This window comes from Streptomyces umbrinus, from assembly GCF_030817415.1.
Taxonomy (GTDB): Bacteria; Actinomycetota; Actinomycetes; order Streptomycetales; family Streptomycetaceae; genus Streptomyces; species Streptomyces umbrinus_A.
Genome location: NZ_JAUSZI010000002.1, coordinates 9,561,522 through 9,619,192, shown reverse-complemented (window position 1 = coordinate 9,619,192; position 57,671 = coordinate 9,561,522). Strand labels below are relative to the sequence as shown.

Annotated in this window: 45 protein-coding genes and 1 pseudogene (1 of these 46 only partly in view); 23 read left to right on the top strand and 23 right to left on the bottom strand. The window is 71.1% G+C overall.

From position 1 onward, the window contains the following. Window positions 1-2,246, bottom strand: the 5' portion of a protein-coding gene (locus QF035_RS42495; protein WP_307526787.1) for a sensor histidine kinase. The gene continues 748 nt to the left of window position 1, outside the view; the window shows 2,246 of its 2,994 coding nt (coding positions 1-2,246); its start codon is at window positions 2,244-2,246; its stop codon lies beyond the left edge, outside the window. A gap of 609 nt (window positions 2,247-2,855) precedes the next feature. Between QF035_RS42495 and QF035_RS42490 the strand changes: the two genes are divergently transcribed. After that, the gene (locus QF035_RS42490) at window positions 2,856-3,455 is read left to right on the top strand and encodes a hypothetical protein (protein WP_373467019.1); all 600 of its coding nucleotides are present in this window, start codon (window positions 2,856-2,858) and stop codon (window positions 3,453-3,455) included. Window positions 3,456-3,663: 208 nt separating this feature from the next. Here the strand turns inward: QF035_RS42490 and QF035_RS42485 are convergent, their stop codons facing one another. Both QF035_RS42485 and QF035_RS42480 read right to left on the bottom strand, forming a co-directional pair. After that, a complete protein-coding gene (locus tag QF035_RS42485; protein ID WP_307526785.1) occupies window positions 3,664-4,848 on the bottom strand; it encodes an NAD(P)/FAD-dependent oxidoreductase in 1,185 nt (394 codons plus the stop codon). Beyond that, complete coding sequence (locus QF035_RS42480) at window positions 4,845-5,192, bottom strand: bifunctional 3-phenylpropionate/cinnamic acid dioxygenase ferredoxin subunit (protein WP_307526783.1); 348 nt, start codon at window positions 5,190-5,192, stop codon at window positions 4,845-4,847. The genes QF035_RS42485 and QF035_RS42480 overlap by 4 nt, the downstream gene beginning before the upstream one ends. A 215-nt stretch (window positions 5,193-5,407) precedes the next feature. Here QF035_RS42480 and QF035_RS42475 point away from each other — a divergent pair, with 215 nt between their 5' ends. From QF035_RS42475 to QF035_RS42435, 9 genes are all read left to right on the top strand, one after another. Next, window positions 5,408-6,226 (top strand): IclR family transcriptional regulator, encoded by an 819-nt coding sequence (locus QF035_RS42475; protein ID WP_307526781.1) that lies wholly within the window; start codon window positions 5,408-5,410, stop codon window positions 6,224-6,226. 237 nt (window positions 6,227-6,463) lie between these two features. Further along, on the top strand, window positions 6,464-7,549 hold the full coding sequence (locus tag QF035_RS42470; RefSeq protein WP_307526780.1) for an S-(hydroxymethyl)mycothiol dehydrogenase: 1,086 nt from the start codon (window positions 6,464-6,466) through the stop codon (window positions 7,547-7,549). Then, entirely contained in the window at window positions 7,546-8,172 is a 627-nt protein-coding gene (locus QF035_RS42465; RefSeq protein WP_307526778.1) for an MBL fold metallo-hydrolase, read from the top strand. Before QF035_RS42470 ends, QF035_RS42465 begins: the two co-directional genes overlap by 4 nt. 72 nt (window positions 8,173-8,244) lie before the next feature. After that, the gene (locus QF035_RS42460) at window positions 8,245-10,731 is read left to right on the top strand and encodes a GcvT family protein (RefSeq protein WP_307526776.1); all 2,487 of its coding nucleotides are present in this window, start codon (window positions 8,245-8,247) and stop codon (window positions 10,729-10,731) included. 123 nt (window positions 10,732-10,854) lie between these two features. Beyond that, a complete protein-coding gene (gene solA, locus QF035_RS42455) occupies window positions 10,855-12,009 on the top strand; it encodes an N-methyl-L-tryptophan oxidase (protein ID WP_307526775.1) in 1,155 nt (384 codons plus the stop codon). A gap of 11 nt (window positions 12,010-12,020) precedes the next feature. Continuing rightward, complete coding sequence (locus QF035_RS42450) at window positions 12,021-13,184, top strand: aromatic ring-hydroxylating oxygenase subunit alpha (protein ID WP_307526773.1); 1,164 nt, start codon at window positions 12,021-12,023, stop codon at window positions 13,182-13,184. Continuing rightward, window positions 13,177-14,643 carry an aldehyde dehydrogenase family protein gene (locus QF035_RS42445; protein ID WP_307526771.1) on the top strand — a complete coding sequence of 489 codons (1,467 nt, stop codon included), beginning with the start codon at window positions 13,177-13,179 and terminating at the stop codon, window positions 14,641-14,643. Before QF035_RS42450 ends, QF035_RS42445 begins: the two co-directional genes overlap by 8 nt. Before the next feature lie 190 nt (window positions 14,644-14,833). Then, on the top strand, window positions 14,834-16,411 hold the full coding sequence (locus tag QF035_RS42440) for an APC family permease (protein ID WP_307526770.1): 1,578 nt from the start codon (window positions 14,834-14,836) through the stop codon (window positions 16,409-16,411). A gap of 52 nt (window positions 16,412-16,463) precedes the next feature. Next, on the top strand, window positions 16,464-18,017 hold the full coding sequence (locus QF035_RS42435) for a GMC family oxidoreductase (protein ID WP_307526768.1): 1,554 nt from the start codon (window positions 16,464-16,466) through the stop codon (window positions 18,015-18,017). A gap of 79 nt (window positions 18,018-18,096) precedes the next feature. Here QF035_RS42435 and QF035_RS42430 read toward each other — a convergent pair whose 3' ends face one another. The 4 genes from QF035_RS42430 to QF035_RS42415 all read right to left on the bottom strand — a co-directional run bounded on the left by QF035_RS42430 (window position 18,097) and on the right by QF035_RS42415 (window position 26,385). Then, window positions 18,097-22,878 (bottom strand): hypothetical protein, encoded by a 4,782-nt coding sequence (locus QF035_RS42430; RefSeq protein WP_307526767.1) that lies wholly within the window; start codon window positions 22,876-22,878, stop codon window positions 18,097-18,099. Between the two features lie 120 nt (window positions 22,879-22,998). Next, window positions 22,999-23,877 carry a hypothetical protein gene (locus QF035_RS42425; RefSeq protein ID WP_307526765.1) on the bottom strand — a complete coding sequence of 293 codons (879 nt, stop codon included), beginning with the start codon at window positions 23,875-23,877 and terminating at the stop codon, window positions 22,999-23,001. Between the two features lie 139 nt (window positions 23,878-24,016). Next, window positions 24,017-25,543 (bottom strand): hypothetical protein, encoded by a 1,527-nt coding sequence (locus QF035_RS42420; RefSeq protein ID WP_307526764.1) that lies wholly within the window; start codon window positions 25,541-25,543, stop codon window positions 24,017-24,019. A 146-nt stretch (window positions 25,544-25,689) separates the two neighbouring features. Continuing rightward, window positions 25,690-26,385 carry a GntR family transcriptional regulator gene (locus tag QF035_RS42415; RefSeq protein ID WP_307526762.1) on the bottom strand — a complete coding sequence of 232 codons (696 nt, stop codon included), beginning with the start codon at window positions 26,383-26,385 and terminating at the stop codon, window positions 25,690-25,692. A gap of 229 nt (window positions 26,386-26,614) precedes the next feature. Here QF035_RS42415 and QF035_RS42410 point away from each other — a divergent pair, with 229 nt between their 5' ends. Genes QF035_RS42410 through QF035_RS42390 form a run of 5 tightly spaced genes read left to right on the top strand, consistent with a single transcriptional unit; the run spans window position 26,615 to window position 31,016 of the window. Next, window positions 26,615-27,934 carry an MFS transporter gene (locus tag QF035_RS42410; protein ID WP_307526760.1) on the top strand — a complete coding sequence of 440 codons (1,320 nt, stop codon included), beginning with the start codon at window positions 26,615-26,617 and terminating at the stop codon, window positions 27,932-27,934. Beyond that, on the top strand, window positions 27,931-28,752 hold the full coding sequence (locus QF035_RS42405; RefSeq protein WP_307526756.1) for a putative hydro-lyase: 822 nt from the start codon (window positions 27,931-27,933) through the stop codon (window positions 28,750-28,752). The genes QF035_RS42410 and QF035_RS42405 overlap by 4 nt, the downstream gene beginning before the upstream one ends. 19 nt (window positions 28,753-28,771) lie before the next feature. Then, complete coding sequence (locus tag QF035_RS42400; protein WP_307526754.1) at window positions 28,772-29,530, top strand: LamB/YcsF family protein; 759 nt, start codon at window positions 28,772-28,774, stop codon at window positions 29,528-29,530. After that, window positions 29,527-30,141, top strand: a complete 615-nt coding sequence (gene pxpB, locus QF035_RS42395; RefSeq protein ID WP_307526753.1) for a 5-oxoprolinase subunit PxpB — start codon at window positions 29,527-29,529, stop codon at window positions 30,139-30,141. The genes QF035_RS42400 and pxpB overlap by 4 nt, the downstream gene beginning before the upstream one ends. Beyond that, window positions 30,141-31,016 carry a 5-oxoprolinase subunit C family protein gene (locus QF035_RS42390; RefSeq protein ID WP_307526751.1) on the top strand — a complete coding sequence of 292 codons (876 nt, stop codon included), beginning with the start codon at window positions 30,141-30,143 and terminating at the stop codon, window positions 31,014-31,016. The genes pxpB and QF035_RS42390 overlap by 1 nt, the downstream gene beginning before the upstream one ends. Before the next feature lie 100 nt (window positions 31,017-31,116). On the opposite strand, the gene QF035_RS42385 is transcribed toward QF035_RS42390, so the two are convergent. The 5 genes from QF035_RS42385 to QF035_RS42365 all read right to left on the bottom strand — a co-directional run bounded on the left by QF035_RS42385 (window position 31,117) and on the right by QF035_RS42365 (window position 36,608). Next, complete coding sequence (locus tag QF035_RS42385) at window positions 31,117-31,974, bottom strand: SGNH/GDSL hydrolase family protein (protein ID WP_307526750.1); 858 nt, start codon at window positions 31,972-31,974, stop codon at window positions 31,117-31,119. Beyond that, entirely contained in the window at window positions 31,971-33,164 is a 1,194-nt protein-coding gene (locus tag QF035_RS42380; protein WP_307526748.1) for a glycosyltransferase, read from the bottom strand. Before QF035_RS42380 ends, QF035_RS42385 begins: the two co-directional genes overlap by 4 nt. Next, a complete protein-coding gene (locus QF035_RS42375) occupies window positions 33,161-34,285 on the bottom strand; it encodes a glycosyltransferase family 4 protein (protein ID WP_307526746.1) in 1,125 nt (374 codons plus the stop codon). The genes QF035_RS42380 and QF035_RS42375 overlap by 4 nt, the downstream gene beginning before the upstream one ends. A gap of 210 nt (window positions 34,286-34,495) precedes the next feature. Continuing rightward, window positions 34,496-35,914 carry a HEAT repeat domain-containing protein gene (locus QF035_RS42370; RefSeq protein ID WP_307526744.1) on the bottom strand — a complete coding sequence of 473 codons (1,419 nt, stop codon included), beginning with the start codon at window positions 35,912-35,914 and terminating at the stop codon, window positions 34,496-34,498. Between the two features lie 301 nt (window positions 35,915-36,215). After that, entirely contained in the window at window positions 36,216-36,608 is a 393-nt protein-coding gene (locus QF035_RS42365) for an ankyrin repeat domain-containing protein (RefSeq protein ID WP_269654984.1), read from the bottom strand. A 316-nt stretch (window positions 36,609-36,924) separates the two neighbouring features. Between QF035_RS42365 and QF035_RS42360 the strand changes: the two genes are divergently transcribed. Together QF035_RS42360 and QF035_RS42355 are read left to right on the top strand one after the other, a co-directional pair. Then, a complete protein-coding gene (locus tag QF035_RS42360; RefSeq protein ID WP_055611072.1) occupies window positions 36,925-37,119 on the top strand; it encodes a hypothetical protein in 195 nt (64 codons plus the stop codon). 37 nt (window positions 37,120-37,156) lie between these two features. After that, entirely contained in the window at window positions 37,157-38,779 is a 1,623-nt protein-coding gene (locus QF035_RS42355; protein WP_307526743.1) for a hypothetical protein, read from the top strand. Between the two features lie 169 nt (window positions 38,780-38,948). Here the strand turns inward: QF035_RS42355 and QF035_RS42350 are convergent, their stop codons facing one another. Beyond that, complete coding sequence (locus QF035_RS42350) at window positions 38,949-40,448, bottom strand: SCO1417 family MocR-like transcription factor (RefSeq protein ID WP_307526741.1); 1,500 nt, start codon at window positions 40,446-40,448, stop codon at window positions 38,949-38,951. Window positions 40,449-40,548: 100 nt separating this feature from the next. On the opposite strand from QF035_RS42350, the gene yczE reads away from it, so the two are divergent. The 4 genes and pseudogenes from yczE (at window position 40,549) to QF035_RS42330 (ending at window position 44,017) form a co-directional block, all read left to right on the top strand. Then, the gene (gene yczE, locus QF035_RS42345; protein WP_307526739.1) at window positions 40,549-41,235 is read left to right on the top strand and encodes a membrane protein YczE; all 687 of its coding nucleotides are present in this window, start codon (window positions 40,549-40,551) and stop codon (window positions 41,233-41,235) included. Next, window positions 41,232-41,585 (top strand): annotated as a pseudogene (locus QF035_RS42340) (glycerophosphodiester phosphodiesterase family protein); the annotation flags it as partial. The gene yczE and the pseudogene QF035_RS42340, both read left to right, overlap by 4 nt. Before the next feature lie 452 nt (window positions 41,586-42,037). After that, window positions 42,038-43,387 (top strand): MFS transporter, encoded by a 1,350-nt coding sequence (locus QF035_RS42335; RefSeq protein ID WP_307526737.1) that lies wholly within the window; start codon window positions 42,038-42,040, stop codon window positions 43,385-43,387. A gap of 255 nt (window positions 43,388-43,642) precedes the next feature. Continuing rightward, window positions 43,643-44,017 carry an RNA polymerase-binding protein RbpA gene (locus tag QF035_RS42330; RefSeq protein ID WP_003977404.1) on the top strand — a complete coding sequence of 125 codons (375 nt, stop codon included), beginning with the start codon at window positions 43,643-43,645 and terminating at the stop codon, window positions 44,015-44,017. A gap of 255 nt (window positions 44,018-44,272) precedes the next feature. Here the strand turns inward: QF035_RS42330 and fxsA are convergent, their stop codons facing one another. The 4 genes from fxsA to QF035_RS42310 form a co-directional block, all read right to left on the bottom strand. Then, window positions 44,273-44,857, bottom strand: a complete 585-nt coding sequence (gene fxsA, locus QF035_RS42325) for an FxsA family membrane protein (protein WP_307526735.1) — start codon at window positions 44,855-44,857, stop codon at window positions 44,273-44,275. Between the two features lie 280 nt (window positions 44,858-45,137). Continuing rightward, window positions 45,138-45,905: a polyprenol monophosphomannose synthase gene (locus tag QF035_RS42320; protein WP_189839824.1), complete on the bottom strand. Its 768-nt coding sequence runs from the start codon at window positions 45,903-45,905 to the stop codon at window positions 45,138-45,140. Between the two features lie 502 nt (window positions 45,906-46,407). Next, window positions 46,408-48,033, bottom strand: coding sequence for an amidohydrolase (locus QF035_RS42315; RefSeq protein WP_307526733.1), 1,626 nt, complete (start codon window positions 48,031-48,033; stop codon window positions 46,408-46,410). A 63-nt stretch (window positions 48,034-48,096) separates the two neighbouring features. Then, window positions 48,097-48,537, bottom strand: a complete 441-nt coding sequence (locus QF035_RS42310) for an Lrp/AsnC family transcriptional regulator (RefSeq protein WP_055615743.1) — start codon at window positions 48,535-48,537, stop codon at window positions 48,097-48,099. Window positions 48,538-48,801: 264 nt separating this feature from the next. Between QF035_RS42310 and QF035_RS42305 the strand changes: the two genes are divergently transcribed. Next, window positions 48,802-49,230, top strand: a complete 429-nt coding sequence (locus tag QF035_RS42305) for a hypothetical protein (protein ID WP_189839826.1) — start codon at window positions 48,802-48,804, stop codon at window positions 49,228-49,230. 33 nt (window positions 49,231-49,263) lie between these two features. Here QF035_RS42305 and QF035_RS42300 read toward each other — a convergent pair whose 3' ends face one another. The 3 genes from QF035_RS42300 to QF035_RS42290 form a co-directional block, all read right to left on the bottom strand. Then, entirely contained in the window at window positions 49,264-50,358 is a 1,095-nt protein-coding gene (locus QF035_RS42300) for a phosphotransferase family protein (protein WP_307526730.1), read from the bottom strand. A gap of 30 nt (window positions 50,359-50,388) precedes the next feature. Continuing rightward, window positions 50,389-51,513 carry a hypothetical protein gene (locus tag QF035_RS42295; protein ID WP_307526728.1) on the bottom strand — a complete coding sequence of 375 codons (1,125 nt, stop codon included), beginning with the start codon at window positions 51,511-51,513 and terminating at the stop codon, window positions 50,389-50,391. A gap of 529 nt (window positions 51,514-52,042) precedes the next feature. Beyond that, window positions 52,043-53,215: an acyl-CoA dehydrogenase family protein gene (locus tag QF035_RS42290; RefSeq protein WP_307526726.1), complete on the bottom strand. Its 1,173-nt coding sequence runs from the start codon at window positions 53,213-53,215 to the stop codon at window positions 52,043-52,045. Window positions 53,216-53,539: 324 nt separating this feature from the next. Between QF035_RS42290 and QF035_RS42285 the strand changes: the two genes are divergently transcribed. Beyond that, window positions 53,540-54,787, top strand: a complete 1,248-nt coding sequence (locus QF035_RS42285; protein ID WP_307526724.1) for a glycoside hydrolase family 18 protein — start codon at window positions 53,540-53,542, stop codon at window positions 54,785-54,787. Here the strand turns inward: QF035_RS42285 and QF035_RS42280 are convergent. The 3 genes from QF035_RS42280 to QF035_RS42270 all read right to left on the bottom strand — a co-directional run bounded on the left by QF035_RS42280 (window position 54,784) and on the right by QF035_RS42270 (window position 57,329). Next, entirely contained in the window at window positions 54,784-55,512 is a 729-nt protein-coding gene (locus tag QF035_RS42280) for a TetR/AcrR family transcriptional regulator (protein WP_307526722.1), read from the bottom strand. The two genes, QF035_RS42285 and QF035_RS42280, sit on opposite strands and share 4 nt — an antisense overlap. Window positions 55,513-55,599: 87 nt before the next feature. Continuing rightward, the gene (locus QF035_RS42275) at window positions 55,600-55,746 is read right to left on the bottom strand and encodes an SCO1431 family membrane protein (protein ID WP_107102534.1); all 147 of its coding nucleotides are present in this window, start codon (window positions 55,744-55,746) and stop codon (window positions 55,600-55,602) included. A gap of 200 nt (window positions 55,747-55,946) precedes the next feature. Next, window positions 55,947-57,329 carry a peptidase C39 family protein gene (locus QF035_RS42270; RefSeq protein ID WP_307526718.1) on the bottom strand — a complete coding sequence of 461 codons (1,383 nt, stop codon included), beginning with the start codon at window positions 57,327-57,329 and terminating at the stop codon, window positions 55,947-55,949. Window positions 57,330-57,671 lie beyond the last annotated feature (342 nt).

Below are 57,671 nucleotides of genomic sequence, written 5' to 3'. Positions count from 1 at the left end.
CGCGGAAGCTGTACGGGCGCGCCGGACGGCTCTTCGGCTCCTCCGTCGGCGTGCGACGGCTCGTGCGGATCCTGCCGTGCCTGCTGCTGGTCCCCCGGCACCCCTGCGATGGAGCGGCGCGGGCGGAAGATGCCGCCTCGTTCGGCGTCCTGGTCGTCGAGGGCGTCCGGGAAGTCGCCGAGGGCGTCCAGATCGACGGGCGCCTCGAGTTCGACAGGGCCGTCCAGCATCGAGGCGGTCCGGCCGGGCAGCGTGACCGGCACCTGGGACAGGGCCGCCGTACGGCTCTCGTCGCCGTCCTTCTTCGAGGGGAGCGCCCGGTCGAGCCGGAAGCCCATGCCGTTCGTGTCGGGCACGTCGTCCGAGAGGAGCGCGTCCGGGACGAAGACCACCGCGGTGGTGCCGCCGTACGGGGACGGCTGCAGCGAGACGCGGACGTTCTGCCGCTGGGCGAGCCGGCTGACCACGAAGAGACCGAGCCGGTCGGTGTCCGAGAGTTCGAACTCGGGGGTCTCGGCGAGCCGCAGGTTGGCGTCGAGGAGCGCCTCCGCGGCCATGCCGAGGCCGCGGTCGTGGATCTCCAGGGTGAAGCCGTTGGCGACACGCTCGCCGAGCACCTGGACGGCCGTGTGCGGCGGCGAGAACACCGTGGCGTTCTCCAGGAGTTCGGCCACCAGGTGGGTGACGTCGGCGACCGCGGACCCGGTGACGGCCATCCGCGGCAGCCGCCGTACCTCGATGCGCTCGTAGTCCTCGACCTCGGCGACGGCGGCGCGTACGACGTCCATCAGCTGGACGGGTTTGCGCCACTGCCGGGACGGGGCGGCGCCGGAGAGGATCACCAGGCCCTCGGCGTGCCGGCGCATACGGGTCGTCAGGTGGTCGAGGCGGAACAGGTCGGCGAGTTCGTCGGTGTCGTCGGTCCTGCGCTCCATGGTGTCGAGCAGGGTGAGCTGCTTGTGCAGCAGGACCTGGCTGCGGCGGGCGAGGTTCACGAAGACCTCGGAGACGCCGCTGCGCAGCTCGGACTGTTTGACGGCGGCCTCGACGGCGGCCCGCTGCAGGATGTTGAGGGCCTGGCTGACCTCGCCGATCTCGTTCTTCTCGTACTCCAGACGCGGGACCTCGGTCTCCACGTCGACCTGTTCGCCCGCGGAGAGGCGGCGCATCACGCTGGGCAGCCGTACGCCGGCGGTCTCGTGGGCCTCCTGGCGGAGCCGGCGCAGGTCGCGGACGAGGCTGCGGCCGATGCGTACGGACATGAAGAGCGAGACCAGCAGCGCGCCCAGGCCCAGCACCCCGGCGATGCCGGCCTTGACGATGACGCCGATCGCAACGGGGCGCACCCGGTCCTGGAAGCGGTCGCTCGCCTGGGTGTTGAGCTTGTCGAGCCCGTCGAGGACGTCGCCCGCGACGCCGTCCCAGCTCTTCGCGGTGACTCCGCGGGGCTCGCCGGGCGAGGAGGCGATGACGGACTGCTCGGCCACGCGCAGCGGTGCGGTGGAGGCGTTCTTCCAGTAGCGGTCGTAGCGTGCGCGCTCGGTGGTGGGCAGCAGCGGCAGGCCGACCTCGTACATGAGCGTGCGCTGGGCGACGAGGTCGGAGACGTCACGGGCCTCCTCGCGGGTCACCCGGCCGACGACGAGGGCGGAGCCGAGGAGGGCGTCCTCACGGGCGAGCAGCTCACGGGCGCGCGACATGTTGACGAGGGCACGACCCTGCTTGTCCACGTCCACGTTGTCCAGGACCTGGAGGTTGGCCAGGAGGGTGTAACAGGGGTCCACCAGGCGGTTGTAGAGGTAAAGAGCCTGCTCGCGGGTGACGGTGCCGTCCTCGACGGTCTGGCGCAGCGGACCGACGCCGTCGAAGGCGTCCAGGAGCGCGGTGAGCCGCTCGGTGGTGTCCGTGCCCATCTCGTCCCGTACGTCTCCGTCCTTGGCGTTCCGACGGATCTTCGACACGACCTCGTCGGTGGCGGTCCGGGTGCGCCGCAGATCGGCGAGTGCCTCGGAGGCCCGGGGGTCGGCGAGATAGACGAGCGTCTGGCGGCGCTCGTCCTGCAGGACGCTGATGACGTCCTCGGTCGGATAGCCGATCTCCTGGACGATGAACGTCGTGTCGAACAGCTGGTTGACCTCGCGCCCCGTGAGTACGGTGGCGAAGCCCCAGATCCCGGTCAGGGAAACCAGCGGCACGAGCAACAGCGCCACGATCTTCCGGCGGATGGACTTCCCGCGAAAGCGCATGGCCTCCCCCAGCTCGGCCCCCGGCGACCGGGGGCACACATGTGCGTCAACAAACGGCGTGAGCCTACTACCGACACAGTGGTATCTCGAAGGCCTGTCCGGACCGACTCGTTCCGGGACGGTAACAGGACATCGGCAGTTGTCCGTTCATTGCGGGAGATTGCCGCCCCGATTCCGACACGGGACACCGGGCGCCATCCGGTCCGCATAGCGGGCCAGTTGGCCGGAATTTTACGGTCGGCGGGAATCTTCGCGTTACGTCGATCGTCTGTCTGTACGGAAGTTGGAGGCGGAATCGGCGGCAGGTGCCGCATGCCGCGCCCAGGCAGCGTAAAACAGCGCAAGCCGGGCAGCCAATGGGGAGCCGGGGTTCTCGTGACTCCGGAGCAGGCGGTTGTCGGGCGGTTGGGGAGTGACGAGTTGATGGGCACGGCGGAGCGGCACGGGACAGCCGGGACGGGCGTCGCGGAAGCCACGGAGGCACGGCGGGGTCCACAGGCACCGGATCACGACATTCCGGTCGGCATCGCGGCCGACATCCCGATAAGGGCGGCCGAGAGGGAGTCCCCGGCAGGGATCGGGGCGAAGGCCGCACGGGGGGCCCGGTTCGTGGCGGGAGCGGATGCGGAGACCGGGACGGAAACCGTCGCGGATACGGAGGCGGAAGCGGAGCCGAAGGCCGATACGGAGACCGGGGCGGAAGCCGTCACGAAAACCGAGGCCGAATACGTCGTGAACGCCGGGGCGGATGCCGCCATGCGGGCCGAGGCGGAAGCCGTCATGGAGGCCGAGGCGGAGGCCGAAGAGCAGGGGTACTACCGGCAGTTGTGGGTCGAGGAGCCCGCGACCAGGCGCCGGCTGCCGGATCCCGTGCGGGCGTCCGCGGTGCGGGCCGTCATCATCATCGCCGTCACGCTGATCCAGGCGATGGTCGCCTTCCTGTGCACGCTGGCCGGTTCCTGGCTCGCGTTCCCCATGGTGCTGAGCAGCGTGGCAAGCACGGTGGTGGCCACCTGGGGCGCCCTGGACGTATGGGTGACGCGCCAGGTGTGGAACCAGCGCAACGGCGTGGTGTCGGTGCCCAGCAGCACGGCCCGCGCCCTGCGGCGCGAGCGGCGCAGGGCACGGCGCCAGGAGCGCGCGTCGGAGCGGACCAAGGAGCGGATACGCCGACAGGGCGGCGGCGCGGGCCAGTTGTCGCACTCCTAGTCGCACTCCCAGAGGCGGCGCCCCTCTGCTGGAAGGCGACGCCCCTTGGCGAACGCCTCACCGCAAGCACCCCCGGCAGCACTCCTCGGCGAGCGCTCCAGGGCGCTGCCTCGGGGTGCAGCCACGACGGCGCCCCTCCCCCGCAGGACACGGCGACAGCCTCTCCCGCCAGGACACGGCGACGCCTCTCCCATCGGGGGTGGCCCCGCTAGGAGACGGCCGCCTCCGCCACCGTCACCCCGCGCCCGAGTTCGCGCCGGGCGCGCATGAACGGTCGTGGTCGGTCGACGGAGAGCACCGCGGTCGTCCGGCCGTCCCGCTCGTACAGGGCGAGAAGGCCTCCCTCGTCGGGCGCGTCGTCGGTGACGCCGCCCTCCGTGATCCGGACGGTGTCGGTGTCGAGCCGCCGTCCGGCGAACTGGATCCGTGCTCCGTACTGGTCCGACCAGAAGTAGGGCAGTGGGCGCACGGTCTCCGCCGTGTGCCCCGCGAGGAGGTTGCGCACGGCGACCCGGGGCTGCTCGGTGGCGCTGGTCCAGTGTTCGGCGCGGGTGCCGCCGACGCGGGCGACGTCACCGACGGCGACCACCTGAGGCAGAGCCGTCACACAGCCGTCGTCGCACAGCACTCCGTCGTGCAGTGCGAGCGTCGAGCCCGCCAGCCAGTCGGTGTTGGGGATGGCTCCGATGCCGACGATCACGATGTCGGCGGGAAGCAGCCGGCCGTCGGCGAGTTCAACGCCGGTCACCGCGACCGTGCCGCGCAGCCCGGCGACGCCGGTGCCCGTGACCAGGTCGACGCCACCGCGCCGGTGCAGTCCGGCGCACACCGCGGCCATCTCCGGGCCGAGTTGGGGCACCAGCGGCAGGGGTGCGGCCTCGACGACGGTGACGTCGTGGCCGAGTCCCGCGCAGGAGGAGGCCGTCTCGGCACCGATGAAGCCGCCGCCGATGACCACGACACGGCGGGTGCCCGCGGCGAGTTCGGCACGCAGCGCACGCGCGTCGTCGAGGGTGCGCAGGGTGTGGACTCCGGCGAGTTCGCAGCCGGGGAGCCTGCGGGCCGAGGCTCCGGTGGCGATGACCACGCCGTCGGTGGAGACGGTGCGGCCGTCGCCCAGGAGAACGGTCCGGCCGCGCACGTCCAGGCCGCGGGCGCGGACGCCGAGCAGCCACTCGGCGTCGAGCTCGGTGGTCTCCTCGGCGTCGGAGAGGGCGAGTTGATCCTCGCCGGACCGGCCGGTGAGGAAGTCCTTGGACAACGGGGGGCGGTCGTAGGGGCGGTGCGGTTCGTCCCCGACGACCACCAGTCGCCCGTCGAACCCCTGGGCACGCAGTTCCCGGGCCGCGTACAGCCCGGACAGCGAGGCCCCGACGACGGTCACGGTCCTCATGCCGCCGTGCCCTCCTCTTCGGCCGCCACTTCGGCGAGCACTTCAGACGCCACGTGGACGTGGACCATGCCGTCGTCGACGGTGACGCGGTGGGTGCGGACGGCCCGGCGTGCGGGAAGGCACGTCGGCCGGCCGGTGCGGAGATCGAATGACGCGGCGTGGAGCGGGCATTCGACCAGACAACCCTCCAGCCATCCCTCGGACAGGGACGCATCCTGGTGGGTGCAGGTGTCATCGATGGCGTACAGCTCGCCGTCGGCGTTGAACACGGCGATGGGCGGTGTGGTGTCGATACGGACGGATTCGCCCGCGGGGAGGTCATCAAGGCGGCAGACGGGAATCACGGGCCCCCCTCTCGGTCCAGGACCCACGGTCCGGGACCTCTCAGGTCCGGTCTGGTCCGAGACCTTCCCGGTCACGGACTCTTCGGTAACATGATGTTTCGTATGGCGCACGAGGGAGCGCTATGCGCAACAGAATCCGCGCGGGATGCCCTTCACGTCAAGGGCTTCCGGCAGATGCGGCTCAATCCGGGCCGCCAGGTGGTGAGAGTTGAGTTATGACCCGCACGCAGAAGCAGGCTGACCGCACAGAGGAGACACCCGGGAAGCAGAGCAGGGGCGCGGGGAGCGCCGTCCAGTCCGTGGACCGCGCCGTGAGTGTGCTGGAGATCCTCGCGCGGCTCGGCGAGGCGGGCGTCACCGAGATCGCCGACGAGCTGGAGGTGCACAAGTCCACCGCCTTCCGGCTCCTCGGAGTGCTGGAGAACAGAGGACTGGTCGCCCAGGCCAAGGACCGCGGGAAGTACTACCTGGGCGCCGGCGTACTACGCCTGGCGGGGGCGGCGGCAGTGCGCCTGGACATCTCCCAGGAGGGCGTGCCCGTGTGCCGCGAACTCGCGGACGAGGTGGGCGAGACCGTCAACATCGCGGTGCTCGACGACAACGCGGCGGTCAACATCATGCAGGCCCGCGGCGCCGCGTCCGTGACCGCGCAGAACTGGCTGGGCAGACGCACCCCGCTGCACGCCACGTCCAGCGGAAAGGTGCTGCTGGGGCATCTGCCGCCGACCCTGAGGGAAGGACTGATGGCCAGGCCGCTCCCGCGCTTCACCGAGCGCACGATCACCGGCACGGCCGCACTGCGCGGCGAGCTGGAGGCCGTGGTGGAGCAGGGGTACGCGTTCGCCCTGGAGGAGCTGGAGCTGGGGCTGGCCGCGACCGCCGCCCCGGTGCGCGCCCACGACGGGAAGGTGATCGGCGCGATCAGCGTCTCGGGTCCGGTGTACCGGCTGGACTCGGACCACCTGCCCGATCTCGCCAAGCGCACGGCGGCAGCCGCCGCCGACCTGTCGCGCCGGATGGGATACGGCTTCTGACGGAAGCGGGACCGGACGCGGACCGGAGCCGGAGACCGGACGCCGGAGGGACACGGCACGAAGCGCGGGGCCAGGAACACCTGGCCCCGCGTTTCTGTGTGTCGGACAGATTTCGTGCCGCCCGTTCCTTTTGCCAAGGATTAACCCGCACCTCTTGACGGCCCCTCGGCGGCGTTCCCACTATGTTCCTCATAGCGCAACCCATAGTGCATTGCGCAACAGCAGAGGAGCTTGGTCGTGCCACACGAGGTCCGTGCCGTAGTCGCTGTGAAGAAGGGCGCACCCGTCGAGGTGCAGACGATCGTCGTTCCCGACCCGGGTCCGGGCGAGGTGCTCGTCTCCGTGCAGGCCTGCGGGGTCTGCCACACCGATCTGCACTATCGGGAGGGCGCGATCAACGACGACTTCCCGTTCCTGCTGGGCCATGAGGCGGCCGGCACGATCGAGGCGATCGGCGAGGGCGTGACCGACCTCAAGACCGGCGACTACGTGGTGCTCGCCTGGCGCGCCCCCTGCGGTTCCTGTCGCTCCTGTCGCCGTGGCCGGCCCTGGTACTGCTTCGACTCGCGCAACGCCACCCAGCCGATGACGCTCCTGGACGGCACCCCGCTCAGCAACGCCCTCGGCATCGGCGCCTTCGCCGAGAAGACCCTGGTCGCGGCCGGACAGGCGGTGAAGATCGACCCGGCGGCCCGGCCCGAGGCCGCGGGCCTGATCGGCTGCGGGGTGATGGCCGGCTACGGAGCGGCCGTGAACACCGGCAACGTCGGCCGCGGTGACACGGTCGCCGTCATCGGCTGCGGCGGCGTCGGCAACGCGGCCATCGCGGGCGCCTGCCTCAACGGCGCCATGAAGGTCATCGCCGTCGACATCGACGACAAGAAGCTCGACCAGGCGGAGAGGTTCGGCGCCACCCACACGGTCAACTCCCGCGGCACCGATCCGGTCGAGGCCGTACGCGCCCTCACCGACGGCTTCGGCGTGGACATCGCCATCGACGCGGTGGGCCGCCCGGAGACCTTCAAACAGGCCTTCTACATGCGCGACCACGCGGGTCTGCTGGTCCAGGTCGGAGTCCCGTCGCCGGACATGAGGGTCGAGCTCCCGCTGATCGACGTGTTCTCCCGGGGCGGCGCGATCAAGTCCTCCTGGTACGGCGACTGCCTGCCCAGCCGAGACTTCCCGTTCCTCATCGACCAGTACCTGTACGGCCTGCTGGACCTGAACGCCTTCGTCACGGAGACCATCGCGCTCGATCAGGTCGAGGAGGCCTTCGCCAAGATGCACCGCGGCGAGGTGCTGCGCTCGGTGGTGGTCCTGTGAGCGCCCGGGGGACCGTACGGATCGAGCGCGTGGTCACCTCCGGCACGTTCAGCCTCGACGGCGAGACCTTCGACGTCGACAACAACGTCTGGCTGGTCGGCGACGACGAGGAGGTGCTGATCGTCGACGCCGCCCATGACGCCCGTACGATCCACCGGGCCACCACGGGCCGCCGGGTGACGGCGATCGTGTGCACCCACGCGCACGACGACCATGTCGACGCGGCGGCCGAACTGGCCGAGCTCACCGGCGCGCCGGTGCTCCTGCACCCCGGCGACCACGAGCTGTGGGCCACCACCCACCCCGACCGCAAGCCGGACGGCGAACTCTCCGACGGACAGCGGATCGGCGTCGCCGGGATCGAGCTCCAGGTGATCCACAACCCCGGCCACACCTGGGGCAGCTGCTCCCTGTACGCCACGTTCCTCGACGCGGTCTTCACCGGGGACACCCTCTTCCACGGTGGTCCCGGCGCCACCGGCCGCTCCTACTCCGACCGGCCGACCATCGAGGCCTCCATCCGCAACCGGCTGCTCACGCTGCCCGGCGACACGGACGTCCACACCGGACACGGCGAGGACACCACGATCGCCGCCGAACGCCCCAACGTCCCCGCTCCATAGGCGCGTTCACCTCTCCGCTCCACAAGCGCGTTCACCCCCGCCACGACAACCCCCACCACGACAAGGAGGGGCATGTCCAGCACGCCCGAAACGAACCCCCGCGTGGTCATCGTGGGCGCCGGCATCGTCGGCTGTTCCCTCGCCGACGAGCTCACCGCCCGCGGCTGGACCGACGTCACCGTCCTCGAACAGGGACCGCTGCCCGCTCCCGGCGGCTCCACCTCGCACGCGCCGGGCCTGGTCTTCCAGACGAACCCGTCGAAGACCCTCACCGAGTTCGCCCGGTACACGGTCGAGAAGTTCAACTCCCTCGAAGTGGACGGGGTCTCCTGCTTCGACCCGGTCGGCGGCCTGGAGCTGGCGACGACCCCCGAGCGCCTGGCCGAGCTGCACCGCCGGGCCGGATACGCCGCCTCCTGGGGCATCCGCGGCGAGATCGTGAGCGCGGCCCGGTGCAAGGAGCTCTGGCCCCTCATCGACGAGTCGACCGTCCTCGGCGGCTTCCACACCCCCGACGACGGACTGGCCCGCGCGCTGCTCGCCTCCCGCGCCCAGCTGGCCCGGGCCGAAAGCCGCGGCGCCCGCTTCCTGGACCGGCACACGGTCACCGGGATCGAGCAGGAGGACGGCAGGGTCACCGCGGTCGTCACCGACCGGGGCACCTTCCCCGCCGACCACGTGGTCTCGGCGGCCGGTTTCTGGGGCCCGGTCATCGGCCGTATGGCCGGCGTCGACGTACCCCTTCAGCCGCTCGCCCACCAGTACGCGAGGACCAGGCCCCTCCCCGAACTGGCCGGGGCCACCGAAGAAGCCTCGAAACCCATCCTCCGCTTCCAGGACCGCGACCTCTACTTCCGCGAGCACACCGACCGCATCGGCATCGGCAGCTACGCGCACAAGCCGCTCCCCGTCGACCCGTTCGCGGTCCTCGACTACGACGAGGCGCGCGCGAACGACATGGAGATGCCGTCCTCCTTCCCCTTCACCGAGGAGGACTGGGCGCCGAGCTGGGACGACTGCCGCCAGCTGATGCCGGCCCTGCGGGAGGCGGAGATCGAGGAGGGCTTCAACGGCGTCTTCTCCTTCACGCCCGACGGCATGCCCGTCCTCGGCGAGTCCCGTGCGCTGCGCGGCTTCTGGCTGGCGGAGGCGGTGTGGGTCACGCACTCGGCCGGAGTCGCCAAGGCGGTGGCCGAGTGGATGGTCGACGGACGCCCGGAGACCGACGCCCACGAGTGCGACCTGGCCCGTTTCGAGGACGCCCAGCGCTCCCCCTCGTACATCAGGGACCGGGGTTCGCAGCAGTTCGTCGAGGTGTACGACGTGCTGCACCCGCTCCAGCCGATGGAGCAGCCGCGTCCGCTGCGGGTCAGCCCCTTCTACGCCCGCCAGCAGGAGCTGGGCGCCTACTTCCTGGAGGGCGGTGGCTGGGAGCGCCCTCACTGGTACGAGGCGAACGCCCCGCTCGTCGACGCCCTCGACCCGCTCCCCGAGCGGGATGCCTGGTCGGCACGCTACTGGTCGCCGATCGCGGCGGCCGAGGCGAGGGCGACCCGCGAGAAGGTCGCCCTCTACGACATGACCCCCCTGCGCCGCCTCGAGGTCACCGGCCCCGGAGCCCTCGACTTCCTGCACGGCATGACCACCAACAACCTCCGCAAGAAGCCCGGCGCGGTGACGTACACCCTGCTCCTGGACGAGACGGGCGGCATACGTTCCGACCTCACCGTCGCGCGGCTCGGCCCCGACCGCTTCCAGGTGGGCGCCAACTCCCCCGCCGACCTGGACTGGCTGGCCCGGCACGCCCCCGGTGGGGACACCTCCCGCTCGAGCGCAGCCGAGAGTGGGGGAGTACAGATCCGGGACATCACCTCCGGCACCTGCTGCATCGGCGTCTGGGGTCCGCTCGCGCGCGACCTCGTCCAGCCGCTGACCCGCGACGACTTCTCGCACGAGGGCTTCGGCTACTTCCGCGCGAAGGAGACGTACCTCGGCCATGTCCCGGTCACCGCCATGCGTCTGAGCTACGTCGGCGAGCTGGGCTGGGAGCTCTACACCTCCGCCGACCTGGGGCTCCGCCTCTGGGACACGCTCTGGGAGGCGGGCCAGGAGCACGGTGTGATCGCCGCCGGGCGCTCCGCCTTCAACAGCCTGCGGCTGGAAAAGGGCTACCGCGCGTGGGGTGTCGACATGACCGACGAACACGACCCGTACGAGGCGGGGGTCGGCTTCGCCGTCCGCCTGGACAAGGGGGACTTCACGGGGATGGCGGCGCTTCAGGCCCGGGGCGAGCCCCGACGCCGGCTCACGCCGCTGCTCCTCGACGACCCCGGGTCGGTCGTCCTCGGGAAGGAACCCGTGTACGTCGACGGGTCCCCCGCGGGTTACGTCACCAGCGCGTCGTACGGATACACGCTGGGCCGTTGCATCGCGTACGCCTGGCTGCCGGTGCTGCCCGCCGGGGCGGGCGTCCATATCGAGTACTTCGGCGAGAAGGTTCCGGCCACTGTTGCCGATGAACCGCTCTTCGATCCGAAGATGACCCGCATTCGGTGTTGATCGCTTCGCGGAACGGTTGTGATCAATCCTGCGAGCCGGTGGGGGCTGGTCGCGCAGTTCCCCGCGCCCCTGAAGGGGCGCCGATGAGCAGGCACATCACCATCACGAGCTCTGGAGGTCCCCGTGTCCCCTACCTACGACGTGATCGTCATCGGTCTCGGCGGTATGGGCAGTGCCGCCGCCCACCATCTGTCCTCGCGCGGTGTGCGGGTGCTCGGGCTGGAGAAGTTCGGGCCGGTGCACAACCGCGGTTCCAGTCACGGTGGTTCGCGGATCACCCGGCAGTCCTACTTCGAGGACCCGGCGTACGTACCGCTGCTGCTGCGCGCGTACGAGCTGTACGAGGACGTGGAGCGGGCCACCGGCCGGGACATCGCGACGCTGTGCGGCGGTGTGATGGTCGGGCCTCCCGACTCGCTGACCGTCTCGGGCTCGCTGCGCTCGGCCAAGCAGTGGGACCTGCCCCACGAGATGCTGGACGCGGCCGAGATCCGCCGGCGCTTCCCGACGCTCAACCCGAAGGACGACGAGGTCGCGCTCTACGAGAAGAAGGCCGGCCTGGTCCGCCCCGAGAACATGGTCGCGGCCCATCTCCAGCTCGCCACCCGGCAGGGCGCCGACCTGCACTTCGACGAGCCGATGACCCGCTGGGAACCGTACCGGGACGGGGTTCGCGTCCACACGGCCGAGAACACGTACACCGCGGGCCAGTTGGTGATCTGCCCGGGCGCCTGGGCGCCGCAGCTGCTCACCGACCTCGGGGTGCCGTTCAGCATCGAGCGGCAGGTCATGTACTGGTTCCAGCCGAAGGGCGGGGTCCGGCCGTTCCTGCCCGAGAACCATCCGATCTACATCTGGGAGGACGCGGACGAGGTCCAGGTCTACGGCTTCCCGTCCATCGACGGGCCGGAGCTGGGCGCCAAGGTCGCCTTCTTCCGCAAGGGCGTCGAGTGCACCCCGGAGAACATCGACCGAACGGTCCACGAGGACGAGATCCAGGCGATGGCGGACCACATGTCCCGCTGTATCCCGGACCTGCCCGGCACCTTCCTGAAGGCCGCCACCTGCATGTACTCCAACACCCCTGACGAGCACTTCGTCCTCGCCCGGCATCCCGCGCACCCGGAGTCCGTGACCGTGGCCTGCGGGTTCTCCGGGCACGGGTTCAAGTTCGTGCCGGTGGTCGGCGAGATCCTCGCCGATCTGGCACTCACGGGCACCACCGCCCACCCGATCGGCCTGTTCGACCCCCACCGCCTCGCCGCCGCGCCCGCCTGAGGAGCACGCACGTGACGACGACCCCCGTCTCCCCCGCCCCCGTCTCCGCCCCCGGTCAGCTGCCGCCCAGCCTGATCGCCACCCTTCCGGGGCACTACTACACCGACCCGGAGATCTTCCGGCAGGAGCAGGAACGGCTCTTCGAGTCGATGTGGTTCTGCGCGGTCCGCGGCGCCGACCTGGCCAAACCGGGCGCGTTCCGTACGGTCCAGGTCGGCCGCGAGAGCGTCCTGATCACCCGGTCCCGCACCGGTGAGCTGCGCGCCTTCCTGAACGTCTGCCGCCACCGCGGGGCCCGTCTCTGTCTGGAGGAGGCCGGCGAGGTCCGGCGCAATCTCCAGTGCCCGTACCACGCGTGGACGTACGACCTCGACGGCAAGCTGATCGCGGCACCGAACCTGGTGAAGATGCCGGACGTCGACCGAACGGAGTACGGCCTGGTCAAGGTCGCCCTGCGGGAGTGGCTCGGCTACGCCTGGGTGTGTCTGGCCGACGAGCCGCCGTCCTTCGAGGAGACGGTGATGGGCGCGGCCGTGGAGCGGCTCGGGAACGTGGCGGCCATCGAGCACTACGGCACGGAGAACCTCGCCCTCGGAAAACGCATCACCTATGACGTGAAGGCGAACTGGAAACTGATCGTCGAGAACTTCATGGAGTGCTACCACTGCGCGACGATCCACCCCGAGCTCACCGACGTCCTCCCGGAGTTCGCCGACGGCTACGCGGCCCAGTACTACGTGGGGCACGGCGCCGAGTTCGGCGAGGAGGTCAAGGGCTTCACCGTCGACGGCAGCGAGGGATTCGGGAGACTTCCCGCGATCGCGGAGGATCAGGACCGTCGTTACTATGCGATAACGGTCAAACCCACCGTGTTCATCAATCTCGTCCCCGACCATGTCATCCTGCACCGCATGTTCCCCCTCGCCGAGGACCGGACGATCGTGGAGTGCGACTGGCTCTACGCACCCGAGGTCGTCGAGTCGGGCGCCGATGTGTCGAAGTCCGTGGAACTCTTCCACCGGGTCAACGCCCAGGACTTCGAGGCCTGCGAGCGTACGCAGCCCGCGATGGCGTCCCGCGCCTACCGGAGGGGCGGGGTGCTGGTGCCCACCGAGCACCACATCGGGATTTTCCACGAGTGGCTCATTGGCATGCTGGGAGGCATGGATGGCTGATCTCTATATCGGCGGCACATGGACGAGCGCGCGGGAGAAGGGCACCCGCGAGATCCGCTGTCCGGCCGACGGTTCACTCGTCGCCGTCGTGGACGAGGCGGGCCCCCAGGACACGGCCGACGCGATCGCGGCCGCGCGCCGCGCCTTCGACGACGGCCCCTGGCCACGGACGCCCCCGAACGAGCGCGGTGACCTGCTGCTGCGGGTCGCCGACCTGCTCGCCCGCGACAAGGACGTACTCGCCCGCGCGGAGTCCCTCGACACCGGCAAACGCCTGGTGGAGAGCGAGTACGACATCGACGACATCGAGAACTGCTTCCGCTACTTCGGCCGGCTCGTCGCGAGCGAGTCCGGCCGGGTCGTGGAGACGGGCACGGAGGGCGTCGACAGCCGGGTCGTATACGAACCGGTCGGTGTCTGCGCGCTGATCACACCCTGGAACTATCCGCTGCTCCAGACGGCGTGGAAGGTCGCCCCGGCGCTCGCCGCGGGCAACACCTTCATCCTCAAGCCGAGCGAGCTGACCCCGCACACCGCGATCCATCTGATGCGCCTCCTGGAGGAGGCCGGAGTACCCGCCGGCGTGGCGAACCTGGTGCTCGGCGCCGGTCCCGAGGCCGGCGCTCCGCTGGGCGACCATCCGGACGTGGACCTGGTGTCCTTCACCGGCGGTCTGCAGACCGGCCGCAGACTCATGGCCGCGGCGGCCGGGACGGTGAAGAAGGTCGCCCTCGAACTGGGCGGCAAGAACCCGAACATCGTCTTCGCCGACGCCGACTTCGAGACGGCCGTCGACATGGCGCTGACGGCCGTCTTCCTGCATTCCGGACAGGTCTGCTCGGCCGGGGCGCGGCTCCTGGTCGAGGACTCGCTGCACGACCGCTTCGTCGACGAGGTCGTCCGCAGGGCCCGGCTGATCAGGCTGGGCGGACCGTTCGACGAGCAGGCACAGACCGGTCCGCTGATCTCGGCGGCCCACCGGGAGAAGGTCGAGGCGTACGTCGCCAAGGGCCTGGAGGAGGGGGCGGTCCTGCGCTGCGGCGGGGAGCGGCCGGCCGATCCTCCGCACCCGGACGGCTTCTACTACCCGCCGACCGTGCTCGACGAGTGCTCCGGCCGGATGTCGGTCGTCCAGGAGGAGTCCTTCGGGCCCGTACTGACCGTGGAGCGGTTCACGGACGAGGCGGAGGCGGTGCGGCTGGCCAACGACACGATCTACGGTCTCGCCGGCGGGATCTTCACCTCCGACGAGGCGAAGGCCCAGCGGGTCGCGTCCGCGCTGCGGATCGGCACCATCTGGATCAACGACTACCACCCGTACGTTCCACAGGCCGAGTGGGGCGGTTACAAGCAGTCCGGGTTCGGGCGGGAGCTCGGTCCTGCCGGTCTCGCCGAGTACCGCGAGACCAAACACATCTGGCGCACGACCAATCCCAGTCCACAGGGCTGGTTCTCCTGATCCATGTCCCCAGGGCCGGTTCTGCGGATCTTTCGCAAGAAACCGGCACTCCTCATGGTCAGAACCAGTCGCAGGCATCGTAAGATCCAGCCTTCTTCACCCCGAGATCCAGCACCCGCGCACCAACGACCCCGCACGAGCCGCACTCCCCTCCCGCCCGGGAGAACTCCCCCTTCCCAGGAGGCGCCTCATGACCACCACCGCTCAACCACCTGAGAAACAAAGTAACGACGACTCCGAGCTCAACGAGTTCGGCTACAAGCCCGAACTGAAGCGCACGCTCGGCAATTTCCACACCTTCGCCGCCGGCATCAGCTACATCTCCATCCTCACCGGCACCTTCCAGCTCTTCTACTTCGGCTACGGCAGCGGCGGGCCCGCCTACTGGTGGTCCTGGCCCATGGTCTTCGTCGGCCAGTTCATGGTCGCGCTGTGCTTCGCCGAACTCGCCGCCCGCTATCCGGTGGCCGGCTCCGTCTACAACTGGTCCAAGAAGGTGGGCAACCCGCACATAGGCTGGCTGGCGGGCTGGACGATGCTGATCGCCTCGATCGTGTCGATCGCGGCCGTGGCCCTTGCGTATCAGTTGACGCTTCCTCAGATCTCCTCCGTGTTCCAGTTCGTGGGCGACGGCACCGGCAAGTACGACGTGGCCACCAACGCCGTGCTGCTGGCCTCCGTGCTCATCATCTTCACCACCCTGGTGAACGCCCTCGGCGTGAAGCTGATGGCCCGGATCAACACGGCGGGCGTCTTCATCGAGCTGATCGCCACCGTCGTCCTGATCGTGCTGTTCGCCGTGCACATCACCCGCGGACCGGGGGTCGTGCTGGAGACGAACGGCACGGGAGCGGGCCAGCCCGGCGGCTACTTCGGCGCGTTCCTGATCGCGTCGCTGGCATCCGCGTACGTGATGTACGGCTTCGACACGGCCGCCTCGCTCGGCGAGGAGTCCCTCGACCCGTCGCGCAACGCGCCGCGCGCGATCCTCCGTGCCATCGTCGCCTCGTTCGTCCTCGGCGGGCTCATCCTGCTGCTCGCGCTGATGAGCGTGTCCAGCCTGAAGGGCGACAAGCTGTCCACGGACGGCCTGCAGTACGTCGTCCTCAACGTGCTCGGCGAGGACGCGGGCAAGGCCATGCTGTGGTGCGTGTTCATCGCGGTCACCGTGTGCGCCCTGGCCGTTCACACGGCGGCGATCCGGCTGGCCTTCGCGATGTCCCGCGACAACAACCTGCCCGCCTCCGCCAAGCTGGCCAAGGTCCATCCGCGCTTCCAGACCCCGATCCTGCCCGCGGTGATCATCGGCATCCTGGCGCTGGCGATCCTGGTGGTCAACATCCGCCAGCCGCAGATCTTCACGGTCGTCACCAGTATCGGCATCATCCTGATCTACCTCGCGTATCTGCTGGTCACCGGGCCCATGCTGGTGGCCAGGCTGCGCGGCAAGTGGCAGCCCGCGGGCGACGGCAAGTTCTCGCTCGGCCGCTGGGGACTGCCCGTCAACATCGTCGCCGTGGTGTGGGGCGCGGCCATGATGATCAACCTGATCTGGCCGCGCGCCGCGGTCTACAACGCGGCCGCCCCGTACCACTGGTATCTGCGCTGGGGTGCCGTCCTGTTCGTCGGCATCGTGATGGGCGGCGGTTTCGCCTACTACTGGTTCGTGCAGCGGCACCGCACCGGAGTGCTCGCCGAGCACCAGTACAAGGCCCCCGACACGCCTCTTCCGCCATCCTCGCCCGCGGCCACCCCGACGGCCGACTGAGCGCCCGATCCGAAGGCAGAACGTCGCAAGGACTCAAGGAGGTCAACTCCCCATGAACGAAGACGAGTTCGACTACGTCGTGGTCGGCGGAGGAACCGCGGGCAATGTGGTCGCGGCCCGCCTCTCCGAAGACCCGTCCGTCACGGTGTGCGTCCTGGAGGCGGGGCCCAGCGACGTCGGCGACGACGACGTCATGAAGCTGGAACGCTGGATGGGACTCCTTGAGTCCGGCTACGACTGGGACTACCCGGTCGAGCCGCAGGCCAGCGGCAACAGCTTCATGCGGCACGCCCGCGCCCGGGTGCTCGGCGGCTGCTCCTCGCACAACTCCTGTATCGCCTTCTGGGCACCGGCCGAGGACCTGGACGGCTGGGCGGCAGCGGGCTGTACGGGCTGGAGCGCGGCCGAGCTCTTCCCGCTGTACCAGCGGCTGGAGAACAACGACGCTCCCGGCGAGCACCACGGCCGCTCCGGCCCGGTGAAGCTGCGCCAGCTGAAGAGCGACGACCCTTGTGGCACCGCCCTGTTGGAGGCCTGCGCCCAGGCAGGCATCCCGACCACCCCGTTCAACACCGGAAAGACGGTCGTTCGCGGGGCCAACTGGTTCCAGATCAACTCCGACGAGAACAACATCCGTCAGTCCTCGTCGGTCGCCTATCTGCACCCGATCCTCGGCAAGCGTCCGAACCTGGACGTACGGACCGGGGTGCGGGCCAAGAAGCTCGTGCTCGACGGGCGGCGCTGCGTGGGCGCCGAGTACCTGGACCCGGACCTGATCCACACCCGGACGGTACGGGCCAGGCGCGAGGTGATCGTGTCGTGCGGCTCGATCGACAGCGCGAAGCTGCTGATGCTGTCGGGCATCGGGCCCGCCGACCATCTGCGCGAGGTGGGTGTCGACGTGGTGGTGGACTCGGCCGGCGTGGGCGAGAACCTTCAGGACCACCCCGAGGGCGTCATCATGTGGGACGCCAAGCAGCCCATGACGACCACCTCAAGCCAGTGGTGGGAGGCGGGCATCTTCTACGACACCGAACCCGGCCTGGACCGGCCGGACCTGATGTTCCACTACGGGTCCGTGCCGTTCGACATGAACACGGCCCGGTGGGGCTATCCGACCTCCGAGAACGCGTTCTGTCTCACGCCGAACGTGACGAGCGCGAAGTCGCGCGGCACGGTGCGGCTGCGGACGCGCGACTTCCGGGACAAGCCCAAGGTCGATCCGCGGTACTTCACGCACGAGCACGACGCGCGCGTGATGACGTTCGGGCTGAAGCTGGCCCGGCGTATCGCGGAACAGCCCGCGCTGAGCGGGTGGGCGGGGGCCGAGCTGGCCCCCGGGCCGGATGTCCGGACGGACGACGAGTTGCTCGACTACATCCACAAGACGCACAACACCGTCTATCACCCGTCCTGCACGGTGAAGATGGGTGCGGATTCCGACGCCTCGGCGCCTCTGGATGCCCGGCTTCGAGTGAAGGGAGTTGAAGGGCTGCGGGTCGCGGACGGGTCCGTGATGCCGGATCTTGTGGCCGTCAATCCGTGCATCACGACGATGATGATCGGCGAGAAGTGTGCTGATCTTTTGAAGGAGGACGCGTCTTAGAGGTCGTGGGGAGCTGCGGGGCCGTTGTGGCTGGTCGCGCCCACGCGGCGGAGCCGCAAATGTCACAGCCCCGCGCCCCTTAAGGGGCGCTGGTTGCCGGCCTCTTGTACATGCGCGTTGCCGTGATCTCGGTGTGTACCGCCTCCCCGGCGGGAGCCTCCCGCGGGAGGCCCGGTCGGAGGTGTTCCTCCACGCTGATGTACTTCAGCCCGGCGCGGAGGTCCGCGTCGTTGCGGAGGCGGATGACCAGGGGGAACTCGGCGAGCGCGGTCGTGTCGAACAGGCCCGTGGTGTAGAGGAGCTGGACACCGAGGGCGTCCGACACGGCCCGCTGGAGCTCCAGCAGATACGTGGCGTTGGCGCGGCCGATGGGGTTGTCGAGGAACAGCGTGCCGGCGTGACGGTGCTTGTCGCTGCGGCCCCGGTCGTTCGAGCGCAGGGCCGCCATCGTGCAGTACAGCGCGATCGCGGCGGTGAGCAGCTGGCCGCCGGAGAACACGTCGCCCATCTGTCCGACGGGTACGCGCTCGGCACGCAGCACGGCGTCGGGCTTGAGGATCTCGACGGCGACGCCCTTGGGCTGAAGGGCCGCGCTGACCCCTCTGAGCAGCAGGGACATTCCGTCGCGGCGCATGTCGGAGTTCTTCTTGACGGCCGCGCGGGTTGCCTCGTCGACGACCTCGCCGAGCCGCTCGGCGAGCGTGGCCTGGTCGGGCTCCTCGAAGCGGATGCGCAGGAACTCCTGCCCCGACCACTCCCCGAGCCCTTCGGGGAGACGGGAGAGCCGCTGGGCCGACCTGAGCGTGGCGAGCGCGGACTCGACGAGCCCGCGCAACCGGTCGACGATGGAGTCGCGGTTGCGCTCCAGCTGCTCCAACTCGTCGGTGAGGACCCGGAGTCGGGGCGCGAAGGCGTCCGCCCACTTCTGGGCGTGCTCGGGCAGGGAGGAAGCCGGCAGCTCACGGATCTGCTGGCGGGCGGGCGTGCGCACCTGCTCGTAGCGCGTGGAGTTGGCGTGCCGTACAAGTACGTCGCTCGCCTCGCGCACCGAGGTCTCGGCGGCGGAGAGGTCTGCCGCGCAGCCGCGCAGGGAGCGGCGGGACTCGGCTGCGGAGTGCCGGGCCTCTTCGAGGGTGCCCGGGTAGGGCTCGGGCTCCTCCTGCTCCTCGTCCGAGTGCTCCCTGAGGAGGTCCCGGAGCAGGGCGGCCGTCTCGTCGAAACCGCCCGCCGCGTCCTCGGCGGCGCGGTGGGCGTCGAGCAGTTCGGCGTGGGCCGCGCGCGCCTGGCTCAACGCCTCGGTGCGGGAGGCGAGTTCACCGGTGGCGGTGCGCAGCAGGCTCTGTGCGTGCTCGGCGTCGCGCGGGACCAGGTCCTCGGGCAGTTCGGTGTGCGCCTCGCCGTCCTCGGGCGCGTGCCGCTCGGCCTCGCCCCGCAGCCGTCCGAGCTGCTCGCTCGCGGTCGACATACGCGTTTCCAGAAGCTGGACCAGTTCCTCGGCGCGGGCCGAGGCGGCCTGCCGTGAGGGCCCGTCGGAGCCGTCGGTGGACTCCAGGAGCTGGGCGGCACGCGTACGCACCTTGTTGCTCAGCCGCTCCAGCTCCGCGAGCGCCGCGCTCTCGTCGCTCTCGGCACGGGACTGCTCGGCCCGCAGGTCGGCGCCGACGCCGACCTGCTCGTAGAGCTGGGAGGCGGCGCGGTAGGCCTCGCGCAAGGCGGGCAGCGACGACTTCGCGGCGGCCGGGTCGGCCTCCGGTACGTCGTCGGGGGCGCCCGCGATCTCCGCGCGCTCGCCGCGCAGGGCGCGGGCCGTGCGGCGGGCGTCGTCGGCGGCGCGCTGGGCGCCGCGCCGGTCCTCGTCAGCGGCGCGGGCGCGCTCCAGGCAGGACTGGGCGCGGGCCTCCGACTCGGCGGCGTCGTCGGCGAGTTCGCGCAGCTTGACCTGCCAGCCGGCGCGCTCGCGCAGCCGGAAGGCGAGTCCGGCGAGAGCGTCGGCGGCGCGCCGGGCCCGCTGCGCGGCCTCCTGCCGCTCGTCGCGCACAAGGGCCGCTTCGGCCGCCGATTCGTCGGCCTCGGCCCGGACCGTACGCGCCTCGGACAGCTCGGCCTCGGACTCCTCGGCGAACGCGCGCGCGTCGTGGGCCGCCGTGGCCAGCTCGGCGAGCCGCCCCGCCGGACAGCCCGTCCGCCAGGAGGCGAGCCGTGCGGCCAGCTCCCGGTCCTTGGCGAGCCGGGCCGCCAACTCCCGAATCTCCTCGTCCCGTTCGGTCGCGCGCGTACGCAGCGTCTGCCGCTCCTCGTCGGCGGCGTGCTCATCGTGCATGGCCGGGTTCGGCGGGACGAGGAAGACATCGACACGGCCCCCGTCGCCCGTGTCCGGGGCCGGGGTCGGGGCGAGCAGCGCGGCCGCCGTGCCGACGGCCACCGCGGAGCGCGGGAGCAGCGCGGCGTCGGCGAGGGCTTCGCGGGCCCGTGCGTGGGTGTCCGGGTCCGTGATGATCACGCCGTCGACCAGCTCGGGCCGCGCGGCCAGCACGCGCGCGTGGTCGACGGGGTCGACGGCCTGCGCGAGGTAGCGCCAGCCGGGGAGCGCGGGGATGCCGTGCTCGCCCAGGTACTCCACGGTCGCCAGCACGTCGGGTCCTGGCGGCAGCAGCCCGCCGTCACCGAGCGCGCCGAGGATCCGCGCGTCGTCGGCCGCTGCGGTCCGCAACTCGAAGAGCTGCCGCTCGGCGGAGGCGACCCCGTCGTCGAGGAGCTCCCGGAGCTCGTCGGCGTAGTGGTCCAACTCCTCGGCGGAGAGGGGTGCTTCGTCGGAGTCGGCTTCGGTGTCCGGGCCGCCCCGTCCTCGACGGGTGCCCGCTGCGTCGGCGCCGGGGCCCGTCCCGGAGCCACGGCCCGACGTGTTCCCGTGATCGGCTCCGCCTGCTCGCGCGGCGCCCTCGGTGGAAGCCGTGCCCGCGCCCTGCCGCGGCTGCGGCAACCCGCCGCGGCCGGAGCCCCCCGAACCGCCGGAGGCACCCGGCAGGCTCAGCAGTTCGGCCAGTCGCTCCTCCCCCGCCAGCGCCCGGGCGGTCCCCCTCTCGGCGTCGTAGGCGCGCTCGGCGGCCGTCGCGGCGTCGGCCGCGCGGGCCGCCGTCAGCTCGGCGCGGGACTCGGCGGACGCCGCCTCGCGGGAGTGCTCCGTCGTGCGGCGGGATGCCTCGCGCGCGGTGTCCCACGCGGCGACGGCGGTCTTCTCGGCGTCACTGGCGGCGAGCGCGGCACGGGCCGGGTCGGCGTCAGGGGCGGTGTCGTCGAGCCACCCGGCGCGCACCGCCTCGGCGGTCTCCTGCTCGACCTCGCTGAGGCGCTGCCGCAGATGGCCGATCTCGCTGCGGGCCCGCTGTGCCTCGGTGGCGGCGGACGTCGAGTCCCGGTAGGCGGCCTCGCCGACCTCCTGGAGCGCGGCGGACCGCTCCTCCTCCTCGTTGGCGACCGTCTCGGCCCCCTCTGCCGCGGCGTGCAGTGCTCGTACGAGATCGGCGGCGGCCTTGGCACGCGCGGCCAGCGCGGGCGCGGCGTCCCGCTCGGCCTCGCGGATGGCGACGGCCACGCGCGCGGAGCGGTCGGCGGAGGCGCGGTGCCGCAGCACCAGCTCGGCGGCCTGCCACGCGGAGTGCAGCGTGCGCGCGTCGGCGAGCTCCCGCTTCTGCGCGGCCGCGCCCTTCTCGGCGCCGGCGAGCGCCAAGGAGGCGTGCCGGTAGGCGAGTTGGGCCGAGATCAGCGCGCTGCGCTCCCGGGAACTGTCGGCCTCCGTGACCCGGTGGGCGGCGGCGGTGACCTGCTGGGCAAGATCGCCGGTGCGGCCCCGCTCCTGTCCGGCGCGCGCGGAGAGCCGCCGCGCCAGTGTCCTCGTACGCCGCTCGGCGCCCGCGTGGATGTCCCGTGCACGCGAACGCGTGGCGGTCGCCTCGACGATCCGCCCGAGCAGGTCGACGGACCCGGCGGTGAACTCGCGCTCGGCGATCAGCTCGGCCCGCCGCCCCAGCTTGTTGCCGAATCCGCCGACCAGGTCCGCGAGCCCGTCGGTGTCCCGGGTGTCGGTGACCGCCCGCAGCAGCAGATCGGTGAAGTCGGAGTCCTTCTTGACGGCGAAGAGACCGGCGGCCTCACCCTCGTCGGCGTTCATCTCGCGCTGGTAGCGGAAGAGTTCGGGGTCGAGGCCCAGGTCGCCGAGGTGTTCGATCCAGCGGTCGTGGATCTCCTCCCAGTGCACTTCGAGGTGCGGGTACGCCTTGCCCGCCTCGGTGAGCGCGTCCCGGAAGCCCTTCATGGTGCGCCGGCGCCCCTGCGCGCCCGAGGCACCCTCGGCCGACGGCCGCACGGAAGTGGCCTCGGCGACCGGCAGATTGTCCAGGCTCAGCCCGGGCCCGGGCCGGAACGAGTACCAGGCCTCCGCGAACTTCCGCGGATCGTTGGAGACCTGGCGCCCCCGCCACTCACTGACCTTGCCGACCACGACACACTCGCCGGTCAGCGTGTGCTGCCACTCCAGCGCCACGTGCCCGCAGTCGTCCGCGAGCAGGAACTTCCGCAGCACGCCGGAACTGGCACCGCCCAGCGTGTTCCGGTGGCCGGGCAGCATCACGGAGAAGATCAGCTTGAGCAGTACGGACTTGCCACCGCCGTTCTCCAGGAAGAGCACACCGGCGGGCGCGGGGCGGCGCGGCGGCCCGACGGGCTCCTCCTCGAAGAACTCCGCCTGCGTGGGCGCGGGGTCGGGCACGGGCTCGCCGACACCCCGCAGGTCCAGCACGGTGTCGGCGTAGCGCGCACCGGCAGGCCCGATGGAGTAGAGGCGGACCCGGGACAGCTCGTACATGGCGGCGGACTCTCGTAGTCGTAAAGGGAGTAGTCGTAGAGGAAGTTGAGGCGGTCGGTCAGAGGGTCGGGGCGGTGGACCGGGGCCGGCGGGTCCCGGTCAGTGGGCCGACCGCCGGGTTCACGAGTGGAACGGCAGTCCGGCATCGGCGGCCAGCTCCAGATCCTCGGTGTCCTCGGCGGGCAGCAGGCTGGCGGTGCCGTCGGTGACCGGCACGATGCCGAGCTCCAGCAGCTCGGCCATCGCGGCACTGCCGGCCATGTCCCGTATTTGGAGCTGGTAGCGGGCGGTCGTCCGGTACGTCCCCCCGCCGTCGTCCCCGGTGCGCTGCAGGAACCCCGAGTCGGTGAGGAACGCGACGGCCTTGCCGATGATGCCGGTGGTCGAACCGGCAAGTCTTCGGGCGTCCTTGGTGGCCCCGGTGGAACTGCGCCGCGCCCAGATCCGCCAGGCGGCCTCCAGGCCCGGTGCGTCGGTCGCCGGGTCGGTGTTCTCCCCGTGCACCTCGGCCTGCTCCTCCAACCGCCGACAGGCCTGCCGAACGAAGGCGTCGACGCCGTTCACCGACACCCGCCCGATGTACCCGTCGTCGGCGAGGTCCTCCGGGCGCGGGAACGCCATGGCGGCGACGGCGAGATGCGCGAGCCCGTGCAGGAACCGGTCCCCCGAGTCGGCCGACGTCCGCCGCGCGTAGTCCCCCATCCGCACGGCGAACACCGAGTCCTCGGCCGCGGTCACCGCCATCCCCGCCCGCGGGGACACCTCCAGCACCACAAGCCCGAGCCCGGTCGCCACGGCATCGGCCAACCGCGCGAAGGCCGGATCCTCCCGGTACCTCCGCAGCAGTTCGGCGTACTCCTGATCCCGCGCGGGCTGCAACTTCGGCTGCAACCCAAAGGCCACCAGCCGCGCGGCATCAGCGGCGTCGGCGGGAGTGACGGCGCTGCTCATCGGAGGGGCGACAGCCTCCGGCTCACTCCACTCGACATGCTCGGTCACGACTACTACAACTCCCTGAACTCGAATACGGGGCTGAGGACAAGCGCCCCTCTAGGGGCGCGGGGAACTGCGCGACAAGCCACGACGAAGCCGCAGGTCACAAGCAACCCGCACCCACCCGGCGAACCCAGCGGAGCGTTCACGCCGCATCCTTCCGATCCGCAGCCATCCCCACCGCATCCAGCAGAGCCATCCCCACGATCAGATCGGCCCCACCGAACTCCGGATCGTCCAGCTCGGTCCCGTCGTCCACGGCGAACAGCAACTTCTCCTCACCCTGCCGATACGCCGTGCCGACCGGCGGACTGGCCGCGTGCACGGCCAGCAGGGCAAGCAGATAGGGCAGCTCGGGGTCCTGGCGCCGCGCGTCGGCCAGCAGCCCGGACAGCCGCCGCGGCGCGTCGGCAGGCAGGTCGAGGAGCTCCATCGCGGCGGCGAGCTGCTCCTCACTGAACCGGCTGTCGTCCGGCGTGGCGATCAGATCCGGCTCGGGCATCTCGGCACCGAGGTGCTCCCGCTCCATCGGCGGTGTCAGCAGAAGATCGACAAGGTCACCGACCCGAACGGACGCGGGCGTCCGAAGCCCCGTCCCACGGGCGAAGAACGCGTCGGACACCCGCAGCGCCTGCTCCACGGGCAACGGCAGTACGGGCGCGACGAGATGCCCGTACAGATCTATCCCGGACGTCGTCATGGGCGTAGCGAAGGCCTGCCGGTCCTGCTCGGCACGGAACAGCGGCCCGGCTTCCAGGAGACGGGACTGCAACTGCGTGTGCCGCCGGATGCAGTCCTTGACGATGTCGACGAGTTCGGCGGCCCGCCGCTTCTGCTCGGCGTCCTCCGACTCGTCCCGCGCCTTGCGGATGTTCGTGAGGATCGCGTTCTCGTGGCGATAGCGGTCGGCGACGTGGTCGAGCGCCTCGGCGATCATGTCGGGCACGGCCTGCAGCCAGTCCACCGCCCGTACGTTGCGCCGGGTCGCGTCCAGGGCCCGGCGGAGCGTCTCGGAGTACTGCACGGTCCGGTAGCGGGCCTGCTCGGCGGCGAGCTGCGCGTCCGCGAGCCGGCCGCGGCTGATCAGCACCTCCAGCTTGACCTCGGCGGCGATCTGCGCACTGGTGACGTCGGTGTCGAGGGCGCCCACGAGAACGTTGACCGCCTCGTCCGTCGTACGGAGATACACGCTCCCTCCGTAGCCGGGCACCTCCTCGATGAGCTTGAAGTCGTAGTCCCGGCGCACATACGAACCGTCGGGCGCGAACGTGCCGTATACGGCCCGGAAGCCGCGGTCGACGCTGCCGACGTTGATGAGGTTCTCCAGGACCCAGCGGGCGACGCGCTCGTGCTCGACGACGGGCCGGCGCGGGGCCTGGGCGGCGATGCGCGGGATGAGCCTGGCCACTATCTGGTCGTGGTCGGCGCCCGTGTCGAAGTCCATGTTCAGTGTGACGAGGTCGATGGCGGCGAGGGCCACCTCCGCCATCCCGTACACCGAGTACTCACCCGCCAGGTTCGCCTTGCGTACGTCGAGGTCGTGCAGCGGCGCGGTGCAGGCGAGCGCGCGCAGCCGCCGCGCCAGTCCCTCGTCGGCGGCCGGGCCCGGTGCGGGGCGCGGCCCCGCGCTGAGCTGGGGCGGAACGCTGTCCGTCGATGCAGGCGAAGTCACGGTGCACAGACTAGGTCCTCGGTCTGACAACGACCGAAACGCTCCGCTGGGATCGCCGGGCCACTGCGGGTGGTTTGTTGTCCGCGGGTTGACTGCGGCTGGGCGCGCCCACGCGGCGGAGCCGCAAATGTCACAGCCCCGCGCCCCTAAGGGGCGTCCTCCGCCACGCGGCGGCCGTAGACCTCCACAACCCTTTTGCGGGAATCATCCAGGTATACGCCGAGCAGGCTCTCGGCCTCCCCGCGGTCGCCGTCCTGGAGTGCCTGCAGTATCTGGCCGTTGCGGGCGAGGTACGGCTCGTGCAGCCGGCGGGGGTCGTCCACCAGATGGAAGGCGAGGCGCAGTTCGGCAAAGACACTGCGCATCAGTTCGTCGGTGCGGGCGCTGCCGGCGAGCGCGACCAGCTCCCGGTGGAAGTGGATGTTGGCCGTACCCAGGCCTTTCCAGTCACCTTCGCGGGACGCCCGTCGCCCGTCCGCGACGGCCGTGGCGAGGCCGTCCACCGCGTAGGGCGGTTCGCCGAGTCCGCGCACGACGGCGCATTCGACGAGGCTGCGGGTGCGGTAGATGTCCTCGACGTCCTCGACGGTCAGGACCCGCACGAAGACACCCCGGTTGAGCTGGTGGACGAGCAGCCGTTCGTGCGTGAGCAGCCGGAACGCCTCGCGCAGCGTGTTGCGCGAGACACCGAGCGCGTTGCCGATGCTGTCCTCCGACAGCCGTGTGCCGGGGGGGAAGAACCCTTCGGCGATCCGGCTTCTGAGGATGTCCGAGACCCGCTCGGCAGTGCTGGTGCGACCCAGCAGCGCGCGGTCGTCCGCCAGTCCGTTCAGTTCGGCCACGCCCGAATTCAATCGCAGATACAAGAACGAAACAACATGGGTATTGAGGGATCGTTCAACGATCCTCTACCTTGCTAGTCAGGCACCGGCCGCTCGTCCCGGAGCCGACGGCTTCCGCACGCCACAGTTCGGCACCGCAACTGCTTCCCCACGCCACAACCCGCACCACCACTGCTCCCGTACGGCTCAGTCCTCAAGCACCCTCCCGTCCCTCATCTGTGAGGTGCCCATGAGCACGACCCCTCCACCGCAGGCCCTGAACACCGAGACGCGCCCCGAAGCGGGTGAACCCACCGCCGACGAGGGCGCGTTCGCCTGGCTGCGAGCCCTGGGTCCGCGCGGCCGCCGCGCCTTCGGCGGCGCGTTCGGCGGCTATGCGCTGGACTCGTACGACTACTTCACGCTGCCGCTGAGCATGGTCGCCCTGTCCGCGTACTTCGGCCTCAACAGCGGCCAGACCGGGCTGTTCACGACCGTCACGCTGGTCGTGTCCGCCATCGGCGGCGCGGCCGCGGGTGTGATCGCGGACCGGATCGGGCGCGTCAAGGCGCTGATGATCACCGTCATCACGTACGCGGTCTTCACCGTGGCCTGCGGCTTCGCGCCCAACTACGAGACCCTGCTGGTCTTCCGTGCTCTCCAGGGGCTCGGTTTCGGCGGTGAGTGGGCGGTCGGCGCGATACTGGTCGCCGAGTACGCGAGCCCCAAGCACCGGGGGCGCACGCTCGGCGCGATCCAGAGTTCCTGGGCCGTGGGCTGGGGACTCGCCGTACTGGTCTACACACTGGTCTTCCAGTACCTGGACGACGACCTCGCCTGGCGCGTGATGTTCTGGACCGGGGCGCTGCCCGCCCTGCTCGTCGTCTGGGTGCGCCGCAATGTGAAGGACGCTCCGGAGGCGGCCCAGCGCCGCGAGGAGAGCCCCGAGAAGGGCTCGTTCGCCACGATCTTCAAGCCGGGCACGGCCGCAGCGCCCGGACTGCTGAAGACGACGATCTTCGCGGTCCTGCTCTCCACGGGCGTCCAGGGCGGCTACTACACGCTGGCCACCTGGGTCCCGACCTACCTCAAGACGGACCGCGGGCTGTCCGTCGTCGGCACCGGCGGCTACCTCACGTTCCTGATCTCCGGGGCCTTCATCGGCTATCTGACCGGCGGTTATCTCACCGACAAGCTGGGCCGCAAGCGCAACATCCTGCTCTTCGCGATCCTCTCGGCGGTCTGCATCCTGGCCTACGCGAACATCCCGAGCGGCGCCAACACCCTTGTCCTGGTGCTCGGTTTCCCGCTCGGCTTCTGTATGTCGGCGATCTTCAGCGGCTTCGGCTCGTTCCTCAGCGAGCTGTACCCGACCGCGGTGCGCGGCACGGGACAGGGCTTCACGTACAACACCGGCCGTGCCGTGGGCGCGGTCTTCCCGACGGTCGTCGGCTTCCTGGCCGACAGCTGGGGCGTCGGGGGCGCGCTGGTCTTCGGCGCGATCGGATACGGTCTCGCGGCGCTGGCCCTGATCGGTCTGCCCGAGACCCGTGGGAAGGAGCTCCTGTGAACCGTACGCAACACCGCTCCCTGAACCTTCTCGACGACCACGCGCACGCGTGGAGCCCGGCAGAGGCACGCTCCCGGTTCCGTTCGGGAGTGTCGGGTTCCACCGCGGGCTGCTCGGCGGGCCACACCCAGGCGAACCTGATCTCGGTGCCGGCCGACTGGGCGTACGACATGCTGCTGTTCTGCCAGCGCAACCCGAAGCCCTGCCCGGTGCTCGACGTCACCGACGCCGGTTCCTGGACGACCGTCCTGGCCGGCGACGCCGATCTGCGGACCGATCTGCCGGGCTACCGGGTGTGGGAGCACGGCGCGTTGGCCGAGGAGCCCACGGACGTACTGGCCCACTGGCGCGACGACCTCGTGTCGTTCCTCATCGGGTGCAGCTTCACCTTCGAGTCGGCGCTGTCCGAGGCGGGGGTGCCGATGCGCCACATCGAGCAGAGGCGCAACGTCTCCATGTACGTGACCAGCCGCCAGTGCCGTCCCGCGGGGCGGCTGCACGGCCCCATGTTGGTGTCGATGCGGCCGGTGCCGCCCGAGCACCTGCCTGCGGCGATCCGGGAGACCAGCCTGCTGCCCGCGGTGCACGGCAGCCCGGTGTACTGCGGCGATCCGGGCGGCCTCGGCATCGAGGACCTCGCCCGCCCCGACTTCGGTGATCCGGTGGACGCCGAGCCGGACGACATCCCGGTGTTCTGGGCCTGCGGTGTGACGCCGCAGGCCGCGGTGATGGCCTCACGGCCGCCGTTCGCGATCACTCACGCGCCGGGCCAGATGTTCATCACCGACGCCCGCGACGAGCAGTACCGCGTCGCCTGACCGGGAGGAACAGCACTCCATGAGCACCATCGATCTGAACGCCGACCTCGGCGAGGGCTTCGGCCGCTGGCGCCTGACCGACGACGAACAGCTGCTGTCCGTCGTCACCAGCGCCAACGTGGCCTGCGGCTTCCACGCCGGTGACGCGGCCACCATGCGCCGGGTGTGCGACCTGGCGGCCGAGCGCGGTGTACGGATCGGCGCCCAGGTCTCCTACCGGGACCTGGCGGGCTTCGGGCGGCGCGCGATGGACGTGCCGCCCTACGAGCTGGCGTCCGAAGTGGCCTACCAGATAGGCGCCCTGGAGGTCTTCACGCGCGCGGCGGGCGCGCGTGTGGCGTACGTCAAACCGCACGGCGCGCTCTACAGCCGCGTCGTGCACGACGAGGAGCAGGCCGGCGCGGTCGTGGAGGGCGTGATGCTCGCCGACGCCACGCTCCCGGTCCTCGGCCTGCCCGGCTCGCGTCTCCTCGACGTGGCGGGGAAGGCCGGACTTCCGGTCGTCACCGAGGCGTTCGCGGACCGCGCCTACACCGACGAGGGCACGCTCGTGCCGCGCGGCCGGGAGGGCGCGGTGATCACCGATCCGACCGCCGTCGTGGAACGCTCGGTGGCCCTCGCCCGTTCTGGTGTCGTGACGTCCCACTCCGGGCGTGACATCCCGGTTCGGGCCCGCTCCTTGTGCCTGCACGGCGACACACCCGGCGCGGTGGACCTGGCCCGCCAGGTCCGTGCACGGCTGGAGGAGTCCGGCATCCGCGTGGAGGCGTTCGTATGAGGGCACTGCCGGTCGGCGACCGTGCGCTGCTCGTCGAGGTGTCGACGGACGAGGAGGCACAGGCCCTGCACGCCGATCTGCTCCGCCGCCGCGCGGAGGGCTCGCTCTCCGTGCGCGAGATCGTCCCCGCGGCCCGTACGGTCCTCCTGGACGGCCTCGACGACCCGGCCCGGCTGGCCGCGCGGTTGGCCACGGCGACGCTGCCGCCCGTGCCTCCGCGCGCGCAGGAGGTGGTCGAGATACCCGTCCGCTACGACGGCCCGGATCTCGCGGCCGTCGCCGACCACTGGGACGTGTCCCCGCAGGAGGTCTCGCGGATCCACACGGCGGCCGAATTCCGCGTCGCCTTCTGCGGGTTCGCCCCGGGCTTCGGCTATCTGACCGGACTCCCGGCCCGCTACGGCGTGCCCCGGCACGCGACACCCCGTACGACGGTCCCGGCGGGTTCCGTGGGCCTCGCGGGCCCGTACACGGGCGTGTACCCGCGCTCGTCGCCGGGCGGCTGGCAGCTGATCGGGACGACGGACGCGGTCCTGTGGGACCACGCGCGCGTGCCCGCCGCCCTGTTGTCGCCCGGCACGCCGGTCCGCTTCGTGCCGGTGGAGGCCTGATGACGGACCGCGCACTCGCCGTCGTACGGGCCGGGGCGCTGACCACCGTGCAGGACCAGGGGCGCCCGGGCCACGCGCACCTGGGCGTGCCGCGCTCCGGAGCCCTCGACGCGCCCGCCGCCGCCCTGGTCAACCGGCTCGTCGGCAATCCGCCCGAGGCGGCCCTTCTGGAGACCACGCTCAACGGCTGCGACGTACGGCCGCGTTCGACCGTCACCGTCGCCGTCGCAGGCGCCCCGTGCCCGGTCACCGTGGACGGCCGCCCGGCCGCCTGGGGAGCGCCGGTACGCGTGCCAGCCGGGGCACTGCTGTCCGTGGGGACGGCGGTCTCCGGAGTACGCAGTTATGTGGGCGTGTCAGGCGGAGTGGCCGTCGAACCGGTGCTCGGCAGCCGGTCGACGGACCTGCTGTCGGGCCTGGGCCCGCCGCCCCTCACGGACGGAACGGTGCTTCCCCTGGGGACGCCGATGGCCCCCCACGCGCGCGTGGACGTCGTCCCGCAGCCGCGGCCCCCCGCCGAACTCGTCCTGCGGGTGACGCTCGGCCCACGCGACGACTGGTTCACGACGGCAGCGATCCGCACCCTCACCACGCACCCCTACCGGGTCTCCTCCGCGAGCAACCGCATCGGCCTCCGCACGGAGGGCCCCGCCCTGGAGCGGGCGCGACCGGGCGAACTGCCCAGCGAGGGAATGGTGTTGGGCGCCATCCAGGTCCCCCCGGACGGCCGCCCCGTGGTCTTCCTCGCCGACCACCCGACCACCGGGGGCTACCCGGTGATAGCGGTGGCCCGACCTGCGGACCTACCCGCCGCCGCCCAGGCCGTACCAGGCACGCCGGTACGGTTCGTGGCGGTACGCAGTCGGACGCGCTGAGCCGCGCCGCTAAGGGGGGCGCGCCCCTTTAGGGGCGCGGGGAACTGCGCGACCAGCCACTACGGGCCCGCAGTCAAAAGACGGCCCAACCCGCGGAGCGCTACGCAGTGTCCGGCTGTTCGCCGGTCACCGACAGCGCGGCCAGCGCCGACGACACCGCGTGGGACGCGCTGATATCGAGGCGAGTGCTGGTGCCCCGGGCCCGATGACGGACCTCGGAGGCGGCCAGGGTGATGAGTTGGGGCAGGAGGTCGGTGCAGCGACGGGCCACCCACCCGGTCCCGGCGGTGGCCAGCCACCACAGACTCGCCGACCGGGTGGGCTCGGGAAACTCGGGTTCGGGGGACGGTACGGGCCCCGTGGCGAGGCCCGCCTCCGCCAGCGACGCGTGGAAGTGGAGCGCGAGCTGCCGATGCCCCCGCTCCCCCGGGTGCAGCCGGTCCGAGCTCCACATGGCCCGGTCGGAGACCCAGTCGCCCTCCGCGGCATGCAGATGCACCGCCCCGTACCGCTCGGACAGCGCGTGGACGACCGCGTTCACGGCCCGCTGACGCCGTGCCAGCGGGCGGGCCAGCGCCCCGGGCAGCCCCAGCATCGCGCCGGGGTCGGGCAGACAGGCGGTGAGCAGGATCGCGCCCTGCCCGGTGAACGCGGCGTACACCTCGTCGAGCCGTTCGGCCACGGCGTGGATGTCGAAGGTGCACCGCAGGGTGTCGTTGACGCCGATGACGACCGAGGCGATGTCCGGCCGCTCGGCCAGCGCGGCCGGGGTCTGGCGTTCCAGGACGTCACGCGTCTGGGCGCCGCTGACCGCGAGGTTGACGAACTCCACGGGCGCGTCGGCCGGTGCGATTCCGGCGGCGAGCAGCGCGGCCCAGCCGCGCCACTCCTCGCCCACGGGATCACCCACCCCTTCGGTGAGGGAGTCACCGAGCGCCACGAACCGCAGGGGTCTCATACGACGCCCTCCCGAGCCCGTTCCACGGTGGGGGCCGCCGCGGGTGCCTCGGGCCGCCCCACGCGGACCTCGGCGTCGTGGGCGGCGAGGAACGCCTCGACGGCGGCCGGCCAGCCGAAACAGGCCGCACGCGCGCGTGCGGCCTCCCGCCGCTCGCTCTCTGGTCGTTCCAGGAGCATCCGTATCCCGTCCGCGAAGGCCTCTCCGTTGTCCGCGGCGGTGGCTCCGGCGGAGCCGACGACCTCCGAGAGCGCGGAGGAGGCGCTGGCGACGACGGGCGTGCCGCAGGCCATCGCCTCCAGGGCGGCGAGTCCGAAGGTCTCGGCGGGCCCGGGGGCGAGGCACACGTCCGCGGAGGCCTGGAGAGCGCTCAGGAGCACGCGGTCGCCGACGTGTCCGAGGAAGGTGACCGGCAGCCGCCGTTCGCGCGCCCGCTGTTCGAGGCGGGCCCGCAGCGGCCCGTCTCCGGCCACCACGAGCACCGCGCGCCGCCCGCGGCGCAGCATCGCCTCCAGGGCTTCGAGCGCCGTGCCGGGCCGCTTCTCGACGGACAGCCGGGAGCACATCACGAGCAGGACCTCGTCCTCGCGCGCGTGCCGGGCCCGCAGCCCCGGGTCCCGCAGCGCGGGGTGCCGGCCCTCCAGGTCGACGCCCAGCGGGGCGCGTACGACATTGCGGGCGCCGATGCGCACGAACTCGCGCTCCGCGAACTCCGTGGTGCACACGACCCGTGAATAGTGGTGGGCGGTACGGATGTTGAGAGCGTCGGAGGTCCGTCGGGCCATGCCCTCGGAGAGGCCCCAGGTGCGCAGTACGCCGTCGGCGGTCTCGTGGGAGACCATCACGGCGGGCACCCGGGCGCGCCGCGCCCAGACGCCGCTCCAGCGCAGCGTCGTACGGTCGGACACCTCCAGGCGGTCGGGGGCGAGCGCCTCCAGGAGGCCGGCGACACGCCGCTTGTCGGTGAGGACGCGGTAGCCGCCGGTGCCGGGCAGCAGCGGGCCCGGCAGCGTGATCACCCTCCCCTGTTCGGTCTCGCGGTCCGAGGCGCGCTCGCCGGGCACGATCAGTACGGGGTCGTGCCCGGCCGCCAGGTATCCGGCGCCCAGTTCGCGCAGCGCGGTCCGCAGGCCGCCCGAGGCGGGGGCGACGAAGTTGGCGAGCCGGACGATCCGCAGGGGCACGCTCATGCCGCGACCACCGCCCGTCCGGCGAGTACGTCGGTGTAGTGCCCGATGAGCTGGTCGCCGACGGCCGCCCAGGTGCGGCCCTCGACGGTCCGCCGCGCCTCGGCGCCGTACGCGGCCCGCAGTTCGGGATCGGCGGCGAGCGACCACACCGCGTCGCGCACGGCGGCCTCGTCGCGCGGCGGAACGAGCAGTCCCGTACGCCCGTGCGCCACCAGGTCGAGCGGTCCGCCGGCGGCGGGGGCGACGACCGGGACGCCGCTCGCCATCGCCTCCTGGACGGTCTGGCAGAAGGTCTCGAACGGTCCGGTGTGCACGAAGACGTCCAACGAGGCGAAGATCCGGGCGAGTTCGTCGCCGGTACGACGGCCCAGGAAGACGGCGCCCGGCAGTGCCTGCGTCAGGCTCGGCTGACTCGGTCCGTCGCCGACGACGACCACGCGTACGCCGTTCAGGCCGCAGGCTCCGGCGAGGAGTTCGACCTGCTTCTCGGGGGCGAGACGGCCCACGTATCCGACGATCAGCTCGCCGTTCGGGGCGAGTTCACGGCGGAGTGTGTCGTCACGGTGTTCCGGCCGGAAACGGACGGTGTCCACGCCGCGTTGCCACAGCCGTACCCGGGGCACACCGTGCGCCTCCAGGTCGTGCAGGGCCGGTGTGGACGGGGCGAGGGTGATGTCGGCGGCGGCGTGGACCGAGCGGATACGGCGCCAGGCGGCCGCCTCGCCCGCGTGCACATAGGTGCGGGCGTAGCCGGCGAGGTCGGTCTGGTAGACGGCCACGGCGGGGATGCCGAGCCGGGCGGCGGCCGTCATGCCACGGACGCCGAGGACGAAGGGGCTGGCCAGGTGGACGATGTCGGCGCGGTGTTCGGTGATCGCGGCGGCGACGCGTCGGCTGGGGAGGGCGACGCGGACCTGGGGGTAGCCGGGGAGCGGTAGGGAGGGGACTCGGACGACGGGGCACGGCGCGAGGGCGTCGGGCCCGTTCCCGGCCGCGGTGGCCGGGGCGACGACGATGGGGGCGTGACCGCGCTCGACGAGGTGTCGGGCGGTCTGGAGCGCGCAGTGGGCCACGCCGTTCACATCGGGGGGAAAGGATTCGGTCACGATGACGACACGCATACCCGTGTTGTCGTCGGGCCGGACGTGGACGCGTCAACGTGGATCTTTCCGGATGAGGAACGTCCCGTGAGCGTTGCGCTCCGCATGCCCCAGCATCACAAACCGGTCACGCTCCGGCGTCCGGGCCCGTACCAACGGGATACGGGCCGACGACGGAACGCTCACACGGCGGTCTCACACGCCGGTCTCACGGTGTCCCACTCGGGTACCTCACACGGCGGACGCGTCCGGTCCGATGCGGCTGCGTACCGCGGTCTGCACCTCGGCCTCCTCGGCCGGATCGGCGGCGAGCCGCCGGAGCTGGTCGACCACTCGGGCGTCACCGGTCTCGGCGTGCCGCGCGGCCACCTCACGGGTGGTCTCCTCGCAGTCCCAGAGACACTCGACGGCGAATCCGGCGGGGAACGAGGGATCGGTGGCGGCCAGCGCACGGGCCGCACGCCCGCGCAGATGGGACGAGGCGGTCTCCCGGTAGACATGTCGCAGTACGGGGGCCGCGTTGGCGATGCCCAGCCGTCCGGCGCCGTCGACGAGGGTCCACAGGGTCGGGGCGTCCGGCCCGTCGCCCCGGACGGCCTCGCGCAGGGCGCCGAGGACGAGTTCCCGGTCCGTTGCGCCGCCCCGGCAGGCGAGAACGCGCCCGGCGGCCTCTCCGAGGGCGTCGGGCCGGTGGACCCAGCCGCGCGCCCGCTCCACGGCGGCGATGGACCGCATCCGTTCGAAGGCGTCCACGGCGGCGTCCACGACGAGCCGGGAGGCGGAGACCTGGGCGGCCTCGATGAGGTCGAGTACGTCGGGATCCTGACTGTCGGCGAGATAGCGCAGGGCCGTGCAGCGCGCGCCGTCGTCTCCGGTGCGGGCGGCCTCGATGATCTCGGGGCGGTCCTCGGGACCGGCGACGGCCGTGAGGCATCGCGCGGCCGGCACATGGAGGGCCGCTCCGCGTTCGATGCCTTGCTGGGCCCACTCGAAGACGGCCCGCACGCTCCACCCCGGGCGGGGCCCGGACGGTCGCATCTGGCGTTGCCACCGGTCGAAGGAGCCGGCTTCCTGCGCAGCACGCACACGCGTGCCGATGGTTTCGCGGGGGTCGTCGGCCCACAGGCGCCAGGGCCGCGGTTCGAAGGAGTCCCGTACGACGACCGCCAGTTCGGCCTCGCCCTCGGGATCGGCGGGGAACCGGGCGAGGACGGGGGCCGCGAGGGCACGCAGTCCGGCGTCGTCGTCGCGCAGCGCCAGTTCGTCGAGGGCCCAGGCCCAGTTGGCGCCGCAGGCGGCGTACCGCCTGAGCAGTTCGAGCGCGTCCCGCCTGCCGTACGAGGCGAGGTGGCCGAGGACCGCCAGCGCGAGGCCCGTGCGTGACTCCTCCGTGTCGAGGACGTCGTCCGCGTCGAAGAGGTGTGCCTCGATCTCGTCGAGCTCGCCGCTCAGGTCGAGGAAGAGACGGGCGTAGTAGAGGGAGCGGTTCTCCACCTGCCAGTCGTGGCGGGGGTCGCGCAGCACACAGTGGTTCAGTGCCGCGAGCGCTTCGGCGCGCGGGGCGGTGAGCGCGTGCAGCGTGCCGTCGCCGCGGCCCCTCTGGAGCAGGCCGAGCAGCGTACCGCTGGGCGCTATGACCGGATCGAACATGGGAAACAGCCTCACATCAAGCGTCGACGCAACCGGGGATCCTGCTTTACCTGGCCGCGTGACAACACGTCGGGGCGCCCGCCGTTTCCTGCTTGCTGTAGACCATCTTCCTCTGCCTCTCGTCGGTGGCCCGTGCGGGCCGCATCACGGTCCGCGCGGTGCGGCAACACCTGCCCAGCCATCGCGTACGTGAATCACGACGTCATGATGACCCAGCGGTTCTCGCTGCCGCGACCGCATTTCCGGCGGCCCCGTACCGCCTCCCCCAAAATTGTTGTTTCGCCTGGTCAAGGCGTTTTGTTCAGTGCACGCCGAACAGTTCGAGCAATTCGGCCTTGCCGAACATACGAGCCGTGTCGACGGCGGAGGGCGTGCCCGCGGAGGGGTCGGCACCCGCGTCGAGGAGGACCCGGATCACGGCGTCCTCGCCCTTGAAGACGGCTCCGGCGAGCGGAGTCTGGCCTCGGTCGTTGATGCGGTCGGCCTCGGCGCCGCGCTCCAGGAGGGCACGGACCGCGTCGGCGTGGCCGTGGTAGGCCGCGAGCATCACGAGCGAGTCGCCGCGGTCGTTGGTGAGGTTGGCCGGAACGCCCGCGTCCACATACGCCACCAGCGCCTCGGTCTGCCCCTGCCGGGCCAGATCGAAGATCTTGGTCGCCAGCTCCACGACCTCGGGGTCGGGGGCTTCACTCATCGGCGGGACCGCCTCTCACTGCGACAACACATGCGACAACGAACGGGACTGCGGGAACGTGCGGCCGTCAGCGGTGCGGCCGTACGAGTGAATCGCCAGCGTACTGGCTTCGCGGGCACATGACCGGGCCCGGCCGAGGCAAAGATCACCACGAATCCGGCAAACCGTCGAGCAGCCGCCCTGGAGGCCCTGTCAGGCAGGGCCATCAGGGTGAAATAAGCGGAATTTCATCCTGTTGCACCTTTTATCGTATGGATACATCCTGTGAGCCTGGAAGCACTCATGGTGACTGTCCCCATCGACCAGGAGAACTCTCATGATCCTGTCCATCTCAGGTGTGGTGCTGCTCGGCATCATCGTCTTCCTCTTCTTCCGCAAGGACGGCCTCAAGGCCTCGCACGCGCTGGTCTGCGCCCTCTTCGGGTTCTACCTCGCGGGCACGGCCATCGCTCCGAGCATCACGGCAGGCGGCGCGAGCCTGGCCGGGCTGCTCGGCGGGATCAAGTTCTGACGCCCATCCCGTTCGCACGCACCTCCAGGAGACAGCAGTGGCCCGGCGCCCTCTTCCCCGCATTCTGAGTACCGGCAGCGCGCAGATCGCCCGCAGCCGGGACCTGGCCCGGACGGCCGCCGACAGCGCCACCGACGTCCTTCACCCACTGATCACGGTCACCCGTGGACTGCGCCGGCTGGCTGCCGCCGGACGGCGCAAGTGGGCGGACACCCCAAAGGACCGGCGCGGTCCACTGCTGTTCCTGGTGGCTTCGGTCGTCCTGGTCGTGGCCCTCGTCCCGTACGGGCCGCTGCTCGCCATCGTCACCCTGATGGGTGCATCGGCGTGGCACGGCCGGGACCGCACCCCGTCCGGGCCGGTCGGACCCGACGAGGCGCAGGCCAAGCGCCTCGAGTCGCTCTACGAAGCACTCGTCCCCTACTTCTCGGTTCCCGAGGACCCGGCCCCGCTCTACGCCCACGGCGGCGAGTGGGACAAGGCCTTCACCTCGTACGAGTTCGACGACACCGGCCGTGTCTCGCATCTCTCGCTCCACTACCCCGCGTACTTCACCGACGGGGAGGCGGACGCGCGTGCCCGTATCGAGCAGTTGCTGCACACCAAGTCGGGCCGCGGGCGCGAGTACCGCTTCACGTGGGACGAGGAGGGCAACCAGCTCTCGGTCACGGTGCTGCCGCCGCTTCCCACCGATGTCGCCGCCCAGCGCTTCGTCACGGCTCCGGGCGAGACCGTCCTCGGCTTCACCGACCCGGCCGGGGTCCAGCGCACGCTTCCGCTCACCTTCGGCGAGGAGCGGCGGGACACCCCACCGGTCGTCTGGCGCACCGGCGCGCGCTCGACCGAGCCCCATCTGCTCGCGGTCGGCGGGCCCGGCAGCGGCACGACCACTCTGCTGCGCTCGATGGCGCTGCAGGCCCTCCAGCACGGCGACGTACTGATCGTCGAGGGCGGCGGCAGCGGCGAGTTCGCCTGTCTGACCGGCCGCGACGGCGTCCTGGGCATCGAGTGCGGCCTGGCGGGCGCGCTGGCGAGCCTGGAGTGGGCGGCGCACGAGACGGAGCGCCGCCTCATCGCCGCGAACCGCGCCCGGCAGGCGGGCCACACCCCGCCGGAGGACACCAGGCGTCCCCTCTGGCTTCTCCTCGACCGTCCGACGGTCCTCGGCCATCTCGCGGCGGCCGACGGCCGCAAGGATCCCCAGTCCCTCCTCCAGGTGCCGCTGCGCCACGGCCGCGCGGCGGGTGTGACGGTGGTGGTGGCCGAGCAGTTCGACGCCCTGGAGTCACTCAGCGAGGCGGTACGCGGGCACACGCGCGCGCGTGTCGTGCTCGGTCCCGCGTCCACGGGCCAGCTCGAAGCGGTGCTCGGGTCTCCCCCGCCCACGACTCCGACGCCCGACGTGCCGCCCGGCCGCGGCTACGCCCGGCTGGGCTCGGGCCCGGTCCACCGCCTCCAGGTCCCGGCGACCCCGGACCCGTACGACGAGGCGACGAGCGAGGCCCACCGCCAGGCGGTGGTCGGTCTGCTGCCGGCGCGCACGGCTCCGGCGGACGCCGAGCCGACGGGCATGGCACCGGCGGACCATGTGGACGCAGCCCCGGAAAGCCCCGTGCGCTTCACCGCACCGGGTGCGGTGGGCGTCCCCGCGGAAGGCTGAGTGGATGGAGGGGGGCGTCTCGCGCGAGAACGCACGGCGCCCTCTCTCCGCCCACTTCCCTCGTCACCAGCCGGGCGGCGGTTACCCGGAGAACCGCGCTTTCGCCGGAGCGCAGGGCTCGCGGCTCGCGGCTCGGGAGACGACACCGCACATGCCGGCTCCGGAAGCGTCACGCCACGAACGTGCGTGGCGACTCAGTTCCGCCGTTCGCCCCCGACTCCACCAGCCGGGCTGCCGCGGCCAGGCGCGTCGCCGCCTCGTCGGCCACCGCGCCGCCGACGGTGAACGGCAGCCGCACATAGCCCTCGAAGGCTCCGTCGACCCCGAAGCGGGGCCCGGAGGGGACGCGCACGCCCACCCGCTCGCCGACCTCGGCCAGCCGTGACCCGGACAGACCGCCCGTACGCACCCACAGGGTGAGCCCACCGCGCGGCACGTCGTACTCCCAGCCGGGCAGTTCACGGCGCAGGGCCGTCACCAGCGCGTCGCGGTTCTCGCGGGCCTGGGTGCGCCGGATGTCCACGGCCTGCTCCCAGCCACCGGCGCTGAGCAGCCAGTTCACGGCGAGCTGTTCCAGGACGGGGGTGCCGAGGTCGGCGTACGCGCGGGCCGCGACCAGACTGCGTATCACGTCGGGAGCGGCGCGGACCCAGCCGATCCGCATGCCCGCCCAGAACGCCTTGCTGGCCGAACCGACGGTGATGACCGTGGACCCGGCCGGGTCGAACCCGCAGACGGGGCGCGGCATTTCGACGTCCTCGTCCAGGTGGAGCTCGCTCATGGTCTCGTCCACGATCAGCACCGTGCCTGCGGAACGGGCCGCGTCGACGAGCCGCCTGCGCTGGTCCTCGTCGGCGAGCGCGCCTGTCGGGTTGTGGAAGTCAGCGACGACATAGGCGAGCCGGGGTGCCGCGTCGCGCAGCACCTGCCGCCAGCGGTCCATGTCCCAGCCCGCGAGCCCCTCGGCCATGGCGACGGGCACCAGCCGGGCCCCGGCCTCGCGCATCAACTGGAGGATGTTGGCGTAGGAGGGAGACTCGACGGCGATGCGCTCGCCGCGCCCGGCGAAGAGGTGACAGATGGCGTCGATGGCGCCCATGGCCCCGGTGGTCACCATGATCTGCTCGGGCATGGTCGGGATGCCGCGCGCGGTGTACCGCTCGGCCAGCATCTCGCGCAGCGCGGGCAGCCCCGCCGGATAGTCGCCGTGCGTGTGGGCGTACGGCGGGAGCTCCTCAAGGGCGCCCTGGACGGCACGGGTGAGCCACGGCTCGGGGGCGGGCAGGGCCGCACAGCCCAGGTCGATCATGGAGCCGAGGGCCTCGGGCGGCAGCGGTTCCAGGCCGCGCGCGGGCAGCGGGTTCCCGGCCGGTACGGCCGTCCAGCTGCCCGCTCCCCGGCGGGACTCCAGGAATCCCTCGGCGCGGAGGGCTTCGTAGGCGGCCGCCACGGTGGTGCGGCTCACGGAGAGGGAGAGGGCCAGTTCGCGCTCGGCGGGGAGCCGCGCGGCGACGGGAACGCGTCCTTCGAGGACGAGCAGACGGACGCCGTCGGCGAGGGCGCGATAGGCGGGCGGGCGGCGTGTACCGGGGCCCGCCGGGCGCTCCTGCTGGGAGTTGAGCAGCCGCGCGAGCTGAGCGGCACCGACCGCCGAGGTCCACTGCGCCATGATTTCCAGTCCACCTTCCCCGAATTGGCCATGGAAGAGGTTTCTTCTCAAGCCACAGAGTGTCACGGGTCAGGCCACTATCACCACCAGGGGGCACACCTTGTCCACTCCGCCGCCGGATCGGCCGTCGAGTCCGCCGTCGAGGCACCTCACCCGCCGACTGCTCCAGCTGTACGTGGGCCTGGCGCTGTACGGCGCGAGCGTGGCCCTCCTCGTGGAGGCGGGCCTGGGCCTGGCGCCCTGGAGCGTCCTGGACCAGGGCCTCGCAGAGATGACCGGGCTGACGATCGGCGTCGTGTCGATCATCGTGGGCGCCGTGGTGCTGCTCCTGTGGATCCCGATGCGCCAGCGCCCGGGCCTCGGCACGGTCTCCAACGTCTTCGTGGTCGGGATCGCCATGGACGGCACGCTCGCCCTGGTCCCGGACGCGCACGCCCTCGGAATCCGCGTCCCCTTGCTGGTCGCGGGCATCCTCCTCAACGGCCTGGCGACCGGCCTCTACATAGCGGCCCGTTTCGGCCCGGGCCCGCGCGACGGTCTGATGACGGGGCTCCACCGGCGCACCGGCCGCTCGATCCGCCTGGTGCGTACGGCCATCGAGGTGGCGGTGGTGGCGACGGGCTTCGTCCTCGGCGGCACGGTCGGCGTGGGCACGGTCCTGTACGCGGTCGCCATCGGCCCACTGGCCCAGCTCTTCCTGCGCCTGTTCGCCGTCCCCTCCGCATCATCGGGCGGCAGCACGGTCGTTGCCGCCGGGCAACCGGAGCAGGCGATACTGCGCGGGTGAGCACCCGTGTACGCCACCCCTACCTCGACCATCCCGGCCCGATCGCCTTCGCCCACCGGGGCGGGGCCGCGGACGGCCTGGAGAACACAGCGGCCCAGTTCCGGCGCGCGGTCGAGGCCGGCTACCGATACATCGAGACCGATGTACACACCACGGCGGACGGAAAACTCGTCGCCTTCCACGACGCGACGCTGGACCGGGTGACCGACGGCGCGGGCCGGATAGCGGACCTCCCCTGGGACGACGTGAGCCACGCGCGCGTCGCGGGATCGGAACCGGTCCCCCTCTTCGAGGAGCTGCTGGAGACGTTCCCGGACGTCCGCTGGAACGTCGACATCAAGGCGGAGCCGACGGGGAGCCGCCAACGCGGCTCCCCGGCCATCAATTCAGTGGGAGTCGATGGCATCTTGGCCTCCTCCCCCTGAGAGGAGTCCGGCCCTCGCAGGCCGAGCTTTCTGCTTCACAACCAACAGCCACCCTGGTTAAGGCGAGGGACGGGGTACCGCCCAGTGGTCTTACATCGGCTCCACAGACCTGACATCCCGCCAGCCCGGCGGTAGTCCTGGCTGCCGGTCGTGGACACCCAGGCGCTCGTCACTCTAACAGACCCTTAAATCACCTTGTGTGACGGATACTCATGGTCAACGGGCCCGGCCACTGGACGAGTTTGCACCTTGGGCACAATGCCCAGACATCGAGACGCTGCGCGGGGTCCTGAGGGACCGAGGCACCTGGGTCTGACGGCCCGGCGCCCCGCGCGGCGTCCGCGTACGGGGACTGCGACGGGGAAGCGAGGGCACGGATGGGCACCGACACCGTGCGGGAACAAGCGGCCGACGAGGCCGCGGAACGGCGGCGCGAACAACGCGGCTGGTACGTCTACGACTGGGCCTGTTCCGTCTACTCGACGAGCGTGCTCACCGTCTTCCTCGGCCCCTATCTGACATCGGTCGCCAAGGCGGCGGCGGACGCGGACGGGTTCGTGCACCCGCTGGGGATCCCCCTGCGCGCCGGCTCCTTCTTCGCGTACTGCGTGTCGGCGTCCGTCATCCTGTCGATCTTCGTGATGCCGATGGCGGGCGCGGCGGCCGACCGCACGGGCCGCAAGAAGCCGCTCCTCGCGGTCGCCGCCTACCTGGGCGCCGCGGCCACAGCGGGGATGTTCTTCCTGGACGGCGACCGCTATCTGCTGGGCGGCCTCCTGCTGATTGTGGCCAACGCCTCACTGGCCGTCTCGATGGTGCTCTACAACTCCTACCTCCCCCAGATCGCCCCGCCGGAGGAGCGCGACGCCGTCTCGTCGACGGGCTGGGCCTTCGGTTACGCGTCGGGCTCGCTGGTCCTGGTCGCGAACCTGATCCTCTACACGGCCCACGACACCTTCGGCGTCTCCGAGTCGACGGCGGTCCGCATCTGTCTGGCCTCGGCCGGTATCTGGTGGGGCGTCTTCACGCTCGTACCGCTCAAACGGCTGCGCGACCGCCGCACGGCATCCTCCTCGGGTACGTCCACACACGGATGGCGGCAGCTGGCGGCCACCGTGCGGGACATGCGCCGCCAGCCACTGACGCTCGCCTTCCTGCTCGCCTATCTGGTCTACAACGACGGCATCCAGACGGTCATCTCGCAGGCATCCGTGTACGGATCCGAGGAGCTGGGCCTCGACCAGTCGACGCTGATCGTCGCTGTGCTGCTGGTCCAGCTGCTCGCGGTGGCCGGGGCTCTCGGGATGGGCCGGCTCGCCCGGACGTACGGCGCCAAACGGACCATCCTCGGTTCACTGGTCGCCTGGACCGTGACGCTGGGCGCCGGTTACTTCCTGCCCGCCGGCGCGCCCGTCTGGTTCTTCGTCCTCGCCGCCGGCATCGGGGTCGTCCTCGGCGGCAGCCAGGCGCTGTCCCGGTCCCTTTTCTCGCATCTGGTGCCGCCCGGCAAGGAGGCCGAGTACTTCTCGGCGTACGAGATGAGCGACCGCGGGATGAGCTGGCTCGGCCCGCTTCTGTTCGGTCTGACCTACCAGCTAACGGGAAGTTATCGGGACGCGATCATCTCGCTCGTGGCCTTCTTCGTGCTGGGATTCGTGCTGCTCGCGAGGGTTCCGGTACGCCAGGCGGTGCGCGACGCGGGCAACCCCGTTCCGGACAGGATTTAGCGCCGGAGGCCAAAGGCCGGTAGTGTACGCGTTTGGCCTGCCAGGCGTACCGTTACTGCGCGTCAAAGATACCGAAACGCTGGGTGACATCTGCCCTCAGATGTGACAAACCGGGCGCAGGTGGGTACAACAAGGGGCGGCTACGACGGCGACGCATGACCCGGAACGGGAATCTTTACCGCCGACCGGACGTTGACCGGATGACGACGACAGCGACACCTGTCCTGTGGGCGACAAGCCCGGGAGGCACGATTCATGAGTGAGCGAGCTCTTCGCGGCACGCGCCTCGTGGTGACCAGCTACGAGACGGACCGCGGCATCGACCTGGCCCCGCGCCAGGCCGTGGAGTACGCATGCGAGAAGGGCCATCGATTTGAGATGCCCTTCTCGGTGGAGGCGGAGATCCCGCCGGAGTGGGAGTGCAAGGTCTGCGGGGCCCAGGCACTCCTGGTGGACGGCGACGGCCCTGAGGAAAAGAAGGCCAAGCCCGCGCGCACGCATTGGGACATGCTGATGGAGCGGCGCACGCGAGAGGAACTCGAAGAGGTCCTCGAAGAGCGCTTGGCTGTACTTCGCTCCGGAGCCATGAACATCGCGGTCCACCCTCGGGACAGCCGCAAGTCCGCGTAACCCCTCCGGGGGTTGGGCGGCATACAACGCACGCACCCAACCGCGGGTGCCGTACCTCCGGGTACGGTGCCTGCGGTTTTGTGCGTTTGAATGACTTTGGGTGGCTTTTGGGTGCGGGTTGGTCGTGGCTGGTTGCGCAGTTCCCCGCGCCCCTTAAGGGGCGCGGGGAACTGCGCAACGGGGGTTCGGGGGCGGAGCCCCCGAGGAGTGACGGGAATGGGTAGGGGCGGCGGGGGCGAAGAAAACCCCCGGGCGTCAGCCGTTCAGCGGGGGCCTCGGGCCCGAGTCTTCCTGACGACGGTCCCGCGGCTCGTCATCCCGAATGACCTCACCCGGAACGACCTTCCCGTCAGGCCGATGGATACGCGCCTGCTGGAAGGCACCCCCGAGCGTCCCAGCGCCGGCCTCCCGCACCTTCCGCTCAAACGTCCGCTCCACATACCGGCTCAGCCCCTTCTGAACCGGCGGCACCAGCAGAAGCAGCCCGAGCGCGTCGGAGATGAGCCCGGGAAGCATCAGCAGCAGCCCGCCCAGCATCATCAGACCGTTGCCCTCGGAATTCGTACCGCCCTGCGGCAACGCCCCGCTCTGCTGTTGCTGCAGCGTCTCGCTCAGCGCGCGAAAGGCACGGCGTCCGGCCCGCTTGATGACCACGGAGCCGAGGACGAATCCGGCGACCAGCAGCAGGAAGACGATGAACCCGCTCGTGGCACCCGCCACCATGATCAGCAGCCAGATCTCCAGCACCAGCCATGCGGCGATGCCGAGCGGCAGGTATCGGAGCGGGCCGGAGCGCCGGGGCCGTGCGGGGTGGGGCGGAGTCGAAGCGCCAGTCGTCATGCGTCCAGTGTGCCTGGGCACGGCTCAGTACGGGATAAACGCGTGGTCAGCACGGCCTGTGAAGCGGAGCCGCCTGCTTCCGGCAGCGGGACCACACAACGAACCGGCCATCAGTCCCGAACGCGGGACCCCGAACCGGCGGCCCAGGAGACCGGGCATGCGACTGACACACCCGACCGGAGACGAAGCGCCCGAGACCCCAGAACCGAAAACCGGGGCCCCGGACCTTGCCCGTCAGCCCCCGCCCCTCAACCCTCGCTCCTCGACCCCGAACCCCGCCTCAGCCCTTCCGACGCCCCCGAATCCGGTCCGCCCGCTCCCCGACCCCCCACGTGGTCACCCTCCACAGGGCCTCCACCAGGATGTCGCGGCTCATCTTCGAGTCGCCCAGTTCGCGCTCGACGAAGGTGATGGGCACCTCGACGACGTGATAGCCGGCCTTGACGGCGCGCCGGGCCAGGTCGACCTGGAAGCAGTAGCCCTGCGAGGAGACCTCGCCGAGGCCGAGACCCTCCAGGGTCTCGCGGCGGAAGGCGCGGTAGCCGCCGGTGACGTCGCGGATCGGCACGTCGAGCATGACGCGCGAGTACAGGCTGCCGCCGCGCGAGATGAACTCACGGGACTTGGGCCAGTTGACCACGCGCCCGCCCGGCACCCAGCGGGACCCGAGCACGAGGTCGGCCCCCTTGAGCGCGGTGAGCAGCCGGGGCAGTTCCTCGGGCTGGTGCGAGCCGTCCGCGTCCATCTCGACCAGCACGCCGTACCCGTGCTCCAGGCCCCAGCGGAAGCCCGCGAGGTAGGCGGCGCCGAGGCCTTCCTTACCCTTGCGGTGCAGCACGTGGACCTGGTCGTCCTCGACGGTCAGTTCGTCGGCGAGTTTGCCGGTGCCGTCGGGGCTGTTGTCGTCGGCGATCAGAACGTGCGCCGCGGGCACGGAGGCCCGCACGCGGCCGACGATCGCCTTGATGTTCTCCGCCTCGTTGAAGGTCGGGATGATCACCAAGGTCGTGCCGAGCGGACCGAACTGTCGCCCACCGCCGTCGTTCACAGCTTCCCCTTAAGACTTCCGTGCGAGGGGCTCCACCATAGCGAGCGTCGCTCTTCAGGCAGGTGAGGCACCGAGGTGAAAGTTCCCGGAAGGGGACAGGACTGCGGATCGGGGCCCGGCGCCCTTCGGGCCGACCTGGGACCCGCTGGCTGCGGGTCGACCGAAAGCCGTTGTCTACTGAGCGTCCGGGCCCCACCCGGGTCACACCATCCGAGCCGGAACGTTCCCTCGCCCCGTGGCGCGGGCGCTGGGCCTGGCTCCCAGTGGTGGTGTACCGGTGCGGCACACCACCCCTGACCCAACTGCGCTGCGGCGACTGCGCGGAAGTTCACCGGTCGGACGTCCGGTGGTGGACCCGGCCGAACCTACCGGCCACCTGCCGCTCGCTGTCAACAGCCGTTTGACCTGGGCGTTTTCCCTCAACCCCCTGGTCAGCGCGGAGGATACGCAGGTCGCGCGACGGCGCGCCCGGCCATGATCGACGCCGCGCCACCCCGGGACATCACTCGTCCGGCCGTACGAATACCGTCCGTCCGCCCACGACCGTACGCAGACAGACGGGCAGTCGCGCGCCGGGCGTGAGGTCGGGCAGTCCGGGGGTGCCGGAGCGCGGGTCGGTCGACCAGCGGGCCACCCGGTCGTCAGGGGCCTGGACGACGAGCTCGTCGGTGCGCCACACGGCGTAGTCCGCGGGCGCGCCGGGTACCAGGAGGCCCGCGTCGTCGCGTCCGACCGCCCGCCAGCCGCCCCGCGTATGCGCCGTGAACGCGGCGCGCACGGACACGCGGTGCTCCGGAGTGCGGTGGAAGGCGGCGGCGCGGACGGTGCCCCAGGGATCGAGGGGTGTGACGGGGCTGTCGGAGCCGAAGGCGAGCGGCACCCCGGCCCGCAGCAGGGCCGCGAACGGGTTGAGCGTCCGGGCCCGCTCGGCGCCGAGGCGCTCGACGTACATGCCGTCCTCGCCGCCCCACAGCGCGTCGAAGGCCGGCTGGACGGAAGCGGTGAGGCCGAGTTCGGCGAAGGCGGCGATCGCCTCCGGGGTGAGCATCTCGGCGTGCTCGACGCGGTGCCGGGCGGCGCGAACGCGGGCCAGGCCGACCTTCTCGGCGGCGGCACGGACTCCGTCGACCACGGACGTCACGGCGGCGTCCCCGATGGCGTGGAAGCCCGCCTGGAGGCCCGCCTCGGTGCATGCCACCACATGGGTGGCGACGGCCGCGGTGTCCAGGTAGGCGGTGCCGGTGTGCTCGGCGTCGATGTACGGCTGATGGAGGCAGGCCGTGTGCGAGCCGAGGGCGCCGTCCACGAAGAGGTCGCCCGCGGCCCCGACCGCTCCCAACGCCTGGGCCTTCGCCACGCCCTCCTCCCCGTGTTCGGCCCAGTAGCCGACGACCCGGGGCCCGGCCTCCTCCGCGGCGAGCCTCAGCAGCCCGGTGAAGTCGTCCTCGGAGGAGATCTCCGGGCCCGCGCACTCGTGGACGGAGCCGATACCGAGCGAGGCCGCATGCTTCAGCGCGGCGCGCTGGGCTTCGGTGCGCTGCTCCGGGGTCACAGCTGCGAACGCGGCGGCGCGTACGGCGTGATGGGCGTCGCGGGTCAGCGGTTCGCCGTCCTCGAAGCCGGCCGCCCGGCGTACGCCCGGCGCCATGTCCAGCAGTGCCGTGGTGACGACGGCCGAGTGCACGTCGATCCGGCTGAGGTAGAGCGGGCGGCCGCCGGTGACCTCGTCCAGCTCGTCCCGCCATGGATGCCGCCGCTCGGGCCAGCGGGACGCGTCCCAGCCATGACCGAGGAGTACCCGGTCGGCGGGGCGGGTGGCTGCGAACTCCCGTACGAGGGCCATCGCCTCGGTGAGGGTGCGGGCGGCGGAGAGGTCGAGGCCGGTGAGGGCGAGGCCGGTGGCCGTGGTGTGCACGTGCGCGTCGGTGAACGCCGGGGTGACGAGCGCCCCTTCGAGGTCCACCACCTCGTCGACACCGTCCGCGAACGCGTCGGCCGCGCCCTCGGAGCCGACCCAGGCGACCTGCCCGCGTTCCACGACCATCGCGGTGGCGAACGGGTCGGCGGGGCTGTGGACTTCCCCGCCGCGCAGCAGCACGGTTCGGGAGGTGGCGGTGCTCTCACTCATGGGGAACAGTCTCGCCCCTCGGCGCACGCGCCCCGCGCACGGGGGTCCCCACACACACGGGGGTCAGATCTTGGGCGGCCGGGCCTCGTACGGCGTGGAGAGAACCACCGTCGTACGTGTCGATACGCCCGCCAGCGTGCGCACACGCGCGAGGAGCTCCTCCAGCTCGTGCGGTGTCGAGACGCGGACCTTGAGGATGTAGTTCTCGTCGCCGGCGACGCTGTGGCAGGCCTCCAGCTCCGGGACGTCGGCCAGCCGTTCGGCGATGTCGTCGGGGGCGCTGGGGTCGAACGGTTTCACCGAGATGAAGGCCGTGATCGGCAGCCCGACGGCCTCCGGGTCGACGACCGCGGCATAGCCGCGGATGACTCCGCGCTGCTCAAGCCGGCGCACCCGCTGGTGCACGGCCGACGTGGACAGGCCCGTGGCCTTGCCCAGGTCTGTGTAGCTCATCCGCCCGTCTTCGACGAGCAGCTGCACGATGTGGCGGTCCAGCTCCTCCATGGCGGAGAACCTACATGCCCTTGATCCCCTCGGGTACTCTGCGGCGCAGGTCATACCCGGTTTGTGATGTGGCCTGAAGAAGCGGGCGAGACACCCGGGGGACAAAACCACCGGGTCGGGCACCTGCACGCGGCATGTGACGAACGCCACATCGCGGCAGTCGGTTCCGTGATGTTCTCGTGATTACCGCAGAGACGGGGCGGGAAGTGCTTGCTGTGGTCGAGGTCGCAGTGCCTTGTCGGCCCACCCGAGGGGGAGTAGCCCATGCAGAGTCTGAAGCGCCCTGGTCGCACCGCGCCCAAGCGGCAGCAGCCCGTCGTCGAGCCCGAGCCGGAGGGCGTCGAACCTGACGCCGAGGAGTTCGACGCGTACGACACCTTCGAGATGTACCGGGTGATCTGCCCGGACTGCGCGCAGCCCATCGCGCTCCTCGCGGACGAGGAGATCCTGCCGGAGCACGCGCTGTGCGCGTCGCCGTGGAACCCGTTCGGGCTCACGGTCTGCGCCGGTACGGGCCGTACGGCGGCCGAGGCCCGGCCCGCCGACGAGACGATGGAGGCTCAGGAGCAGGACACCGCTCTGCTGTTGACGCTCCCTCAGGGTCTCGACTGGCGTACGCAGCCCTTCTCGCACGTCGGCGGCCCCGGCTCGCGTCCCATGCGGGTGCCGGTGATGCGCGACCAGGCCGCCTGAGCACCACGCGGCCGGTTTCCGTCTGAGCGGTCCTCAGCTCCAGTAACTGCCCTGCACCATGGCTCGCAGGCTGTCGTGGTGCAGGATCAGTGTGTCCGGATCCGCGGGGACTGCGGTCTCACCGAAGTGCACCTGCCGGTAGGCGACGCGCAGCATGACGATTGCGTGCCGCAGGGCGGCGTACAGGATGTGGAAGTCCATGTCCCGCGGTGTGTGGCCGGTGAGTTGGGCGTAGCGCGGCTCCACGCGGTCCCGGCGCAGGAAGCCGGGCAGTCCGGGCTGGCCGAAGCTCACGGTGAGGTCCTGGAAGAAGCGGTGCAGGTAGATCATCCAGCCGAGGTCGACCTCGCGCGGGGCCAGTGCCGCCATCTCCCAGTCGAGGACGGCAGCGGGTTCGAAGCCGTCGTAGATGACGTTTCCGATGCGTGCGTCACCCCAGCTCAGGACCGTCTCGCCCTCGTCGCGCGGCCAGATCGCGTCGAGCCGGTCGAAGGCGTCCTCGATCAGGGGTGACCGCGGCAGACCGTCAATCACCCATTCGTAGTAGGCGCGTTGGTCCTCGACATGGCGTCGCAACGGACTGCCGTCCCCCGGCGAGGCCAGGAAGTCCGCCTCGCGCACCGGGACTTGGTCGTGCAGCCGGGCGAGGAGTCCGACCGAGGCGTGTTCAAGTCGCTCCCGTTCGGCGTCACTTGCCGCGTGCAGCCAGTTGCCCTCGTAGGTGTAGGGCATGACGTCCGGCGGTACGCGGCCCTCCACACGCTCCATGACGAAGAAGGGTGCCCCGAGGGGCCCCGGGTCCTCCTCCAGCCACTGCACCCGCGGTACGGGCACGTCCGTGCGGTCCGCCACCAGTCGCATGGTGCGGTACTGGCGCGGCAGGTCGTACACCGGGAAGACGGTGTACGCCGCCGGGTCCGCCGCGAGCCTCAACGCGCAGGCGCGCACCTGGGGTTCGGGGTGCTCGATGTCGAAGAGCAGGGTCTCGCTGGACAGTCCGTTGGAGGCGGGGACGCGGACGTCGACCGCTTTGGCGCCGGGCAGCCGTCCGGCGAGCCAGGCGGTCAGCCGCCGCGCGAGTTCCTCCGGGTCACGTGTGGTCGTACGCGGACGGGGTGCCGTTGCCATCGTTCCGCTCCCTCTCTCGCGTCAACTTCCCTACGGCGCGACCGAGTCGAAGCCGGTGAACCCGCTCGGGTCGTGCCGTCCGAACGAGCCGTGCTCGAAGATGCCATGCCCCACCTGTCCGTCGAGCGTGAAGCGGGCGGCGTGGTCGGTCACGCCGTACGCGGCGAGCCCGAGCGCGGCCGGGTCCGAAAGGCCGTAGGTACGGCGGTCGGTCCAGCCGCGCCCCTGCCAGGTGCCGTGCTGCCAGTCCTCGGCGGGCGGATAGCCGGCCCCGACGGCGAGCGGGGAGGAGGTGAGGATCTCGACGCCGAGTTCCGACGGTTTGCGGAAGTCACCGAGGTGGACGGTCGCGCGCTCCGGGTGGCGGGTTCCGCTCCGGTAGGTGATCTCGGTCTGGGGCCAGCCGAGTTGGCGGTCGCGTTCCCCGTTCCGTACGAGCGTGGCGTCGTTCAGGGTCCGGTAGCCGTCGGCGTCCTCCTGGGTGACGACCATCAGGAAGCGGTCCTCGAAGCGGACGGGACACCAGAGCCAGTGGAAGCCCTCGGTCGGGTGCTCCTCGGCGAGCCGGCCGCCTTCCTCGCCGGGCAGGGGGCGCGTGCCCCAGCTGCGGTCGCGGGTGCCGGTCCAGCCGTCGCCCGACAGCCGTATCTCCTCCCCCGCGACCCGGATCCAGCCCTCGCACCGGCCCGCCTGCACGAAGCGCCGGCCCTCCAACGTGAGCCGGGCGCCCCGGCGTTGGACGTGATGCGGCTCCCACAGCGCGGGAAATTCCGCCGACCAGTTGATCTCGTACGACAGTCCGTCCGGGTCGTCGGGGTCGGCCGCGCAGCTCAGGACGAAGTCCTTCAGGGGGCGCTCGACCTGGATCCGCAGCGGACCGACCGCCATCGTCATCCGGGTGTCGTCGTCCAGGGCGTCGGAGGCGCGTACGGCGTGCAGGGTGTCGCCGGTGCGCAGGGTCGCGTACGCGTCGATCACGCCGACGTTCGGGTACACCCCCAGCCCCAGGATGAGCAGGGCTCGCCCCTGATGGTCGAAGACCTGGAAGATGCACCGGTCGTAGGCGTTCCGGTCCCCCGTCGCCACGTGCTTCATCGAGAGGGGGACCTGGTGCACGGGGTACTCGTCGAGGGCTACGGGGCGGTCGTCGGGCATCGGCTGCCTCCCGGGGCGTACGGCGCGTGACGTCGCCCGGAGGGGTGCGGCCCCCGGCGGCGGAGTTGACGGTACGTCAGAAGGTCTTAGGGGGCCAGAGTCCGGTGCGCCCCTCGTACGGACCGGCGGTGCCCGGAACAAGGGGGCACCGCGAACTCAATGGCGAATCCCCGTGCCGGTGTCCTGTCCGTATGTGGACCCGTTGGTCTCGGTATGACCTCCACATACGCAGAGGCGGAGCGCCGCCGCCGGATCCTCTTCCCCGCGTCGGCAGAATCGGTTCCCCAGGGATCACTGGGACCACAGGAGACCCAGTGGGCGCAGGGAACCCAGGGAATTCAGTGGACGCAAGGAGCTCAGGCACCACAAGGGTCCCATGCGCACCACACGCAACATCAGCCCCTGGATCCCCCCATCTACCGTGCCCTCATCCGCACCTGGGCCGACCGGGGCCGGACCCTGCCGGGCCGCCACGACCCGGAGTGGGCCCGGCTCGCGGCGCCCTCGGTGGTGTACGGGTACGGGAGGTTCAGCGCGACTCGGGACCCGCGAGGTGACGGGCGATGACCATCCGCTGGATCTGATTGGTGCCCTCGACGATCTGCAGCACCTTGGCCTCGCGCATGAAGCGCTCCGCGGGGAAGTCCGCGGTGTAGCCGTACCCGCCGAGCACCTGGACGGCGTCCGTGGTGACCTTCATCGCGGTGTCGGTGCAGTGCAGTTTCGCCATGGCCGCCTGCTTGGCGAACGGCCGTCCGGCGTCGCGCAGCCGGGCCGCGGCGAGGTAGAGCGCCCGGCCGGCCTCGATCTGGGTCGCCATGTCCGCGAGCATGAAGCGCAGACCCTGGAAGTCCGCGATCGGGCGGCCGAACTGCTGCCGCCCGGTGGCGTACGCGACGGCCTCGTCGAGCGCGGCCTGGGCCACACCGATCGCGCAGGCCGCGATGCCGAGCCGCCCCGAGTCGAGCGCGGACAGGGCGATCGCGAAACCCTGGCCCTCGTCGCCGATGCGCCGGTCGTCCGGGATCCGCACCCCGTCGAAGTGGACCTGGGCGGTGGGTGAGCCCTTCATGCCCATCTTCTTCTCGGGCACCGCGGCACTCAGTCCCTCGGCGTCGCCGGGCACCAGAAACGCCGTGATGCCGCGCGCCCCCTCGCCGCCGGTGCGCGCGAGCACGGTGTAGAAGTCGGCGACTCCGCCGTGCGTGATCCAGGCCTTGGTTCCCGTGATCACCCAGATGTCGCCATCCCGCACGGCTTTCGTACGCAGCGACGCGGCGTCCGAGCCGGAGGACGGCTCCGAGAGGCAGTAGGCGCCCAGAAGGCCGCCGCCGAGCATGTCCGGGAGATGCTCGACCTGCTGTTCCTTGGTGCCGTAGTTGGCGAGGGCGTGGCAGGCGAGCGTGTGCACGCTGACGCCGAGGCCGACGGTGAGGCGGGCTGCGGCCAGCTCTTCGAGGACCTGGAGGTAGACCTCGTACGGCTGGTCTCCGCCGCCGTACTCGCAGTCGTACGGGAGGCCGAGGAGCCCCGACTCCGAGAGCAGCGTGAGGACTTCGCGCGGGAAGTGCCCGGCGTCCTCCTCCTCGGCCGCCTTCGGGGCGATCTCGCGCTGCGCGATGTCGCGGACGAGCGAGATCAGATCCCGGGCCTCGTCCGTGGGCAGTTGACGGTCCACCGGCTGCGGGGCGCGGTCGGGCATGGCGACGCTCTCCTCCCTGTCGGGCACTTCGGCGAACGCACACCTGGGTGGGGCTGCCCCGCCTGGTCTTACTGGGCACTGTCGATGCTCGGCGCCTCCGGGTCGCGGAAGCGGCTGATCAGCGGCTGTGCGCTGTGAGTATGCCCGATCGGAGGCATAGAGTCACCAGTTAACGACCGCTTACTCAAGAGTAAAGGATTCCTGTGCCAAATTGGTCCGAACCATTGACCGTACTGGTCTAGTCCTCCTACTGTTTCGCTCCAACGCTTCACCGCGTTCATGCCAAATGGCGGCCCGTTCCCCTCTCCCCCACGAGGAGACACGATGTTCAGCTCGCTCCGCCCCCGCGTCCGTTTCAGGGCGCTCATCTCCGCCGCGTGTTGCGCCGTTCTCGGCGCGGGGCTGCTCGCCGGCGCGGGTACGGCCACCGCGGCCGCCCCCGCCGAACAGGCCGCAGCACCGAAGGCCGCCGGATCCAAGGTCGTCGGCTACTTCACCGAATGGGGCACCTACGACCGGAAGTACCTGGTCAAGAACGTCGAGACGTCCGGCTCCGCGGCCAAACTGACGCACATCAACTACGCCTTCGGCAACGTCACCGGCGGCAAGTGCGCGATGGGCGACAACTACGCGGCGACCGAGCGGACGCACACCGCGGCCGAGTCGGTCGACGGCGTCGCGGACACCTGGGACCAGCCGCTGCGCGGCAACTTCAACCAGCTGCGCGAGCTGAAGAAGAAGCACCCGAACCTCAAGGTCCTGTGGTCCTTCGGCGGCTGGACCTGGTCTGCGGGCTTCACCGAGGCGGCCAGGAACCCGGCGGCCTTCGCGCAGTCCTGCTACGACCTGGTCGAGAACTCGAAGTGGGCGGACGTCTTCGACGGGATCGACATCGACTGGGAGTACCCGAACGCGTGCGGCGCCACCTGTGACACCAGCGGGCGGGCCGCGTACAAGAACCTGATGTCCGCGGTGCGCGCCAAGTTCGGCGGCTCCGCGCTGGTCACCTCGGCGATCCCGGCCGACGCCACGGCCGGCGGCAAGCTCGACGCGGCGGACTACGCGGGCGCCGCCCAGTACGTCAACTGGTACAACCCGATGACGTACGACTTCTTCGGTGCCTGGGACGCGACCGGTCCCACGGCTCCGCACTCGGCGCTGAACTCCTACTCGGGGATCCCGAAGGCGGAGTTCCACACCTCGGCGACCATCGCCAAGCTCAAGGGCATGGGCGTCCCGGCCTCGAAGCTGCTGCTCGGCATCGGCTTCTACGGCCGCGGCTGGACCGGTGTCACCCAGGCGGCTCCCGGCGGCACCGCCACCGGCCCGGCGGCGGGCACGTACGAGCAGGGCATCGACGACTACAAGGTGCTCAAGACGAAGTGCCCGGCGACCGGCACGGTCGGCGGCACGGCGTACGCCAAGTGCGGGAACAACTGGTGGAGTTACGACACCCCGTCGACCATCGCCGGGAAGATGAACTACAAGAACGCGCAGGGCCTGGGCGGCACGTTCTTCTGGGAGCTGAGCGGTGACACGTCGAACGGCGAGCTGATCAAGGCGATCAACTAGCCTCGGCGGCAGGGCATTTCAGTGGAGGGCGGGGTCCGGTCGGCGGGCCCCCGCCCTCCACTCGTGTCATGCGTCCGGCGTGCGGCCTGCGGGGCCGGGTAGGAGGCGTCCAGCTCCTCGATGGCGCGCATCGTGCCGCCGAGCATCTTCACCAGCAGCTCGCGCATGAGGTCGCGCGGAAGGCCGTAGTGGTGGATCCAGTCGAGGGTGGCCCCCTCGACGCTGCACAGCCAGCCGAGCAGCGCCATCCGTGGCAGCGGGCCGATCTCGCGCCGCCCGTACGCCCCTTCGGCGATCGTCTCGACGATGGCCTCCCGCACGCCCTCCCGGATGGCGTGCACCTCGGCGTCGAAGCCGACTCCCCCGCTGATGATGGTCCGGTACGCGGCGTGGTTGTTCTCGGCGTAGCGCAGATAGCCGTCGATGGTGCGGTGGACCCGCTCCGCCGGGGGCAGTTCGAGGCCGCTTCCCGCCCGGGAGATCAGCTCGGCCACCGAGTCCTGGACGATCGCCAGGTAGTAGCCGCGCTTGGACTTGAAGTAGTAGTAGATCAATCCCTTGGCCACCTGCGCCTGTTTCGCGATGTCGTCCATCGACAGTGCGTCGTAGGACGTGTCGGCGAACAACTTCCGCCCGATGGCGATGAGTTCGGCGCGGCGCGCTAAGGAACGGTCTGTGCCGCGCGCTCCGGGGCGGTCGGCATCACTCTGCTGACGGTTACTCAATTCCGGACCTGGTCTCCAACTGCGAGCGGGATCCCCGCAGTATGGCAGAGCGGCACCACCAGCCTGTTCGACTCTCTTCGACCGCGATCAGACGAGGCCGAGCTGCGTCACCAGCATCGCCAGCACCACCACGAACGTCCAGCCCACGACGTGCTCGAGGATCTTCGGGCCGTCGTCCTTGGGGCCTCCGGTACGGGCACGGACACGTCCGGCGGTGGCTGAGTTCGTGGTCATGGCAGCTCGCTCACGTCGGTCTTCCAGTGGACTCCCCCACCGTTCTGTCCACCTTGCCACCGGATCGGGCTTTTGCGGGAGAGAGCTTGGTCACGCGCGAGGGGCTGCTGTGGCACCCGCCACAGCAGCCCCTCACAGCAATCTCGTCACGGCAATCTCGTCACAGCGGCCGCGTCACGCAGCCGTCGCTCAGCCGCCTCTCAGCGAATACCCACCGCCGCCAGTGCCGTCCGCTGGCGGGCCGTGGGACGGGCCGGGAAGTACACGTAGCAGACCCCGCCGGTACCAGAGACGACCTTCCCGGCGGCGTTGTACCTCTTGGTACGGAGCCAGATGTTCTCCCACTCGCGCCGCTTGTAGACGCGCCGAACCGCGTTGTTGTCCGGCGAGGCCGGGTCGTTGGCGATCACGTCGCCGTCGGCGGTGAACCCTATGACCGTCATCAGATGGCCCGCGGTGCCGTACCCCGCTCCCGTCAGTTCGGTCTTGAGGAACGACTGGGACGTTATGGCCGGAATTCCTGCGGCGATCAGCGTCTCCAGGTCGGCGAGCGAGCCGAGCCGGGTCACCACGCCCTGGAGGTCCTTGTACGTCGCGGCGTACGCGGCGTTGAAGGGCCAGTTCCCGCAACCGTTGTACTGGTGGTCGAACGTGAACCGGGCGGCGTGGCACACCTGCGGGTCCGCGTACTCGGGCTTGACCCAGGCCAGCTGCGCCGCCGTGGGCTTCCGTCCCCAGTACTCGATGATCATCTGGGAGGAGGTGGGGCTGCACCAGGCCTCACCGCCGTTGTCGTACTCGGGGTACTGGCCGGCGTGGATCTCCTGCGAGTAGCGCGGCACCGTCAGCTCCCGCGCGAGAGCGGGCGTCGAGGCCGGGACGGTGAAGCGGTCCGGGACGTCGGAGCCCATCGCGCCGAGCCGCCACACGGTCGGCGTGGCCTTGGTCCCGGGCTTGCGGTACAGGGTCAGCCGCAGCCGGTACGACACCAGGCGCAGCCCGGAGGCCGCGTCGTCGATGGAGAAGGTGTCCGTCCAGATACTGCTCTTGCCATCGCTCTGGTCGTCCACCGACGTCCGCCGGATGTCCTGGTCCCCGGCCGCCCAGCGGCCCATCACGTACCAGGGCGTGCCCGCGCCGTCGGAGTACGTGCCCGACAGCTCGATCTGGAGCCAGGTGCCCGCCGGGGTCCGCGCGTTCCAGGACGGGATGACCTCGGTCGAGGGGACGGCGAGGCGGTGGACGGGCGAGGTCCAGCGCGCGTACTCCCAGGTGGCGGTCGTGCCGGTGTGCGGGTCCTTGTAGTCGGTCCGGCCCTCGGGCGTCTCGATCGCCAGGCCCGGGCGCACCCCCGGCACGGCACGGGTCCCTTCCGCGGTACCACCGCGCCAGTCGGTGTACGAGGTCCAGGCATGGTTGTCCACGAGGCGCGACGGGGCTTTCGACGGGGCGGGGGTCCGGGTTCTCGCGGGGCCGGCCGCCGAGCCGGCGGCGGCCGCCGCCGGACTCGCGGCGCCCGCGGTGGCCGCGGCGACCGCCACGGCCAGCAGACTTCTGCGGGACGGCTGTTCAGCTCTGGTCATGGACGGGTGACCCCCAGGTGTCCGGAACGGGCTGGTCCAATGCGTGGGTGTGGGGCAACTATGGTTCGCGATCACGGCTTCTGCCAGCACTTCGCGCGTCGCGGCGCCGACAAATATTGGTCGATACCACTGGCATGACAGCGACAGCGCGACGGCACCTTCTCCCCCGTTCGCCCGGGAGCGGCCTCGGTAAAGTGATCCGCAGGAGCACCCCGGCGCGCGTGCACGGGTTCAGTTCGGACGCCGCACGTACGGGCCGCACCATTCCGAGCCGCACGACTTCGCGCCGCCCGACACGGCCCCGCACCACACCGGACCGCACCCACCGCACTCACCACACCC

Bases quoted from the DNA above. Each gene is read 5' to 3' on its own strand.
- QF035_RS42485 (WP_307526785.1), bottom strand. From the start codon at position 4,848: ATGAGGACCGTGACCGTCGTCGGGGCCTCGCTGTCCGGGCTGTACGCG.
- QF035_RS42475 (WP_307526781.1), top strand. From the start codon at position 5,408: ATGACCCGCACGCAGAAGCAGGCTGACCGCACAGAGGAGACACCCGGG.
- QF035_RS42460 (WP_307526776.1), top strand. From the start codon at position 8,245: ATGTCCAGCACGCCCGAAACGAACCCCCGCGTGGTCATCGTGGGCGCC.
- QF035_RS42445 (WP_307526771.1), top strand. From the start codon at position 13,177: ATGGCTGATCTCTATATCGGCGGCACATGGACGAGCGCGCGGGAGAAG.
- QF035_RS42440 (WP_307526770.1), top strand. From the start codon at position 14,834: ATGACCACCACCGCTCAACCACCTGAGAAACAAAGTAACGACGACTCC.
- QF035_RS42435 (WP_307526768.1), top strand. From the start codon at position 16,464: ATGAACGAAGACGAGTTCGACTACGTCGTGGTCGGCGGAGGAACCGCG.
- QF035_RS42430 (WP_307526767.1), bottom strand. From the start codon at position 22,878: ATGTACGAGCTGTCCCGGGTCCGCCTCTACTCCATCGGGCCTGCCGGT.
- QF035_RS42410 (WP_307526760.1), top strand. From the start codon at position 26,615: ATGAGCACGACCCCTCCACCGCAGGCCCTGAACACCGAGACGCGCCCC.
- QF035_RS42400 (WP_307526754.1), top strand. From the start codon at position 28,772: ATGAGCACCATCGATCTGAACGCCGACCTCGGCGAGGGCTTCGGCCGC.
- pxpB (WP_307526753.1), top strand. From the start codon at position 29,527: ATGAGGGCACTGCCGGTCGGCGACCGTGCGCTGCTCGTCGAGGTGTCG.
- QF035_RS42390 (WP_307526751.1), top strand. From the start codon at position 30,141: ATGACGGACCGCGCACTCGCCGTCGTACGGGCCGGGGCGCTGACCACC.
- QF035_RS42385 (WP_307526750.1), bottom strand. From the start codon at position 31,974: ATGAGACCCCTGCGGTTCGTGGCGCTCGGTGACTCCCTCACCGAAGGG.
- QF035_RS42380 (WP_307526748.1), bottom strand. From the start codon at position 33,164: ATGAGCGTGCCCCTGCGGATCGTCCGGCTCGCCAACTTCGTCGCCCCC.
- QF035_RS42375 (WP_307526746.1), bottom strand. From the start codon at position 34,285: ATGCGTGTCGTCATCGTGACCGAATCCTTTCCCCCCGATGTGAACGGC.
- QF035_RS42370 (WP_307526744.1), bottom strand. From the start codon at position 35,914: ATGTTCGATCCGGTCATAGCGCCCAGCGGTACGCTGCTCGGCCTGCTC.
- QF035_RS42365 (WP_269654984.1), bottom strand. From the start codon at position 36,608: ATGAGTGAAGCCCCCGACCCCGAGGTCGTGGAGCTGGCGACCAAGATC.
- QF035_RS42360 (WP_055611072.1), top strand. From the start codon at position 36,925: ATGATCCTGTCCATCTCAGGTGTGGTGCTGCTCGGCATCATCGTCTTC.
- QF035_RS42350 (WP_307526741.1), bottom strand. From the start codon at position 40,448: ATGGCGCAGTGGACCTCGGCGGTCGGTGCCGCTCAGCTCGCGCGGCTG.
- QF035_RS42335 (WP_307526737.1), top strand. From the start codon at position 42,038: ATGGGCACCGACACCGTGCGGGAACAAGCGGCCGACGAGGCCGCGGAA.
- QF035_RS42330 (WP_003977404.1), top strand. From the start codon at position 43,643: ATGAGTGAGCGAGCTCTTCGCGGCACGCGCCTCGTGGTGACCAGCTAC.
- fxsA (WP_307526735.1), bottom strand. From the start codon at position 44,857: ATGACGACTGGCGCTTCGACTCCGCCCCACCCCGCACGGCCCCGGCGC.
- QF035_RS42315 (WP_307526733.1), bottom strand. From the start codon at position 48,033: ATGAGTGAGAGCACCGCCACCTCCCGAACCGTGCTGCTGCGCGGCGGG.
- QF035_RS42310 (WP_055615743.1), bottom strand. From the start codon at position 48,537: ATGGAGGAGCTGGACCGCCACATCGTGCAGCTGCTCGTCGAAGACGGG.
- QF035_RS42305 (WP_189839826.1), top strand. From the start codon at position 48,802: ATGCAGAGTCTGAAGCGCCCTGGTCGCACCGCGCCCAAGCGGCAGCAG.
- QF035_RS42300 (WP_307526730.1), bottom strand. From the start codon at position 50,358: ATGGCAACGGCACCCCGTCCGCGTACGACCACACGTGACCCGGAGGAA.
- QF035_RS42295 (WP_307526728.1), bottom strand. From the start codon at position 51,513: ATGCCCGACGACCGCCCCGTAGCCCTCGACGAGTACCCCGTGCACCAG.
- QF035_RS42290 (WP_307526726.1), bottom strand. From the start codon at position 53,215: ATGCCCGACCGCGCCCCGCAGCCGGTGGACCGTCAACTGCCCACGGAC.
- QF035_RS42285 (WP_307526724.1), top strand. From the start codon at position 53,540: ATGTTCAGCTCGCTCCGCCCCCGCGTCCGTTTCAGGGCGCTCATCTCC.
- QF035_RS42275 (WP_107102534.1), bottom strand. From the start codon at position 55,746: ATGACCACGAACTCAGCCACCGCCGGACGTGTCCGTGCCCGTACCGGA.
- QF035_RS42270 (WP_307526718.1), bottom strand. From the start codon at position 57,329: ATGACCAGAGCTGAACAGCCGTCCCGCAGAAGTCTGCTGGCCGTGGCG.